Genomic DNA, 44,014 nt, shown 5'->3' on the forward strand with positions numbered 1-44,014 from the left:
ACTAATCCCGATTTACGGACAATATCAGGATAGTAGAAGAATGAGTGTCCGTATGGGGGCGATCGAGTGCCGTTAGACAATTTAATCAGCAAAGAGCCTAAACAGTTTGAATATTTTCATCGTTTGATGGGATATATCATGCTGTCTTTGGTGATTGTTGTCTATCATTACACTCAGCCAGATACGCAATATCAAATCTATATTCCTGCATTTTTATTTTTTCTGATTTTAGTCGTTCCTAAGTTTTCTCATTGGTTAATTTATCGATATAGCAATCAAGTTAAGCGTAATGTGCTTTTTCTGATCGATATCATCGTTATTGCTGTACTGATGTCTGCAGTACATTTAAGCCTCGTTTTAACCTTTCTTGCGGTCTTTGCGCTGCTATATACAACCATTTATAACAAAATTAATTTCTTAATGATGTCCTTGGCTGGGATTGTTGGTGTCACTGTATTTTATTTATGTAATATTTATATCTTTGGTTTTCAAGAATATTTTGAGTCAACCAGCAGTGAGTTAACCGTTCTAGGTTTTTTGTGTCTTATTACATATTTCAGTGTGGGGACATTTTATCAACACACCCAAGTTCAGTCTTTGAGCAATAAAAAGAACCACTATTATGATCAGATGAATCGTTATATGGAATTCGCTAATCAATTGAGTCGTTATGCGCCAATGCAGCTTTGGCAATCGATTATGAAAGGTGAGTCTGAAGCTAAAATCGAATATAAACGGAAAAAACTCACGATTTTCTTTTCAGATATCCAAGGGTTCACAGAACTTTCTGAAACATTAATCCCAGACGATTTAGCATTTCTACTCAATGACTATTTGAGTCATATGACTGAGATTGCCAAACAGTATGAAGCGACTGTCGATAAATTTATGGGTGATGCAATTCTAATCTTCTTTGGTGATCCACATAGCCAAGGTGTAGAGCAAGATGCAAAAACTTGTTTAGAGATGGCAATGGTCATGCGTCAGCAAATGAAGTTGCTGCGTGAACGCTGGATTAAAATGGGTTATCCGCCGCTACACATTCGTATGGGTATTTCTACAGGGTATTGTCACGTTGGGAACTATGGTGCGGCTCACCGTATGGCTTATACCATCGTTGGACGTGATGCAAACTTGGCTGCAAGATTACAAAGTGCGGCCGAAGTCGATGAAATTTTGATTTCAGACGATACGCATCATTTAGTGAAAAATGACTATTTATGTGCACCTAAAGCACCGATCTTCTTAAAAGGCATCAAAGGCCCAGTACGTACTTGGCAAGTGATGGAAAAATACACCTCACAGAAAACAGATTATCAGCGTTGGTTCGATTACGAATATAAAGGCTTTAATCTATTGTTGAACTTAGATGAAGTACAAAACTTTGAATATCCTGAACTAATACATGTTTTAGAACGTATGATTCAACGCTTACAAACTCAGCAAAAAATGACCAACTCTGCTGGTATTGTTAAACTGAATTTAGAAGACGAAGTGATCGAAGAAGTCAAAAAAACTGAATCTCACTCTTAATTTCACATATACATTATAAAAATTAGATCTAATCGTATTGCCTTAAATTGTAAAAATAACTCAATTCATTCTTTTATCAAAACGTCTTCTTTTTTTTTGAATTGTTGAATAGTTTTATGCATAAAAAAGCCAGTGACGATGAACTGGCTTTTTGATTATAGAAAATTATCTATAAATTAATGATTTTCTGAAGCATGGTTGATGGTGTATTTAGGAATTTCGATTTCCAAATCTTCATCTTCAATTTTTACTTGGCATGATAGACGAGAGTCTGGTTCTAATCCCCAAGCACGATCGAGAAGATCTGCTTCGACATCATCCATTTCATCTAGACCATCAAAACCTTTACGTACAACCACATGGCAAGTGGTGCATGCTTTAGACATGTCGCATGCATGTTCAATTTTGATGCCGTTTTTTAACATGCTTTCGCAAAGGTTAGCATTTGCTTCGACTTCAAACTCAGCGCCGTTTGGGCAGATTGTTGCGTGAGGCAGTACTTTAATACGTGGCATAATCTTGACCTATAAATTAATTTGAGTTTGACCAGTCATCGAGTTTTGTGCCTTTCAGTGCGGCATCAATGTGCTGATTCATACGAGCTGCAGCAAATGCATCGCTATGTATTTTAAGCTGTTCTACAGCATGTTCAATAGCTTTGATATCTGTCGTTTCAAGTGCAGCATCTAAAACACTGCGTGCAGCAGTGAGGGAACTGTGTTGCTCTTGGCTGAGGAGTTGAGCATCCACTTTAAGTGCTTGATCAAGTGCTTCAAGTTCACGTTTTGCTTCAACCTTGGTTTCTTGAAGATGACGTAAGTTTTTGTCTTCTTCAGCAAACTTATAACCATCAATCAGTAAGCGTTCAGTGTCGGCATCAGATAAACCATAAGAAGGTTTGATGTCAATTTGGGCATGCACACCAGAAGTGGTTTCTTTGGCAGACACCGTGAGTAAACCATCTGCGTCAACTTGGAAAGTCACTTCAATGCGCGCTTGACCCGCAGTCATCGGTGGAATACCACGAAGCACGAAACGACCTAGACTACGGCAATGTTCAACTAGATCACGTTCACCTTGTACAACATGAATCAACATCGCTGTTTGACCATCTTGATAGGTTGTGAATTCTTGGCGACGAGCCACTGGAATAGCTGTATTACGCGAAATAAGGCGCTCAACCAAACCGCCCATGGTTTCCAAACCTAAAGAAAGCGGTGTGACGTCTAAAAGCAATGAACCATCTTTAGAGTTACCAATAAGCTGGTTCGCTGTAATCGACGCGCCAATGGCCACAACTTCATCAGGGTTAATAGTGCAGAGCGGTTCTTGATTGAAGACATCTTGAACAGCTTTTTGTACAGCATACGAGCGGGTAGAACCACCGACCAATACCACATTTTGAATATCGCTGAGTTCAAGCTTGGCATCACGCATGACACGTTTACAAACGCTGATGGTTTTATCCAAAGCAACTTTGATGATGGATTCAAAAGTAGGGCGGTCTAAAGTCAATGATTGATCAAGAACTTTAAGCTCTACAGATTCAGCCTCGGTTAGAGCTTCTTTTGCTTTACGAGCAGAAACGATGAAATGTGCATATTCAGCATCATCTAAAGTTTCAATATTCAGTTGTTTTTTTGCCCATTTTACAATCAGACGGTCTAAGTCATCACCACCAAGCGCCGTATGGCCACCCGTTGCTAGAACTTCAAAAACACCTTGAGAGAAACGTAAAATTGAAACGTCAAAAGTACCGCCACCTAAATCATAGATCACATAGTTCTGATCGTGTGCCAGATCGGTGTCTTGGTCTAAGCCATAAGCCACTGCAGCAGCAGTCGGTTCATTTAATAAACGCAGTACATTTAAGCCTGCAAGCTGAGCTGCATCACGCGTTGCTTGACGCTGTGCTTCATCAAAATAGGCAGGCACAGTAATGACAGCACCATTTACTGGATTATTTAAGCTGCTTTCTGCAAGGTCTTTAAGCTGTTTTAAAATTTCAGCAGAAATTTCAACGGGTGTTTTACGACCTTGTGCAGTTTCAAAAGCAGGCATTTCATTCGCTTCACCGACTAAGTTGTACGGGTGTTGGAATTTGATATCTGCTTTAGAGCGACCCATAAAGCGTTTTACAGAAACGATGGTGTTTTTAGGATCAGTCGTTAAGAATGCCTTTGCGTCGTCACCATATTGCGTAGTGGATTCGCCATAGTGTGCAATAGATGGGAGTAACACACGACCATGTTCATCGTTAAGCACTTTCGCTTTACCAGAAAGTACCGTGGCTACTAAAGAGTGTGTAGTCCCAAGATCGATACCAATTGCGATGCGGTGTTCATGCGGCGCACTTGATTGACCAGGTTCTGCAATTTGCAAGAGAGCCATGTGTGTTACATCCTTTGAACGTCAAATATAAAAAATAAATTAAAAATCATCGTCTAAATCAAAGCTATCGTCGTCTAAGAAGCGATCTTCAGCTTTATCGATATCAGCCATTACTTTTTGGAAGAAGCGTAATTTACGTACGGTATCACGTGCTTCAGCCCAGTCTTCGTCGTCATAATCAATTTTAAATTCACGAACCAAACCGTCAATCCATTGCTGAACTTCAGTTTTAAGTGAAGTGAGGTCATCAGCAGAGCCTGCCTCATCTAACTGTTCACGAATTTCTAAGGCATCTTGTAGGAACTCAAAATCACTAATCGATTGATCAAGGTGATAATCTTGTTTTTTGAGACTTAAAAGATATGCAGCGCGGCTATCAACATTGGATAAAGCTTTAAATGCTTGATTAATCTCACTAGATTTTATCAGGGCTAGATCTTTGTCTTCGGCTTTATCTGGATGATATTGTTGCTGCAACTTTAAAAATTCAGCTTTTAAAACTGCTAAATCAATATCGAGTGCTACAGGTAAGTTAAACAACTCAAAATGATTCATGGGAGATGGTGTCCGCAATAGAGGTGCAAAAAGTGTTGCTTTAAATGCAATTAAAACAGTGAATTTTACACTGTTTTAATGCGAAAAAGGAGCGTGGAAATGGCTTAAACCGTAAACGATTCGCCGCAGCCACATTCGCCTTTTTTATTTGGGTTATTAAATTCAAAGCCTTCGTTTAAACCATTTTTCACATAGTCCATCTCCATACCTTCAAGATAAACTAAGCTTTTTGGGTCAACGAATACTTTTACGCCAAACTGATCGAATACTTGGTCATGCGTGTCAATTTCATCGACAAACTCAAGTACATAAGCTAAACCAGAACAGCCAGAAGTTTTCACGCCAACGCGAATGCCTTCACCCTTACCGCGATTCTTGATGTAATTGCTGATATGAGTTGCAGCATTTTCAGTTAAATGAATCATGAAAACTCCGTTAATCTTTTTTAAAACACGTAAACAATTAAGCTTTTACTTTCTTGCTACGGTAGTCTTCTACAGCAGCTTTAATTGCATCTTCAGCAAGTACAGAGCAGTGTACTTTTACTGGTGGAAGTGCAAGTTCAGTTGCAATATCAATGTTCTTAATTGCTTGAGCTTCATCAAGAGTTTTGCCTTTTAGCCACTCTGTTACTAATGAGCTAGATGCAATTGCTGAACCACAACCGTAAGTTTTGAAGCGAGCTTCTTCAATTACGCCGTTGTCATCAACTTGGATCTGTAGACGCATAACATCGCCACAAGCTGGTGCACCGACCATACCTGTACCAACGTTTTCTGCATTTTTGTCTAAAACACCAACATTACGAGGGTTTTCGTAATGATCAATTACTTTTTCGCTATAAGCCATGATGCTTCTCCAAACCTCGGGGTCAGCCTTAAGATTAATATGGGGGTGAAATTACGTTAATCAATGAGATAGCCTTAAAATAAAAGCTATCTCACCGGGATGAATTAGTGTTCAGCCCATTCTACAGAATTAAGGTCGATACCTTCTTTGTACATGTCCCAAAGCGGTGAAAGATCACGTAGTTTTTCAACTGCTGCTTTGGTAATTTCAAGTACGTGGTCAATATCGGCTTCAGTGGTGTATTTACCAAAGCTGAAACGAATCGAGCTGTGAGCCAATTCGTCTGAAAGACCCAATGCACGAAGTACATAAGATGGTTCTAAAGTTGCTGATGTACATGCAGAACCAGAAGATACTGCGCAATCTTTAAGTGCCATCATTAACGATTCACCTTCAACAAAGTTAAAGCTGACGTTTAGATAGTTTGCAACGTTGTATTCTGGGTGACCGTTGAGGAAGACTTGTTCAAGATCTTGCAAGCCATTCCAAAGTTTGTCACGAAGTACACGAATACGAGTTTGTTCAGCATGCAGGTTTTTGCCGGCAAGTTCGAACGCTTCGCCCATACCCACGATTTGGTGAGTCGCTAACGTACCTGAACGCATGCCACGTTCATGACCGCCACCGTGCATTTGCGCTTTAATACGTACACGTGGTTGACGACGTACATAAAGAGCACCAATACCTTTAGGACCATAGATTTTGTGGCCAGAGAAACTCATCAAATCAACTTTCATTGTTGAAAGATCAATTTCTACTTTACCAGCAGCTTGCGCAGCATCTACATGGAAATAAGTTTTGTTTGCACGAGTCAATTCACCGATTGCAGCTACATCTGTAGTTGTACCGATTTCATTGTTCACCATCATCAAAGATACAAGAATTGTATCTGGACGAAGGGCTACTTGAACCATTTCAGGTGTGATTAAACCTGTTTTTGCTTCTGGCTCAAGATAAGTAATTTCGAAGCCTTCTTCTTCAAGCTCGCGGCAAGTATCAAGAATTGCTTTATGTTCAATTTTACTTGTAATAATGTGCTTGCCTTTAGATGCATAGAACTGAGCAATACCTTTAAGCGCAAGGTTGTCAGATTCAGTTGCACCAGAAGTCCAAACGATTTCGCGTGGATCAGCTTTTACTAGATTAGCAACTTGTTCACGTGCATATTCTACTTTTTCTTCTGCCTGCCAGCCGTAAGCATGAGAACGAGAAGCTGCATTACCAAAAGTACCGTCAAACGTTAGACATTCCATCATACGTTCTGCGACTTGAGGGTCTACAGGTGTAGTTGCTGCATAGTCAAGATAAATAGGACGCTTCATGTCAAATACCTGTAACCGATAAAAGGGCTGAATCAAAGTTTGCTGAATTTTGACGAATAGATACGGTTTGAACGTTATCGCGTGCTACAAGGTCAGCAAGGGTGATTTTTGCAAGATAATCGGCAATGTGGTGGGAGAGTTCCTGCCATAAATCGTGAGTCAAGCACATTGCACCATTTTGGCAGTTGCCTTTGTGGTCACAACGGGTTGCATCAACTGTTTCATTTACAGCTTCAATAATTTCCAAAACAGTGATGTCTTCAGCACTACGAGCTAGGTGGTAACCACCGTTTGCTCCACGGATGCTGGAAACTAAGCCGTGACGCTTTAATTTTGCAAATAACTGCTCAAGATAGGCCACTGAAATGGTTTGACGAGCTGCAATTTCTGCAAGAGTGATCGTTTGTTCAGTTGGCTGCAAAGCTAGATCAAGTAGAGCAGTCACTGCGTAGCGACCGCGAGTTGTTAAGCGCATGATTCGATACACATGTTAAGTCTAGATGTGCAGATTTTATGAATCCTGACTAAAATAGTCAAGTTTTTTTGAGATTGTTTATTTGTTTTATTTTGTCTGAAAAATTATGTATTTATTTGAAACACACATTATACACTAATAACGTTATTAAAAGAACAGATATTAGACTAAAAGCGATATTAATCCGCTTTTGACGACGTTCGATACGCTTAATACGGTTTTTGTATTGTTTAACTTCAACTTGTAGCGTGTTTATTTTAGAGCGTTGCTGTTCAATTTTTTCTAAAAGTGGGGCAATACGTTTTTTAGATGCAACGATATCGTTTTCTTCGACAGGTTCAGACAGCCAGTGTTTCCAGTCAGATAAAATTTTCGGCACACTAAATAAAGAAACCAAATCACGAAATTCATCTTTTAAAACCACATCGCCATCGATACGCATGGTTTTGATGCTTTTACGATTACCAAATACAAAAATTTTCACCAAATCCATTAATGTCGTACGGACATCAAGGTCGATCGGTTTATCTGGAGATTTCGTGTCGAAAAGGATACCGTGCTCAGTAAACTGAACATAAAAGTCAAAATAAGGGATGTAGCTATTTATTTTTAGTGCGACTTTTTGATCAACAAATTTTTTAGCTTGTAATGCTACAACACGGTCATGTTTTAAAATGAAGGTAAAAATCGTTTCTAAAACAATCAGGGTCATAGTAAGCAACAAATGTGGTTGAGCTTGTGTTTGTTGCGTATCGCTCATAAAAAAATGTCCTTGTTAAAATCTGAAAGCACTGGAAACTGAGCGTCCTGCTCTAGAGGAACTTAGAATATACCAAAAATTTGGTAATTCACTAGCTTTGTAGAACAGTTTAATCAATCTATCAAGTTATATGTTTGCTATTATGTTGTTAAAATGAAGAATCACATGTTGATGTGCACATAAAATAATCAGGAGAAGTGCGGATTATGGAAAATACAGAAAGCATAATTGATGATGCACAGGAAACATCAGAAAAGCTGGCTAAACCTCGGGTACGTAGTCATTCTGATCGTCGCTCTAAAATGGATTTTCGTAAATATACCAAACAGATTTGGTTGGCTGGATTAGGTGCTTTTTCACGTGCTGAGGGAGAGGGAAATAAGCTTTTTGACTCTTTAGTCAAAGTTGGAGAGGAGCTTGAGTCCAAAACGATTGATATTGCAGATCAAACTGTCGAAAAAGTTTCAGAAAAAGCCAAGGAATCTGTAACCGATACGAAAGATAAGGTAGAAAAAATTTTAGATAATGGTGTTAATCATTCTTTAAACCGTTTAGGATTGGTGACTGTAAAGGATTTACAGCACTTAGAAAGGCTTATACTTCAATTACATACTAAAGTTGACCAATTGGCCGAAGAAAATGCCCAACTGAGGGCCGAAATATTAAAAAAACACTAACTTTTTTAATATTATCGAATTTTCAAGGTTTTTTTCGTCAAAAAATTCTATAAAAAGAGGTTGAGGAGTATTGCGTTTAACCCTAAAGCATTGCTATAAAGGCGTTATGGCGTTTTATACAAATTCTTGAACCTTAAATAAACGATATTAAGAGGACGTAATTTTCATGAATAAATCAGAATTAATTGATGCAATTGCCGAAAATGGGGGATTATCTAAGGCCGATGCCGGTAAAGCTTTAGATGCTACAATTGCTGCAGTTACCAATGCATTAAAAGCTGGTGATACAGTTACTTTAGTTGGTTTCGGTACTTTCAGCGTAAAAGAACGCGCTGCACGTACTGGTCGTAACCCACAAACTGGTGCGACTTTAGAAATCAAAGCAAGCAAAGTTCCTAGCTTCAAAGCGGGTAAAGGCTTGAAAGATTCTGTAGCTTAATCTTATTAAGCACATGAGACGCGCCATAAATTGGCGCGTTTTTTATTGGTAAATGTGATTAATTGATATATCGCATTCATTCATCTCGGGTTTTCGGTTAAAATTCACCGCAAATAAAATATTGGAATACTTATGGAATCGTTTCGTAAAGTCATTAAGGGTTGGCTGGGCAAGGTCTTGCTCGTTTTGTTTTTGACCCCTTTAGCACTTGTAGGTATTGAAGGATATTTTAGTGGTGGATCTAAAGATGCAGCAAAGACTGTAAACGGTACTGAAATTTCTCAAAAAGAACTCGAGGCACTGACGAACTCATTAAAAGAACAATATCTGGCATATGCTCAGGGTGATGAAACATTATTGAATCAAAATTTCATTAGCAATAAAGCGATGGATACTTTGGTTTCACGCCAATTGCTATTGCAACAAGCTGATAAATTAGGCATTAGCTTGAGTGATGCACAAATTGTGCAAATGATTCATCAGCAGCCAAGCTTTCAAGTCAATGGTCAATTTTCTGATGAAGCGTTTGCGCGATACCTCGAATCGATTGGTATGACGAATCGCACATTCATTGATAATTTACGTAAAGACCATGCTTTAAAAATGTTGTCTACAACATTTCTGGAATATGCATTGGTGAGTAAGCTTGATATCTTGCAAATTGCGAACTTACAAACGGAACAACGTAGTATTCAGTTGGCAAGCATTAATCTTGAAAATTACAAGAAAAATGTAAAAGTATCTGATGCAGAAATTGCCGCTTACTATGAGCAGCATAAAAACAAATTTAAGCAAGCAACTAGTGTTGATGCAGATTTTGTCGTATTAACACCTGCCAATATTACTGCACCTGTAGAAGCTGCAACTGATGCTGAACTGAAAGAAGCGTATAACAGCTTTGTTGAGAATGCACAGAAGTCAGTTAAACCTATCGTTAAGCACATTATGATCACTGCGGACAATCGTTCAGATGCCGAAGCTAAAAAACTGGCTGAAAGTGTTCAAGCTAAAATTAAAGCGGGTTTAAGCTTTAACCAAGCTGCTGCGCAATTCTCTGAAGATCCTGAATCTAAAGCGAAAGGTGGTGAACTTGTTGCTTATGAAAAAGGTGTATTTGGTGATGCATTTGATGCAGCAGTTGAAGGTGCTCAAGCTGGTCAAGTGACTGCTCCAGTGAAAACAGACAGTGGTTATCACTTGATCGAAAAAGTGGCGCCAGCTGTAAAAGTGGCTTCATTTGAACAAGAAAAAGCACGTCTGCAAGCAGAAGTCGCTGCTTCGAAAAAAGCCAATGTTTTTTCTGACACTGTAAACAGCCTTAATGATATGGTTGTGAGCAGTGATGCCCTTGATGTCGTGGGTCAAGAAGTGAAAGGTGTAAAAGTTCAATCATTGAATGGCTTAACATTAGCATCGCAACATCCTGTTCTAAGTGATGCAAACGTCAAAGTTAAATTGTTTAACGATGATGTTAAAAATGGTGAACGTAATGTTTCATCTAGCATTCAGTTGAAAAACGGTGATGTAGTTTGGGTAAAAGTGCGTAACTATCATGCTGCAGGTGTTCAAACCTTAGCTGAAGCGAAAGCGCATGTGAAAACTCAGCTGATTGAAAAGAAAGCGTTTGATGCTGCAAAAGCCCAGATTCAAGCGACATTGAAAGAGTTTGCTGCAAAACCTGCTGCTTCAGTCGCGAAAGGCAATTTAAACTTTGAAAATGCGGGTACCTTCACTCGTGCTGATGGTTTGTTGAAACGTGAAATTCAACGTGCTGCATTTAGTGTAAAAGCGCCGAAAGCAGGTCATTGGTCTGTTACGACCACAAATCTACCAAATGAGTTGGTTGTGGTTGCTGTGACTGCAGTGAACAAACAATCTGATGCGGCATTAACGGGTGAGCAGTTAGATGAGTTAAAAAAACTTTATCAACAGCTTCGTGGTCAGCAAGAATTTGATGACTACACACGTTATCTAAAAGATCATGCCAAAATTAAATAATTAAGGCAGCTTTAAAAAAACCAGCTTTCGAGCTGGTTTTTTTTTTGACTTAAATTGACAGATATAATTTTTATTTAAAAGATTTGGCAAATGAAATATCGGCTCTAGCATCGTAGATTGGTGTTCTCAAAAAAATAATATGAAGAAGAAATAACTCATCACGACAAGGATTAAGCGGATGATATCTATGTATATGCCTCAATTTAAACGTTTAAAGAACCCGTTATTGCGATGGATGGATCATTATTTTAAGCACATGATATTAATGCTATTAACGATTTGCGTTGCAAGTAGTATTCAAGCTGCAGAACGAAACTTTCAAAATGTTCTAGAGCAGGAAAGAGCTTGGGCGGGCTTGACCAGTAAAAAAGTCAAAAATAATGAAATCGAATGGACATACAGTGAAGGAGGAGATCCACGAAAACCGACGCTGTTGTTGCTGCATGGTTTGTCAGGCACGCGTGATAATTGGAACCGCGTTGCCCGTTATTTAACGCCAAATTATCATGTCATTATTCCTGATCTGCCAGCACATGGAGAAACTATTGTCGCAGATCAATTTGATCTATCGATTCCAAATTTAACTGAAAAATTACGACGATTTATTGATGCTACAAAGTTAGATCCAAATTTACATATCGCAGGGCATTCGATGGGTGGTGCAATTGCCATGCTCTATAGCGCTCAGTATCCCTTAGAAGTGAAATCTTTATTGTTGGTGGATTCGGCAGGTGTCTTTAATTCGAGTAATACAGTGTATTTAAAAGATACGGCAAAGCTTGTAGAGCTAGTGGTCAGAAAAACTGGTGATTTTGATCGCGTGATGAAGATCGTGATGCAATCCCCGCCTTTTATTCCACAAGAATTAAAAATTGGGCAAGAAAAGTTGATGATAGTTCAGTCTAAACAAACCAATAAAATGGTGGAGCAATTGCAAAAAATGGCGACCTTGTATACGCCAGAGTCCTTTGCTTTGGCTGCACGAGGCATTGATGCACCTGTGTTTATTATCTGGGGGAAGCAAGATCAGATTATCAATGTTGAAGTGGCAGAAGAACTGAGAAGCTTATTTAAAAAAGCCGAAAAGCCTCTGATTTTAGACCATGTTGGTCATATGCCTATCTTAGAAGCGGAGCAGTTAATGGCGTTGCCATATTTAAAGTTTCTTTCAACTGTTCAATGAATCAAATCGGTAAAGTGTGTGAAAAAAAAGCGAGAAATATCTCGCTTTTTTAAACTTAATTAGACACGTTAAGTCGATTTAAGTACGTACTTTAATTTCATAGCCCGTGTATTTTCGAATATTAATCACACCGGTATCCAAAATCAGATACTGACCTTTAATCCCTTGTAATTTTCCTCGAATAATTGGTGTTTTGTCCAAATTATGTGATTTGATTTTTTCAGGATATTCATCTACCGGGTAGATAAATTGGCGTGGCAACTCATCTTCTAACAGTTCAACAGTTTCATTAAACTCTAAATTTTGGCTAAATTCTTCACGAATGGTCTGAATTTTAGGTGCAAATTCTTCCACCAATTGGTCGCGAATTTCGATCAGGTTGATGGGTTCTGCTTCACCTTTGAGCAATTTACGCCAATCAGTTTTATCGGCCACTTGCGTTCCAAACATGACTTCAAGCTGACCAGATAGACGACGTGAACCAACTTTCATAATAGGCAAAGCTTGCGTCGCACCTTGGTCCAGCCAACGTGTAGGCATTTGACCCAATCGGGTAATCCCAACTTTTAAGGCACTTGAATTGGCTAAATAGACAATATGCGGTTGAAAGCAAACTTCATGGGCAAAATCATCTTCACGGCAAGTCCCGAGATGATAATGACAGGTTTCAGGCTTCATAATGCACATATCACAAGAAGCCTTAGTCTTCATGCATTTGAAGCAATGACCTTGTGAATACGATTTAGGCGTTTTTGCGCCGCAAGAAATGCAGTAGATATTTCCAGTGGCTTCAATTTCAATTTCTTGGCCAAGGCTAAACGGTAGATCAACTTCTGAGCGATCTAGAATAAATTTATACTCAACATTTGCCTTGTGTGTATGTTGATCAGTTACACTAAGGTCTTTAAGACCTGCATGCATTTTATGGCAAATGCCTTGTAGTTCCATACGAATACTCACTTCATTATTAAGGATGCGGTCAATGGCTGAACAAAATGTCATCACTTCTATGCTAGACGATTTGTCAAAAGAGCAGTCCATTTCAACCGCAATCTGTATTGGTCAGGATCTTGAGCAATACAATCAATTTCATCCAATTCAATGGCAACATTTTAACGTAACTGAGTTTTTAAATCTGCCTTTTACCCAGCGTTTTGACCTTGGATTTGTGATTCTTGATACTGAAACGATGTTGAGTTTGGATCAGCAGCATAAAACTCAGATGTTGGTAAAATTGCGTGACCTATTTGCCAAACGCATCGTGGTGGTGAGTAAATTACACGATGAACAATTATTACGTGCTTTAGGCTTTACTCAGCTCATTGATAAAACCACGCATGAAAGTGATTTTGCTTTATGGCAGTTTAATATTTTGACTTATAAACATATTCCAGATTGGTTTAACTCTAAATTTTGGGCGAATCCTGAAAACTGGGATAAATTCCGTTGGTAACAAATACTTAGCCTGCGAGAAATTGCAAAAATTAACAAACAATTATGATAAATCTGTGTTTTCCCACGTATGCTGTAATTAAGTTTATCTAGGTTTCACTGGGAAAAATAAAATGACAAATTTAAATAATATTGTTGAGATTTTAGCAAAGCAGGCCCTTGGTGGTGCAAACAATCAAAATCAACAAGGTGGTTTGGGTGGTATTTTAGGTTCGGTGCTGGGTCAATTGGGCGCAAATGCAGGCACTCAAAATACCCAAACCAATGCTCAAAACCAAGCGGGTGGTTTGGGTGGAATTCTAGGCTCTGTGTTGGGCCAACTGGGTGGTGCAGCGCAGCCGCAGCAACGTAGTAGCGGTGGTAATGCATCAACCATTTTAGTAGCAGTGTTACCTCTGGTGCTGGCTTGGATTCAAAAACAAGGTGGCCTACAAGGTGCTTTGGATAAATTACGTGGACAAGGCTTGAGCAGTCAGGTTGATGATTGGGTATCTACAGGCCCTGGTGATAATGCTGCTGTGACTAATCAACAAGTACAAAATTTATTTGATGATGCCGAAGTGGAGCAAGTTGCACAAGAAACACAAACTCAGAAACAAGATGTATATAGCGCAATTTCAACGGTATTGCCGCAAATTATTGACTCATTGACGCCACAAGCTGGACAAACCAATCAGCAAGAAGCGAATGCTGATATTCAACAAGTGATGAATTTGGTCTCAGGTTTCCTGAAGCGTTAATCAAAATATCGATTTAGGTATTTGATTGAATACAAGCCAGTGAACACTGGCTTTTTTATGATTTGAAAAATGATAACAATGTGACGCTTAGATTGTCACTAGGATGGATTAAATAGACGGTTCGACACACTGATTTTTTTGCCAATATAGTGTGATTTTTTTTGACGAATCAAAATGATTTTCGACTGAAACTCTAACTCACCAAATTCTGGCTCAACTTGCACATAATGTAGTTGACCAAACTCATCACGCACCCGCGCTTGAGCTGAAAAGCCGGGACGGGCATTTCCACTTGAAATGGTGGCTAGACGACCCAGTAGGTTAACGGTTTGTTTTTTATATTTGGGTGGGATAACCTGATCCAAACAATGAATCATAAATACCGTAAAGAATATGGCAATAATCAACGCAGGTAAAATCAGATAATAAGCGGGAACGAATTGACCTTCTTTGGCATGGATGCAAAACTGAAGTACATAGCCTGCAAAGCTAAAATTCATCAGTAAAAAGAACAAAATCAGAGACTTGGAAAATTTGACATTCAATAATGCCAACTCTTGTATGCGCTGAGGGGCAATTCTTTTTAAAACTTGGCTAGGACTAATATTGATATAGTAGCCAATGGTTTCAACCATGCCCAATAACAGTACGGCCAATAAACTTAAATGAAAGGGTATTAAGTTATAGTCTGTTAAAAATGCGGACATGGTTGTATTCCAGTGTTTATTCTTCTGTGAGGTAGATTCCACCATCAGAATGCACGTTAATGTTCACTTTTTCAAGGGCTTGACCTTGGCATGGACCAGAAATACATTCCCCAGATTCGACCATAAACAGTGCGCCATGTGTTGAGCACTCAATAAATTCTTGGTCACGATCTAGAAATTGATTTTCTAGAAACTCAAGTTCTACGTGCAAGTGTGGGCAGTTATTTTGATAAGCGTAAAACATGCCATCACGTTGGGTGATAAAAATCGTTTCACCTTCAGGCGTTTCGAATGATCGTGCTTCACGTTCAGGCACATCATCAGTCATGCAAATTTTAAACATTAAGCACATTCCTTTTGAAATGATTGTAAAAGCTGAGCATAGTCTTCAACTGCTAGGCGTGGACCAAACTGAGCCACAACTTCACTTGAAATCAAGATGGCCAGTTCAGCAGCCGTTTGATAGTCATGACCTGCATTCAGTGCATATAGGAAAGCACCAGCAAATGCATCACCTGCACCATTGGTATCTACTGCGGTAACTTTACGACCTGGCACGGTAAATGTTGCTGCTTCATTATGGATTAAGGCTCCTTTGGCACTTAATGTAATGACAATGTGTTTGCTTAGTGATTGCAATTTAGCAAGTGCAGCATCTAAATGATCTGTTTCTGTGTACATCAGTGCTTCTTGTTCATTACAGAACAATAAGTCCACGCCATCATCGAGTAACTCATCTAGACCTTGACGTGCATATTGCACCATTGCTGGATCAGATAAGGTCAATGCAATTTGTACACCATTGGCTTTGGCGATTTGACGTGCTTGTTTTACCGCAAGACGCGCGCTATCTGATGTAGAAAGATAACCTTCGATATATAACCATTTGGCAGTATTTAAGCTGCCAAAATCAATTTGGCTATCAGTTAATTCAGCAGTAATACCGAGGTAAGTATGCATCGTACGTTCAGAATCAGGGCTGACCAATACCATACATGTGCCAGTTACACCTTCACTGATTGATTGAGTTGCAGTTTGGATGCCAGCGTCGTTTAAACCATTTAGGTAAATTTGACCTAAGTCATCATTGCCGACACGACAACCATAAAATGCAGTTCCGCCTAAAGCACTAAAAGCAACCGTAGTATTTGCTGCAGAACCACCAGAAGCTTGACCTTTATATTCTTGAGTCGCTTTTAGATTGTTATAAAGGGCTGCTTGAGTATCACCATCAGTCAGTTGCATCGTACCTTTTTGCAGATTGTGTTGAATTAGGAATTCGTCAGAGACTTTAAATTCTTGGTCAATAAGTGCATTACCAATTGCAAAAAGGTCAACAGTTGCCATGTTGTATGTTCACATCAAAAAAATGAAAGTGCTAAGTTTACACGAATGCTCAGGATTGCTGTAGTTTGTTGAAGAAAATTCAATTAAAGGACAAGTGTGTATAAAAATCGGGCAAATCCATTATATTTTTACATTTTTTTTGAATTAGTTGCCGTTTTAATCAGCTTTGCTATTGTGTAAATCGAAAAATTTTACTTTTATAGAGCTATAGGGTGTTCAGACTGAATCAAGATGATTTGGTCATCATAAAATAGATAACAGATTAAAAGTGTGAATATATGGAAATTACGATTCGTCCAGCAGAGCAACTTCCTGCTCAAATCGAAAATATTGCTGCTTTGGCGCAGCATGAAGGCTATACATTTATACACCGTTTAATTGAAGAATATCAAAGTGGTAAAAATCGTTTTGACCAAACGGGTGAGCAATTATTGCTTGCTTATGATGGCGATAAATTGATTGCTTGTGGCGGTTTAAATCAGCAATGGGGTGATACTGGTGTAGAAGAACGGATTGGACGAGTTCGCCGTTTCTATGTGCATCCGCAGTACCGTCAGCATGGCGTGGGTAAGCAGCTATTGGTGGAATTGGAAAAGGGTGCAAAAAAACACTTTTCTGCACTGTGCTTAAATACAGAACTTAAAAATGCTGCAAAATTCTATCAAAAACAGAATTATGTCTATGTTGAAAGCCATCCAAATTATAATTATTTCAAATATCTGGTTTAGTTTTCAATCCAAAAATAGACAGTAAACACTTTAAATGAAGCATCCGATATCGGGTGCTTTTTTCTTGTGATAATTCTAAAAAAGAGCGCCTTATTTTAAGCAAATTTTTAAGCAAAAATTCATTTTAGTTATCGAAGATATAAGCATCAAAATAACTGCATAGAGTGATGCATATGCAAGTGTCTGAGCTACAAGACTACGTTAAAAAAGTTCCTGAGATTACCGCACTGTTTTGGTTGACCAAAATTTTTGCGACCACCTTTGGGGAAACCAGTGGTGATGCATTGTCCATGTCCTTAAATTTGGGCTATCTACTCAGTACATTTATTTTCGCAGGCATATTTATCAGTTTGCTGTATTTTCAAATACAGTCCAAAGCCTATAAACCTTATTTATATTGGGCCACGATTATTGCCAGTACCACGGTCGGTACGACCTTAGCGGATTTTGTAGATCGTTCTTTAGGTATTGGCTACTTGGGTGGTAGTTTGCTGTTACTGAGTTTGGTGCTCATATCGCTTTTTAGTTGGTATCGAGTCGAAGGATCGATCAATCCAAGTGTAGTGAATTTGCCGCGAACACAGATCTTTTATTGGTTGACGATTACATTTTCTCAAACGCTAGGTACAGCTTTGGGGGACTGGACTTCCGATAGTGCAGGATTAGGCTATAGCGGTGGCATTTGGCTATTTGGTGGTCTAATTATCTTGATGGCATTGTTGTACTTTTTTAGTCAGGTCTCAACGACGATTTTATTTTGGGCTACTTTTGTTTTGACACGTCCATTGGGCGCAGTTGTCGGCGATTTTCTAGATAAGCCAATCAGTTCAGGTGGATTGGATTTAAGTTGCTTTATGGCTTCCTTTGTATTGTTATTGGCGATTGTGATTTGTGTCTATTGGTCAACACGAAATGATAGGCAATCCATAAAACCAGTCTAAATGTTTTAGTGCGAAAACAAGTGATTTTTAAAATTAAAGTTCAAGTTGATTAAAACAGTCGGAAATGTTGTTTCGGTGAATCTAGTTGTGATTTTTTAAGGTATACTTTGCCTAATTTAAATGAATAGATTAGGAGCACACATGACTGTAGATGTCACTGAAACCATTTCTCAAACTGTACATCCCGCGTTTCAGTTGATTCGTCAACATCATGTTGAAGCTTTAGACATTTTAGTGTCTGAATATAAACACAAAGTGACTGGCGCAGTGCATTATCACTTAGCCACAAACCATGACGAAAACGTATTTTTAGTTGCCTTCCGTACGCAGCCGATGGATTCAAAAGGTGAGGCGCATATTCTTGAGCATACGGCACTTTGTGGCTCAGAAAAGTTCCCTGTACGTGACCCATTCTTTTTAATGATTCGTCGTTCACTCAATACGTTTATGAATGCGTTTACCGCAGCGGATTGGACGGCTTATCCATTTGCAACGCAAAACAAAAAAGATTTCCAAAACTTGTTAGAAGTTTATATGGATGCTGCTTTTGCTGCGAATTTGAACCCGCTTGATTTTGCGCAAGAAGGGATTCGTATTGAGCTAGAAAATGGCGAAGCTGTATATAAAGGCGTGGTATTTAATGAAATGAAAGGTGCAATGAGTTCACCTTCAGATCAGTTGTATCACCAACTTGCCCATCATTTATTCCCAGAAACAACTTATCATTACAACTCAGGCGGTGATCCGAAAGACATTCCTGACTTAAGCTATGAAGAGTTGGTAAGTTTCTACAAATCACATTATCACCCAAGTAATGCGGTGTTCATGACCTTTGGTAATGAGCTTGCATATAATTTACAAGAACAGTTTGAAACGCTTGCCTTGTCAAAATTTGAAAAAGGTCAAACGCTATATTCAAAACCTGAGCGCCGCTTAACTGCGCCTGTAACTGTAACTGAAACGTATGCAGTTGATGCTGAAGACCTCAAAGACAAAACATATCATGTGCTTTCTTGGTTATTGCCTGAAGCAAGTAATATTAAATTACGTTTAGGTATGCGTTTGGTTGAAGGTGTATTGCTTGAAGATTCTGCTTCGCCATTACGTCATTACTTAGAAACCTGTGGTTATGCACAGTCTACTGGTCCATTCATGGGCGTAGATGACTCAAACTATGAAATGACGTTCTACTGTGCAATTCAAGGTTCAAACCCTGAGCATGCAGAACAATTTAAAAATGGCGTGTTTAAAGTATTAGAAGACGTTGCGGCTAAGCCTGTTGACCCGGCTTTAGTTGAGGCGATTTTGCATCAGATTGAATTGCATCAGCGTGAAATCAATGGTGATGGTACACCATATGGCCTAAGCTTAATTCTGAATGGTTTAAGCAGTGCGATTCACCATTCAGACCCTGTGGATGTCTGGGATGTGGATACGGCCATTGAACAAGTGAAGGAAGAGTTGAAAGACCCAATGTGGTTATCTAACTTAATCAAAACTTACTTGCTTGATAATCAACATCGTGTGCAATTAACTTTGGTTCCAGATGCTGAAAAAAATGCGTTGGAAGCGGCAGCAGAAAAAGCACGTTTAAAAGAAATTGATGCGAACTTAACTGAAGCGCAAAAAGCAGAGATTATTGCGCAGACTGAAGCACTGAACATTCGTCAAGATACCCCAGATGATTTGAACCTATTGCCTAAAGTAGGTTTAGAAGACGTTCCTGCACAATTACAGATTGTACAAGGTCAATTACGCGAAATTATCAGTAATGGCTTGGATACGCCGTTAAATCTTTACCACGCAGGCACCAATGGTCTTTATTACCAACAAGTTTTGATTCAGATTCCTGATGAAGTGGTGCAATCGCCGTATTTCAACCTCTTGTCGATTTTGATGGGTGAAGTTGGTGCAGGTGAATACGACTACTTAGAGCTACAACAGTTGCAAACAGCTGTGAGTGGCGGTTTAGGTATGGGTGCATCGCTGCGTTCAAAAGTGGACGATAAAGGTCAAATTAGTGCTTGGCTGACTCTAACCACCAAATCATTGGTGAATAATCTTGAAGCTATTCGCTTATTGAAATTGGCTTTTGAACAGCTACGTTTTGATGAGAAAAACCGTATCGTAGAGTTATTGCAACAACGTAAAGCACGTTGGCAGTCACGTGTATCTGGTTCTGGTCATAGTTATGCAATGCAAATTGCAGGTCGTCAACATAGTGCATTGGCGCTACGTGATTATCATAATACAGGCCTAGGCGCGCTGAACTGGCTGTCAGAACTTGTCAGCAAAATTGAGCAAGACGACACGGCTTATAATGCCTTGATTGATGAGCTTAAGTTAATTCACAACCGTTTGCTTAAAGCACCAAAACAATTCTTGGTGGTGTGTGAGGAGCATCATTCAGACCGATTGGTTGAAGAAGTTCAAACCATTTGGGATAAAGTGGCGATTGATGATAACCCACATGCTTTAACTCAAGTGAATTTTGCAGATAGCAACAATGACGAAGCTTGGCTCATTCAAGCCAATGTTCAGTTCTGCGCTTCAGCATATCCTGCGGTGGAAGTGTCACATCCAGATGCAGCACCTTTAATGATTTTGGCGGCTTATTTGCGTAATGGCTTCTTGCATAGCGCGATTCGTGAAAAAGGTGGTGCTTATGGTGGTGGTGCAAGCTATGACGGTAATGCATGTTCATTCCGTTTCTATAGCTACCGTGACCCACGTTTAGCTGAAACGTTTAAAGATTTTGACGCAAGTGTGCAGTGGCTACTGAATGCTGAACAACAACCGCATCAGCTTGAAGAAGCGATTTTGGGTCTAATTGCCAGCATGGATAAACCCGGGTCACCAGCGGGTGAAGCCATTACAGCTTGTTATGCTTTATTGCATAAACGCACGCCAGCTTTCCGTCAAATGTTACGTGAACGTCTGTTGAATGTGACTTTGGAAGATCTTAAACGTGTTGCTGTGGCGTATTTGGTTGAACAACAACCGACAAAAGCTGTGGTTGCACCGGTGGCTAAGCGAGATGCTTTGGTTGAGCTTGGTTTCGAAATAAAACAAGTGAATTAAAACAAAAAAGGGGTTTTTATGGCGTTCAAATCTCTTGAGCGTACGACATTGCAACTGAGCCTCATTGCGCTCAGTTCAATGTATGTCAGTACTGTAAATGCACAAAATGCGGATGTGGCTGCTAAGCCTGCAACCGCAGAAGCATGTGTGGCACTTGAGTCAAATGCAGAGCGATTATCGTGTTATGACGCTTTGTTTAAAGTGCAACCTGCTGAAAAAGAAATGTTGGTCTCTGAGCGTCAAGCCGCACAAGAAATTAAGCCTGAACCGACAGAGAAGCTGACTTTGAAAGAAAAAGTCAGTCATGCGTTTACGGACCGTTTATTTGCTGTAGAAGCACCGAACCTCAATCCAAATCTTTCATTATTGGATAGTCGTTGGGAACTGTCTCCAGAAAGTAAATTGGGAACATGGAATATTCGCGGCTATCAACCTGTGTATTTAATGCCGGGATACTGGACTTCAGATAAAAATGAACGTCCATCAAGCCCGAATGAAAACAACACGGTACAAGCCGATCAGGAACAAAACCTGAAATCGATGGAAGCCAAGTTCCAATTGTCATTAAAAACCAAAGCTGTTGAAAACTTATTTGGTGATAATGGCGATATCTGGTTGGGCTATACCCAGTCTTCTCGTTGGCAAGTCTACAACGAAGACGAATCACGACCATTCCGTGAAACCAACTATGAACCTGAAGCTAGTCTGGTTTTTCGTACCAACTATGAACTCTTAGGTTTGAATTGGCGTATGTTGGGTCTAACCTTTAACCATCAGTCTAATGGACGTTCTGATCCCTTATCGCGGAGTTGGAACCGTGTCATGTTAAATCTAGGATTTGAACGTGACAATTTTGCACTGATGTTACGTCCTTGGTATCGTTTCGAAGAAGATACCAAAGATGATAACAACCCTGACATTACCGATTATGTGGGACGTGGGGATTTAACAGCATTTTATCGTCATAAAGATCATGATTTTAGTTTGATGTTACGTCATTCACTGAAAGGTGGTGATGACTCACATGGTGCTGTGCAGTTTGATTGGACTTTCCCAATCAATGGTAAATTGCGCGGCACAGTTCAATTGTTTGATGGCTATGGTGAAAGCCTGATTGACTATAACCATCGGGCAACCTATGTCGGTGTCGGTGTGTCATTAATGAATTGGTTCTAAAGATGCGAATTTAAAAAAACCACGCTAAGGCGTGGTTTTTTATAACTGTGAGAAAATGTACAAATCAACCGATTTGGATCTCAGAAGGCGGGTGTTTTAAACGACTCTTCTTTGGTGTAGCAATCAGATAAGCGAGTGTCAAGGGTCCAAGACGGCCTGCGAACATCAATAACATTAGGGCGACTAAACTGGCAGGTTGTAAGTCGTTGGTGATGCCACGAGATAGACCAACGGTGCAAGCAGCGGATACCGCTTCAAAGAGTAAGTCTAAAAAGCGTTTGTCAGGCTCTAGTAGCAATAGACTGAAAAAACCAATGAATATCAACGTCACTGTAATGAAAATCACAGCTAATGCTTTAAAGGTGGTTTTTTTAGAAACAGAATGGTTAAACACACGCAGTTCGTCTTCACGTCTTAAAAAACTGACAACACTGAGCACAACAATAATAAACGTTCCAACTTTAATGCCACCGGCCGTACTGAGCGAGCCACCACCAATAAACATTAGTAACATCGTGACGAGTGATGATGCATCGCTCATGCTTTCCATGGGCAAGCTGTTAAAACCCGAAGAGCGCGGAACAGTTGCATGGAACCACGCGTTGAGGGCTTGGTCACCAAGTGGCATCGTGGCTAAGGTCGCAGCATTATTGGCTTCTAATAACCATATGGTGATGAAGGCGAAGACATTTAGTCCTGCAATGGTAGATAAAATCAACTTGCTATTGGTACTGAGTTTTTTCCAACTTTTATTGCGCTTAATGTCCATTAGTACCAAAAAGCCGATACCCCCAATAATGTAAAGCATACTGATGGTAAACGTAATAAAATAACGGTCAGCAAAGCTCATTAAACTATTGGGAAATAATGAAAATCCACCATTATTAAATGCAGAAACACTATAAAAGGCAGCATAAAACAGGGCCTGGTTAAAATTGTATTCTTGCATCCAAGCGATGGTCAAAATAACCGTTCCCACCATTTCAAAAAATAGCGAATACAGCAGTACGCCTTTGATGGTCATGGTCACTTTGGCAAGGCTGGTTTGTCCAATGGTTTCTTGAGCCATAATTTGTTGTTTTAGCCCAATTTTAGGGGACAAACTCATAGCGGCCAATATCGCAAAGGTCATAAAACCGAGACCACCGCATTGTAGTAACCCCATAATCACGACTTTACCAAACACCGTATAGGCTTCGCCGACATTCACAACCGAAAGCCCTGTAATGGTCACGGCAGAGGTCGCTGTAAAGAGGGCATTGATCCAACTTAAATCCCCATGATGTGAATAAGGGAGTTTTAACAGCAAGGTGCCAATGATAATGAGCCCAAGAAAACCCAATGCCAAAATACTGGGTGGGCTGAGATTAATGGTATTACGCTGTTTATTGTGCAGTTTCATGTTTTTCTACTGTCATCTTGCGCGCTTGTGTGCAAATAGAGCACGACGCTGATTACAAAGTTGCTTTAAAGTGTTTAGCCAGTCGACGTAAATGTTCGAGTAAACCTTCAACCACTAAAATATCGCCTGTTTGTAAAATCAGGTTCGGATCTAAACTATATTGAAGCTCGGTGCCACGTTTATGCAGAATCGTCTTCACTTCAGGGACATGATCCATTATTTGATTTAAACGCGTGCCTTGTTGTGACTCTTTAATTTCAACTTTCACCAAATAATGGTCATCTTCGAGCACCATGTAGCGGCTTACCATTGGATAACTTAGTGACTGAGCAACACGGACACCCATATCTTCTTCAGGATGGATGATTTTGCTGATGCCTAAATGGGTTAAAATCATGTGATGCGCTTTGGACTTGGCTTTGGCCCAAATTTTGTTGATCCCCATGTTTTTAAGATGGAGCACACATAAGATGCTGGCTTCAATATCTTCACCAATTGCGACTACGACTGCTTCACAATTTTGAATATTGAGTTCTTGTAAAACGTGCTCATCTGTTGCATCAGCAATCACTGCATGGGTCAGCTGGTCCGAAATACTTTCAACAAACTTTTTGTTGCTATCGATTCCAATGACATCGTGTTTTAAACCCATGAGTTCAGTGGCAACAGTTGCGCCAAAACTTCCTAAGCCAATCACAGCGAATTGAGCCATGCCGTATTCCTAAATTATTCTAAAGTTATTGAATATGTTGATGTTAGCTTGTTCAGCCTAGAGCGGCTATGAAAATTTACATAATCCATCTAAACCGAAAAGCTCTAATTTTTAATTTCTTCAGTGTTTTGATAGGCATAAAGTTCAGCAATATTGGGACAATTATCCATAACTTGTTGGTATTTAAAAATTTCATAGCCTAGTTTATTTTTTAGAATATATTGAAATTGATGTTGATCTTCTTTAATGACATTTAGAGTGGCTTTACGAACAAGCTCGGAATTATTCTTTAAACGGTTTAAGCCATCGCATGAAAATTCACGGATGATGGCTTGAACAGGTTCTGGAGCGGTTTGATCATTTAGCTCATCAAAGCGAATATATACAATATAATTTGGATATTGATTCAGCATTTCAGCCTGCGCAGTATATCCGTAAATATTTTCTAGATTTTGCGTACGGGACTGATTTTGAATTTGTTTCATACTTTGACGAATCTTATCTTCCTCTTGCTTAAGTTGATAAGCCGGATATGCATAAAAATATCCACCTAAACCCACAATAGCGATTATAAATAAGGCATAAAAATTCAATTTTAAATATCCATTTTGTTTTATTTTCAATGGATTATAGTGTGTGATGAATTTAACAACAATGACAGCGTTGATGAATTAAATTGATGAATATATTTATTTTGATGTAGAAAAGAATTGATGCAAATAAAAAAGCTGGAATCTAGATTCCAGCTCTTTTATAGGAGTCTCATTTATTTCAAGAAACGTTGATAACCGAGGTTATTTGTAATCTCAACATATGGATAGGTAATATTTTCCAATGTTTCAATCAAGCCATCTGGGTTTTGTTTCGCATCCGTTGCTTCCATACCCACCAATACACGACCTTCAGCAGCACCGTGGTTACGGTAGTGGAATAGGGTGATGTTATGTGTAGGTCCAAGACGTTCTAAGAAAGTCAGCAATGCGCCTGGACGTTCTGGGAATTCCACGCGGAATAGGCGTTCATTTTCAATGTCTGCATGTCCGCCAATTAAATAACGGATATGAAGCTTAGCGACTTCATCATCAGAAAGATCATCTACATCGTATTGGAATTTTAAAGTTTCAAAAATTTCCTGACGTTCTTTTTCGCCATTTTTGAGACTGATTCCCACAAAGACTTGAGCAGCAGAAGAATTACTAGCACGGTAGTTAAATTCAGTGATGTTACGGCCTTGTAGTGCGCGGCAGAATTGGAGGAATGAACCTTTTTCTTCTGGAATGGTCACAGCAAAGATCGCTTCTTTGCGTTCACCCAGTTCAGTACGTTCCGCAATGTAGCGCAGACGGTCAAAGTTCATATTAGCACCGCATACAATCGACACCATATTTTTATTTTCTAGACCATGCTTAGCTACATACTTCTTAATACCTGCAAGCGCCATTGCACCTGACGGTTCTACAATGCTGCGGCATTCATCAAAGGTATCTTTAATCGCTGCACAGATTTCATCTGTATTTACCAGTACAACTTCACGCTCAACAATTGGGCCTGAGTTATCTGATTTTTGTAGCTGAATCACTTCAAATGGTTTTTCACCAATTTGTGCAACTGCTGTACCGTCGGCAAATAAACCTACAGATGGCAGAATGACACGTTCATTGGCTTCAAAGGCTGCTTTTAAACATGCTGATTCGTCATATTCAACAGGAATGACTTTAACATGCGGTGCCACATCACCAAGATAAGCAGCTACACCGGCAATGAGACCGCCACCGCCCACAGCAACAAATACATAGTCTACATCACGCCATTGACGCAAAATTTCGTTGGCAATGGTTCCTTGACCGGCCATAACGAGTTCGTCGTCATAAGGGGGAATAAAGGTCATACCTTCATCTTTTGCACATTGGATTGCGTATTTATTGGCTACGTCAAAAGAATCGCCATGCAGAACCACTTCACCGCCTAAGCGTTTAACCGCTTGTACTTTAATGTCTGGTGTGGTTTTAGGCATAACGATAATGGCGCGAATACCCAACTTTTTACCAGATAACGCCACGCCTTGAGCATGGTTACCTGCAGAAGCAGTAATAACGCCACGTTCCAACTGAGATTTCGGTAATTGACTAATACGGTTGTAGGCACCGCGTAGCTTGAAAGAAAAGACAGGTTGTAAATCTTCGCGCTTAAAGCGAATGTTATTGTTTAGTTTTTCACTAATTCGTGGCGCTGCTTCGAGTGGGGTTTCGATTGCAACGTCATAGACCGTTGCCTGTAATATTTGTCGAACCAAACGAGACAGCATGTTAATTTTCCATCTAACAGTTTAAAATAGGCGTTCATTGTAACAAACACCCGTACATTTGGGCTGTAAAATCAGCAACAAATGTCAAAAAATAGTTGAGCCAAGTTATGAGTCTGTATGCAACCCAAGATGAAAAGAAACAAGCTGCCGCAAAAGCTGCGTTAAAGCATTTGCCAAAGGGCGGTATTTTGGGTGTTGGTACAGGAAGTACTGTGAACTTCCTCATTGAATTATTGCCAGAACTTCAATTGGAAGCGGCTGTTGCGAGTTCTGAAGCAACTGCACAACGTTTGAAAAAATTAGGCATTGAAGTGGTTGATATGAACCATGTTGGTGGTTTAGATGCCTATGTGGATGGCGCGGATGAAATTGACCGTCATATGCACATGATTAAAGGCGGCGGTGCTGCGTTGACTCGTGAAAAAATCGTTGCTTCAATTGCAAAAAAATTCGTTTGTATTGTTGATGATTCTAAATGGGTTGATCAGTTGGCACGTGAATTTCCGCTTCCTGTAGAAGTGATTCCAATGGCACGTTCTGCTGTGGCACGTAAAATCGTTTCTTTGGGCGGTGACCCTGTATACCGTGAAGGCGTAGTAACAGATAACGGTAATGTAATTTTAGACGTACACAACTTAAATATCCTAAATGCATTGGAACTTGAAAAGACTTTGAATGACATACCAGGTGTAGTGTGTAACGGTATCTTTGCATTAAACAAAGCGGATATTGCTGTTGTTGCGACCGATAACGGTATTGAAGAGCGTACTGCGGTTTAATCTGTTCTATTAGAATCCCCCCTAAAGTTCCCCTTTGATTAAAGGGGGACTTTTCACCTGAATTTATTTAGGTGATTTTCCCTCCTTTGTAAAAGGAGGGTTAGGGAGGATTTAAAATTAATAAAAAATATGATCCCAAACCTTCCTGAAATTCAAATCACCCGAAAATTACGTGCCACACGCTTAAGGCTGCGTGTAGAACCAACTCAAATTAAATTAACGGTTCCCCAGTTTTGTACACAGCGCCAAGTTCAAGATTTTCTTAAACAATCGGAACAATGGATGATTGAGACATGGCAGAAGCAGCAGGAAAAAACAGGGCAGATTGATAAAACGCTACCAGTAGAATTAAAACTATTCAATTTAGAGCAGCCTCTAAGCATTGTTTATAAAGTACAAAAAAACTCATTCATCTTAGATGAAGAAAAGCATCAGCTTTTCATCAGTGTTCGGCAGCCTGAGCAATATTTAAAAAGCTTTGTGATTGCTTATGCCAAAGAGTATTTACCAATTTATTTAAAGCAAGTGAGCAGTGAAACAGGCTTGAAATATGGTGATTGCTCAATTCGTCAGCCCAAAACTCGCTGGGGCAGCTGTTCTGCAAAGCATGACATTATGTTGAATAGTGGGCTGGTACTTTTTCCGTTGGAAATCACGCGTTATGTGGCTGTACATGAGTTAGCGCATACTAAGCACTTTGATCATAGTCTAAATTTTTGGGCTGAAGTGCAAAAGCATGATATAAATTTTCAGCAGCATCGAAAAATACTAAAAATGACGGCAATGCCTTGGTGGTGGGTGCTCTGAATTAAAGGCTCTAAGTTGTAAACACTAAAGCATTTCTTAATATATTATTTCAATTAAATCAAATCCTTCTTGGTATTTAGGTGGTTCTAATGCGTAATAAACATTGGTTAATGCCGTCAGATCGACTATTTCATCTGAAGGTCGTTGAGCGTTTCTTTTTATGCATACTTCGAGCGGGATTTGAAACCATACAGCAACGCATTTTTTACCCAATTGTTTAGCTTGCTCAATAATCGGCAGACGTTCAGATTGCTTTACTAAAATAGCATCAAAAATAATATTTTCAGGTTCGCAGGATATTTGGTTTTTGGCCCAAGTTGATTTCCCAGCCCCTTGGCATCCGATCAATATATAAATGACTTTAACCTTTGGGTTAGTTTTTAATTCATGCTTAAAATCGTCAAAACAGCATTGCCATGCTTGAATATTTCTTTCTTTAGTGAAGACACGACCTTGAGCTGTGGATAGGTAATGATCAGGATTTATATGCATGATCTGACTTAATAGGATTCAGAAGATAAGCTAACATTATAAAGTGAAGCTTTATATGTCAAAACAGTTCAGAAAACCGTAACTTCCTGTCATACTACGCAGTCATCAAATGGATACTTTGAATAGAGGTAAAGAGCGTGATTTCAGTAGGTATTGTCGGCGGTACAGGTTACACAGGTGTTGAATTACTGCGTATTTTACTGCGACACCCAAATGCAGAAGTGAAAGTTTTAACTTCGCGTACTGAAAATGGCCGCCGTGTGGATGATATGTTCCCAAGCTTGCGTGGACATACAGACCTTTGCTATTCAGATCTAAATATTGAAGAACTAAAACAATGTGACGTTGTATTCTTTGCGACGCCGCACGGTGTTGCAATGAAACACGCAGAAGAGTTAGTTGCTGCAAATACTAAAGTGATTGACCTTGCTGCTGACTTCCGCTTGCAAGACTTAGCTCAATTTGAGAAATGGTATGGTTTAGACCATGCCTGTCCAGAGCTATTAAAAGATTCAGTTTATGGTTTGTCTGAATTAAACCGTGAAAAAATTCAAAAGGCTTCAGTGATTGGTAACCCAGGTTGTTACCCAACAACTGTTCAGCTCGGTTTAGCGCCAGTATTAAAAGCCGAAGGATTAGTGAAACCAGAAAGCATTATTATTGATGCAAAATCAGGTGTGTCTGGTGCAGGTCGTAAAGCCAGCCTAGGTATGATCTATTCTGAAAATGCAGATAACTTTAAAGCATATGGTGTAGCGGGTCACCGTCATCATCCCGAAATAGTAGAAGCCTTAGAAAATATTTCAGGTCAAAAAGGTGTGTTTAACGAAATTTTATTCGTACCGCATTTAGTACCGATGATTCGTGGCATGCTCAGCACTATCTATATTGATTTGACAGACGCAGGTGCTTCTGCGGATTTACAAAGCATATATGAACAGTTCTATGCCAATGAGCAGTTTGTAGATGTTATGCCTGCAGGAAGCTCACCTGAAACACGTACTGTGCGTGGTGCGAACCAATTACGTATTGCGATTTGTAAACCTCAGCCGAAAAAATTAGTGATTTTGGTGGCTCAAGACAACTTGGTGAAAGGTGCAGCAGGTCAAGCCGTACAAAATATGAACTTGATGTTTAGTTTTGCTGAAAATGCAGGACTTCAAGGCATTGGTTTATTACCATAAGAAACGATTTAAAACTTCACACACATTTAAAACTGGATTTAAATGTGTGCCTTGAGTGAACTAAAAATAAGAGATGACGATGTCGAATACAGAATCTAATTTCAAGTCAGAACCTGAAAACAGTGAAAAAACGCCTTTTATGAAGACGAATATGCCACTGGCGATTGGTGCAGTTGTACTTGCATTGAGCAGCGGTTTGCTCGGATATAGTATTGGTCATCGTCAGGGCTTAACTGTGGTCGGTTATGATGCAGATGCAGAGCAACTTGTTGATGTGGTGCAAAAGCAAAAAACTGAATTAGCAGGCCTGAATAAAAGTTTGAATGCGGCAATTCAAGAGCGTGATGTTGCTGTAAGTAATTCAAATGATTTATATTTGGCTGTTAAAAAAGCACGTGATGATCAAGAGTTAACCGGTAATTTGGGTGTTTTGTATCGTGAAGTATTGCGCCAACGTGGTGGTATGCCGCTTGCAGTACAACATTTAGCGATTAAACCGTTACCTGAAAATGCGTATGAATACCAACTTGATCTCGTTCAAGTAAGTCCGTCAAAAAGTAATGTATCTGGAAGTGTTGAGCTGCGTCTAATTAAGGGTACAGAAGTACTTGCAGTGCCTTTAGAAGACAAAAACTTTAACTTTAGTGAAAGTGAGCGACTCACTGGACGTTGGACCATGCCAAAAGGCTTTAGTCCAGACTTTATTGAAGTGCGTTTAACCGGTTCTAAACCCGTTATTCGCCGTTTTAGCTGGTCGAAAGGTCAGCCTGTTGAAAATCAATCTGCCTTCCTTTCAGAAATTCCTCAAACTGAAGCAAGTGCAAACTAAGTGTGAAACCTAAATCCTATGCGAACCAATAAGCGTCAAACGTGTTTATCTGACATTAAAAATTCATTTTACCAATCTGGTTTAGTGGACTGGCATCTAAACCCGACTCTCAGCCAAGGTACGCAGGATGATGGTGATTCAGACATTCAAGTATTGACTGCGCCACCTGAGTTAAAGCGTCCTCCTATGTATGCTGTCGTTTTAATGAACGATGATTACACCCCAATGGACTTTGTAATTGAAATTTTACAACAATACTTTGCTTTGAATCTTGACCAAGCCACTCAAGTAATGCTAACTGTACATTATGAAGGAAAGGGTGTTGCAGGGGTTTATCCGCGAGACATCGCAGAGACTAAAGCAAATCAGGTCAATAATTACGCTCGGTCGCAAAGTCATCCATTACTTTGTCAGATTGAGCCAAAAGATTAATAAGGGGATTACATGCTCAGTCGTCAATTAGAAGTATCACTACGTTTGGCTGTCAGCATGGCTCGTCAAAAGAGACATGAATTTTTGACGGTAGAACATTTATTATTGGCTTTACTGGATAATGATTCCGCTGTTAATGCATTGAAAGCATGTGGCGCAGACATTATTGTGCTTCGCAAAGAACTTGAAGAATACGTAGAACAACATACCCCTAAGCTTGGCGAAAATAGCGATCAAGCACCACATCCTACAGAAAGTTTTGATCGCATTTTGCAACGTGCAATTTTCCATGTGCAATCGAGTGGTAATGACCGCACTGTAGAAGGTGCAGACATTTTAGTTGCGATGTATTCAGAGCGTGATTCATTTGCGGTGTATTTACTTAAACGCCATCAAATCAACCGTTTGACATTAACGCAGTATTTGTCACACGGCACACGTAAAGATGAAGTCCAAGCTGAAGAGGAAATTGAAGAGCTCGATGGTGAAAGCACCACGTCTTCAAATTCTGGCCCATTGGAGCTATATACCACCAATCTCAATGTTGAAGCTCAAAAAGGCAAAACAGATCCACTAATTGGTCGTGAAAAAGAGATTGAACGTACAGCCCAAATTCTATGCCGCCGTCGTAAAAACAACCCACTTTTGGTGGGTGATCCGGGTGTAGGTAAAACTTCGATTGCTGAAGGTTTGGCTTGGCTCATTGTAAATGGTAAAGCACCTAAACCGCTTGAAAATGCAGAAGTATTTAGTTTAGACATTGGTGCTTTAGTTGCTGGAACTAAATACCGTGGTGATTTTGAAAAGCGTTTAAAACAACTGCTAAATGCCTTGAAGAAAAAGCCCGAAGCTATTTTATTTATTGATGAAATTCATATGATCATCGGTGCAGGCTCAAGTATGGGCAGCACGATGGATGCATCAAACCTCATCAAACCAGCTTTGGCGAATGGTACTTTACGTTGTATCGGTTCAACGACTTTCCAAGAATACCGTCAAGTCTTTGAAAAAGATCATGCATTATCTCGTCGTTTCCAAAAAATTGATGTCAATGAACCATCTATTTCAGAAACGATTGATATTCTGCGTGGCTTAAAAGGTAAATTTGAAGAATTCCATCATGTGAAATACGAAGATCAAGCGTTGGTTTCTGCGGTTGAACTGTCAGCGAAATTTATCAATGATCGTTTCTTACCTGATAAAGCCATTGATGTGATTGATGAAGCTGGTGCGCAGCGTCGTTTAAAAGCTGAGCAAGATGATACGGTCATTTCAGTTGAAAACATTGAAGATATCGTTTCGAAAATTGCCCGTATTCCACCGAAAACTGTGTCTAAAGATGACAAGAGCGTCCTTGAAAATCTTGAGCGTGATCTGAAACGTGTGGTGTTCGGTCAGGATGAAGCGATTGAAGCGCTTGCATCTGCGATTAAATTATCTCGTGCAGGTCTAAAAGCACCAGATAAGCCAGTGGGTAATTTTGTCTTTGCGGGTCCTACAGGTGTGGGTAAAACTGAAGTCACTAAGCAATTGGCGAAATTGTTAGGCGTTGAACTTGTACGTTTCGATATGTCGGAATACATGGAACGTCATGCCGTATCTCGTTTAATTGGTGCGCCTCCGGGTTATGTAGGTTTTGATCAAGGTGGTTTGTTGACCGACGCGATTCATAAAAATCCGCATTGCGTACTTTTACTAGACGAAATTGAGAAAGCACATCCAGATGTCTTTAATTTGTTACTTCAAATTATGGATCATGGTTCATTAACGGACAACAATGGTCGTAAGTCTGACTTCCGTAACGTCGTGTTAGTGCTGACTACCAATATTGGTGCAGAATCAATTTCACGTGTGAGCATTGGTTTCATGGATCAAGATAACAGTAATGATAACCAAGACGCGATGAAAAAAGCCTTCTCTCCGGAGTTCCGTAACCGCTTAGATGGTGTTATTCAATTTAAAGCATTGCCAACAACTGTCATTGAAAGTGTGGTTGATAAGTTTTTAACAGAGCTTCAGGCACAGTTAGATGACAAAAAAGTGGTTCTTGAGGTTGACCAAGATGCACGCGAATGGATGGCAGAGCAAGGATACGATCGCTTGATGGGCGCTCGTCCAATGCAGCGTTTAATTCAAGAGCATTTGAAGAAACCGCTTGCTGAAATGATTTTGTTTGGCGAGCTTGCGGAACATGGCGGTAATGTTGGTGTTTCAGTGAAGAAAGAAAATGGCAAAGCTGTGGGCTTAAAACTCGAAGTGTTTGAAGACCAAACCGCTGAACCTGCTTAAGTAATTTAATTAACGAAAAACCCGTGCTTGCACGGGTTTTTTATATTTATTCGACGCTAGATTTGGGTTTCTCAATGATGGACATACCATTAACAAAAGTGCTGACCACATTTGGTTTATTTGCACTGACAGCACTGATGGAAATTTTAGGCTGTTACTTCCCATATTTGATTTTAAATCAGCAAAAATCGCAGTGGTTATGGATTCCAACAGCGCTTGCATTGGCTGCATTTGTTTGGTTATTGACGTTGCATCCAGCAGCTTCGGGTCGTATCTATGCAGCCTATGGCGGAATCTACATTTTCTCTGCATTGCTGTGGTTGCGTTTTGTCGATCACGTAGTTCTAACACGTTGGGATATGCTAGGTGGCGTCATTGTGTTGGTGGGCGCAGCTGTGATTGTATTACAGCCTCAAGGTTTAATTCGTTAAGTTAAACAATGCAAAAGTTAAACCAAGAGCTGTAAGAAATTAGATATTTATTTAAATTTGCACTCTGTATTTTTAATGATAATTTCGTATTGATTGCTACTCGAGCTTAGATCCATTTCAATTTTATATGGATTAACACGTTGAAATTGATGCTCGAATAGTAATTCACAGTTTTGGAGTGAATTATGCTTGATGAGTTGCTTCACCTTATGTTCACCGACTGATTGTTCAAATTGCGCAAAATCAGGGGTGGTGATAATACCATCAATTTCAATCTTATCCGCTTCAATTTCCATTTTTTCCATCAACATATTCTGATCAACTTGATAGGGAAGAGTGCGTGAATCTTCATCACTAATGGCAGCCAGTATTTCGTTTAAACCTGTTTTATTTTTAATTTTAAAATTGCTATCTAAAATCTGATTTTTCACCAAGTATTGATCTAATTCACTTGGTTCACTAGCAAAGCTAAAAGTAGATAAGCTCAATCCAAGAGCCAATAAGCAAATATTTCTTAAACGCATAATCTTAATCACTTATAAAAGTTATGGTTTTATTAAAGCATGCAAAAACAAAAAAAGCACCCGAAGGTGCTTCATTTATCTAAGTAAAACCTTAGTCTTTTTTAAGATTTTCGTTAATTAAGAATTCAACAAGTGCTTTTTGTGCATGTAAGCGATTTTCAGCTTCATCCCAAACCACAGCATTTTTGTGGTCAAGCATATTTTCAGAAATTTCTTCGCCACGATGCGCAGGTAAGCAGTGCATAAATAGGCAGTCAGCGTGAGCAAGATCCATCAGGCGTTCATTCACTTGATAATCAGCAAACGCTTTTTCACGAATTTTTTGCTCTTCTTCTTGGCCCATACTTGCCCAAACATCTGTAACGATTAAATCTGCATTAACTGCAGCATCTTCGGCAGAATCAACAAGTTCCACACAGTGTGCAAATTCAGATAGAAATTCTGCTTTAGGTTCATAGCCCTTAGGTGCAGCGATTTTTAATTTAAAGCCCCACATATGAGCAGCTTCAATATATGAGTTACACATATTGTTGCCATCACCAATCCAAGCAACCGTTTTACCTTCAATAGAACCACGGTGTTCAACAAATGTTTGAACATCGGCAAGTAATTGGCAAGGGTGGTGATCATCTGTTAATGCATTGATGACAGGAACTTTTGAATAAGAAGCAAAGCGTTCAACAATGTCATGACCAAAAGTACGAATCATCACAATATCAAGCATGCTTGAAATCACACGTGCAGAATCTTCCACTGGCTCACCACGACCTAATTGAGAGTCGCGAGATGAAAGGAAAATTGCACTACCACCAAATTGGCTCATTCCTGCTTCAAACGATACACGTGTACGGGTGCTCGATTTCTCAAAAATCATGCCCATGACTTTACCAACGAAAGGTTGGAAAACTTCATTGTTATGCTGTTTGCGCTTGAGTTCGATACCGCGCTGTACAATTTGGTTAAGTTCTAAAGTCGATAAATCGCGTAAAGTTAGAAAGTGACGTAGAGCCATTGTTACTCCACAATAATTGCTGAATCAAAAAACAAAACAACAATTAGTTGTTGGTTGGTTAGAGAAAAAGGAATCGATTAATATACTATAAGAGAGGTAAATTGCAAAAAATCTAGCGCTTTTGGTGACCGTCTAGGAAACGATCGACGCAATAACTGATGTAATTGATGGTTTCTTGATCATTTTCATCAATGGTGATGCCCATGAGAACGCGCCATTCTAAATTTCGCAAAATTCCAAAATAAAATTGAGCCGAAAACAGCGGGTTTTCACAATACAGCAAACCGTGTTGATGTGCTTGATATAAAATTTCCGCAACGGTGTTCTGAATTTGTTTCGGACCTTGCTCATGAATATAACGTGCTATTTCAGGATTACGTCCAGTTTGTTCTAAGACTAGACGCATGAATGCCGCATTTTCAGGCATCACAATATGCTGATGAAAGTCACTTAAAGTATTGATGAGATAAGCGCGAATATCGGTGTCAGGGCTGACTGTAAATGGTAGGCAAATATCTTTGAAAAATAAGCAGCGACGATAGTCACAAATAGCCTTAAATAACCCGTCTTTATTACCAAAATATTTATAGATTGACGCTTTTGAACCACCCGCATGATTCACGATGTCATCTAATGAAACTGCATCAAACCCACGTTTTAAAAAAAGCTCCGTAGCACTTTCTAAAAGCGCAACACATCGTTCATGTCCGCGCCGCGTTTGTGGCTGGTCATGCGTTAAAGGTTCAATGTGTATTAAATCTTGCATAAAGTGATAATATTTAACAAAAAAAGGGCTGATTTGACGATAATTATAGCAAACAATTCAGTACTTTTCTGCTTTGCTCATAAATAAGAGATCTTTGACTAAAGAATAACAACAGATAGGTGACAAGTGAAATATTTGACTAAAGTTTTAGAGTTAATATTCTACAAAGCCATAGAGTTGGAAAAAAATATGGATATACTCAAACTTCGAAAATTAAAGTAAATGCCGTGGAAAGGAATATGACACAACAAACGTCTGCAGGCTTAAGATTTAGACAAGCATTGGAAATCGAAAAACCATTACAAATCATTGGCACAGTAAATGCCTATGCAGCAATGATGGCAAAAGAAGTTGGCTATAAAGCCATATATTTATCTGGTGCAGGTGTTGCGAACTATTCATATGGTTTACCTGACTTAGGCATGACCAGTTTAGACAATGTTTTGGAAGATGTTCGTCGTATTACTGAACGTGTAGATACGCCATTACTTGTCGATATCGATACAGGTTGGGGCGGTGCATTTAATATTGCCCGCAGTGTGAAGCAAATGATTGCAGCAGGTGCAGCAGCGGTTCATATCGAAGACCAAGTCGCACAAAAGCGTTGTGGTCACCGTCCGAACAAAGAAATCGTGTCACAACAAGAAATGGTTGACCGTATTAAAGCGGCTGTTGATGCAAAAACCGATTCAAACTTTGTGGTGATGGCGCGTACAGATGCATTACAAAAAGAAGGTTTGCAAGCAGTGATCGACCGTGCATGTGCCTGTGTAGAAGCAGGTGCAGATGCGATCTTTGCTGAAGCAATGACTGATATTACCATGTACAAAACTGTCTGCGATGCTGTTGGTGTCCCTGTACTGGCAAACATTACAGAGTTTGGTGATACCCCTTACTACACCAAAGAAGAACTAGGCGAGCAGGGTATTGCAATGGTGCTTTACCCATTATCACCAACACGTGCAATGCAAAAAGCGGCACTAGAAGTAATGCATGCGATCCGCAATGAAGGTACACAAGTCAATGTACTGGATAAAATGCAACAACGAAAAGAACTCTATCAATTCCTCGATTATCACACTTTTGAAAACACCTTAGATAAATTGTTCACTGAAGGAAAATAAAAATGGCTGAAGGAAAAGTACTCACGGGCGCAGGACTGCGCGGACAAGTAGCTGGTAAAACTGCATTGTCAACTGTAGGCAAAAGTGGTGCGGGCTTAACCTATCGTGGTTATGACGTTCAAGACTTGGCAGAAAACTGTCAGTTTGAAGAAGTCGCGTACCTGATTTTCTTTGGTGAATTACCAACAACAGAACAGCTTGCAGCATACAAAGCCAAACTCAAATCATTGCGTCAATTACCGCAGGCGTTGAAAGAGGTGTTAGAACGCATTCCTGCTGACTCGCACCCAATGGATGTGATGCGTACAGGCGTTTCAATGCTTGGAAATTTAGAAACTGAAAAATCGTTTGAAGAGCAACAAGATGTTGCAGACCGTATTTTGGCAACACTACCGGCAATCATCTGCTATTGGTACCGTTTCAGCCATGATGGCGTACGTGTAGAAGAAAACACTGATGATGATTCAATCGGCGCACAATTCCTACATTTACTGCGTGGTGAAAAACCAAATGAATTGCATGAGCAAGTGATGAACGTGTCACTGATTCTATATGCAGAGCATGAATTTAATGCCTCTACATTCACAGCGCGTGTATGTGCATCAACATTGTCTGATATGCATTCTTGTATTACAGGTGCAATTGGTTCACTTCGTGGTCCATTACATGGCGGTGCAAACGAAGCTGCAATGGAAATGATTGAAAACTGGACGTCTCCAGAAGAAGCTGAGCGTGAAATGTTGGGTAAACTTGAGCGTAAAGAAAAGATCATGGGCTTTGGTCATGCGATTTACAAAGATAACGATCCACGTAATGGCATTATTAAGAAATGGTCTGAACGCCTAGCAAAAGACGTCGGTGATACTGTACTTTATCCTGTATCAGTGCGCTGTGAAGAAGTGATGTGGCGTGAGAAGAAATTATTCTGTAATGCTGATTTCTTCCATGCATCTGCATATCATTTCATGGATATTGCAACTAAACTGTTTACGCCAATTTTCGTGATGTCGCGTGTAACAGGTTGGGCAGCACACGTGATGGAACAACGTGCGGACAATCGTATTATTCGCCCAAGTGCGGACTATACAGGTCCGGAATTACGTAAAGTTGTGCCGATTGCAGAGCGTTCTGCAGCATAATTTTAAAGTGGAATAAAAAAGCCTCTAAAGAGGCTTTTTTATTATTTGTTATTTAAGTTAATAATCTATTTGGTTAGTAAAACTGGATCTTCAACCCTATATCCTGTTTCAAATGGAATCCCTAGATATTTAACAGTCACTAAATAAAAGGGCTTTTGCATTACACGATAAGTTTTAGAGATTTTTAAACCTTCTTTATACGTCTCAGCCTTTTGTACAGCGCTTTTATACTGCGAATTTTTAACACGATATTGATAAGTCCATTTATCAATGGTTTCATTCGGGTCATACCATGATTTTGCAGTGCCATTCATGGTTGTTAATAACTGTATTCGAGCATTATTGTTATTTACTGGTGTTAATTTGACTAAACGTTTTTTTATTTTCGCGATTTCTTTATTAAACTGGGTGCTGTCTTGATCGTAATCAATCCGTTTTGTCTTTGGATTAATATACAAAGACTTCACTGTAATTAATTGCGTCGGCTTTTGGCTATTTAATTGATAATAATATAATTGTGGTAAACGACCACGACCATCTTCAAAATGACGCATTAAATAGATTTTTTGGTCTTTTTTATCAAAACCCAAAACCTCAATGTTTTGAGGGCCGCCTACCGTCGCGAAAGCAGAGCAGGACAGTAGGGTGCTAATTGCGAATGCATTGAAATGACGTAGCTGCATTTTCTTGTCCTGATAAGTAAATTCCTCAATACAGTATGCGATGCAAAATGATATTTAAATATGAAGTTTATGTATGTTTTATTCTGCATTTAAGATGTCTAATACACTGTGAGCAACATTTTCAGTTAACTGATCTAAGCGTTCTAAAGCCGTACCCAAAATAAAATAATGATAATTATAAATACGACCATCATGTAAAATTGAAATATAAAATGTTCCTTCGGGTTTTTCTACGGTTGCACTGCCACCGGGTTTGAGTAATCCAGTGCAGGCCACCACGAAGTCCGCATGTAAAAATAGTTGTTGTCCTTGCTCAGCCATCGCTTGAGTCACTTCTGCGGATTCGGCCGTAAATTTTTCTATTAGTAAAGGATCTACTTTTAAAATTTCACGTTTGATCGATGGATCATAGCTCACTAGTCCACCTAATAAGATATCTGCACCACTATTCTTATAAATTGAAAATTGACTACATAAATAACCAGAGCTTGCACTCTCGATAAACGCGATGGTCATGGATTTTTGTTCTAAAGCATCGCAACACAGTTTAAGCATGTGCTTACCCCAAAGTAGAATGGTGAATGATCATTAGTATTCTTAAAATTTTAGCATTGATTTCGCTCGCCTGTAATTTCACTAAAAGTCTAAGTTGGTACTGTGTGTTGTGGAATTCACGAAAATAGCGTGATTGTTTAGAAGCTGTACGAAAATATGAAATAAAGGTTTCTTCGGAAGGAAAACGATGTTAAAACTTAAAATAAAGAGCGTAACAAAAGTAGGTTTATTTCAATGAAAACGACTGTTAAATATGTAGTATTAAAAAGCCTAGACTATCAATTGGGCACGCCACTTTTTCAAGAAGAATTAGACGCAGATAGCCTGTATTTTGATCAAATTCCGGCTGTAATTCAGTATCAAAATCATCAATTCAAAGTGAAAAGCAAAGAGTTAAAGCGTGTTTATTTAGCGGAAGAAAATGAAGACATGCAAACCATTATTGTGAAAGTACTTGCCGTTTAATTTCGATCAATTTTTAGTATTAAAAATACAGTTTTCATTGAGTTGGGAGCTGTATTTTTGTATTTGACAGACTCAAATTTATAGATAAATCTAGATTTAAAGGAGATATGTATTTTTAATGGAGCATGTAAATAATTTTGTGTAATTGCTTTTCATCAATTTAAAGGTGATTGCTTAAGCGGTCACCGAATTCAATAATAAAGCGGCTCATGGCTAAACGCCAGTCGCGAATCGGCATATTCCACTTTTTAGATGCTGCATCAATGGCCAGGTAAATCACTTTACGTACAGAATCATCCGTTGGAAAGACTTTACGTTTTTTGATCGCTTGGCGTATTACGCTGTTTAATGACTCGATTGCGTTGGTAGTGTAGATGGCTTTGCGTATCTCGGCTGGATAAGCAAAGAAGGTATTCAGATTCTCCCAATGCGTACGCCAGCTTTTGCTGATCTGTGGGTACTTGTCATCCCATGTTTGGGCAAATTGATCTAGGGCCATCAAGGCTGCCTCTTCAGTGGGTGATTGATAAACGGCTTTTAAATCCTGAGTGACCACCTTGTAATCTTTCCATGACACGTATTTCAAGCTGTTGCGTAGCATGTGGATAATGCACAGCTGGATGTGGGTTTGCGGGTATACGCTGTTAATGGCATCAGGAAAGCCTTTTAGTCCTGAGAAGCGCTGCTTCGCAAGGCAGGCGATCAGAATATCCTGCAACCCTCGGTTTTTCAGCTCAGTCAGAACATTTAGTCAGAACTTGGCAACTTCATTCTCAGCCATCCACATGCTGAGCAGTTCTTTGTGTCCATCAAGATTAATGCCTAAGGCAAGGAATACAGCCTTGTTGATGACACTGCCATTATGACGGACTTTAACCACAATACAGTCCATATAAACGATGGGGTAGATTGCATCCAGCGGACGGTTTTGCCATTCAGCAACCTGCTCATTGACGGCATCAGTCACCTTGGAAATGAGCGTTGGAGATACATCGGCATCGTACATTTCCTTGAAGGTAGCAACGATTTCACGGGTGGTCATACCTTTGGCATAAAGGGATAGAATCTGGTTATCCATTTGAGTGATACGGGTCTGATTTTCTTAATCAACTGAGGTTCGAAAGTACCATAACGATCACCTGGTGTGGTGATCTCAATCTCCCCATCATCGCTAAGTACAGTCTTACTAGAATAACCATTGCGTGAATTTGAGCCAGATTTACGGGCATTTTTTTCATGTCCGAGATGTTCGGTAAGTCCGGCATTGAGAGCCGTTTCAACAGTGAGTTTAGTCAACAATCGGGTGGATTGGTTTAGATCGTCTTCTGTTTTGATTCCTTTAGCAAATTCTGCTGCAAGGTCTTTTAGTTTTTGTTCGTTCATCATATTGCCTGACTCCGTTGTGAATATGAAGGTAGCAAATTCAGGCAATTACACAATATAAATTACAGTCTCTTTTAGACCACTTGATCGTGTCGTCTTCGCTATTCGACTAACAGCTATTTAATCCCCCAGATATTATTTAACCCGAATCGCGGATAAGAAATAAACTTGAAAATAAGAAGACTAGAGCCATCAGTTGAGTTACCACACAAAACTCACAACTCTAGTCCTAATGTTCAATAGTACCGAATTATTCTGCGTAATTGATGATTTCTTTCTTAAATTTGAAGCAACTTATTGGAACTTTCTCAAACAAAATAGCCATTCTTTAAGAATCAGACGTGCTCATTTGACGATCTCAGAAATCTGCTTTATTGCCATTTGGTATAAATGTTCTTATTTCAGCAATTTCAAAGCCTTTTTCACATGGTTAAAAGAAGATAAAAGACATTTGTTTAAAAGCTTACCATGTTACCATATGACAGACAAAGCACAGGCGAAACTAGACTTAGAAATTTGTATGAAGTGTTGTAATCCTAATGCCCCGAATATGCCTAGCTAACAAAAAGTTAATTTATAAGTTATGAAATATAAATAAAATTGAAATAACATTAGGTTTATATTAAAATATTTGATATAGTGTGTTTGATCGAATCCGTAAGCGGAACGGTAGTGTTTGAGTTGTTAACGGAATTGCGTATTCCCTCCATCCTGATGTTCAAGCATCAAATTCAAACAGTTAACGCATAGCATGAATTCGCATCATGCCGATCAAGGGAAGCCTGCAGCTATCCGTGGGTTTTCCTTAAATTCTATTTTTAAGATATTAATTTAATTTTTTTTATCTTTCTTAAATTTCATAGCTACTGTAAATATCATAAGTTTAAATTTTTCTTAAGTGAACAATCTCCAAAATTAAAGTTGGTTTTATTTTTAATACTATTCTGTTTACAAAAGCTCATTATATGAGTCAATAAATGAACATATCTAACGGCTGGACTACTGCTTCAGCAACTAACGGCGATGAAATTCGTGTGAATATTATTCCGTTAAAAAAAATTCAAAGCAATTTGAATGGTAAAACTTTAGTTGAAGTTGCTAAACAAGTTGTCCTAGAGTCAGGACAAAAGCTAACTTTAAATATTGATGGTAAATCTTTTTATACTGAACTAAATAAACGATATAAATTGTATTTTTAAACTCTCACTCTTAAACCTGAACAACTTAGAGCTAAAATTTTTTAATTAAATTATTTATAAATTAATTATTTATTTTCTTAATTTTTTCAAGAACTCTATATTAAATATTATTAAAGGAAATTATTATGTCAAATTTAACTACAGGCACTGTTAAGTGGTTTAACGATACTAAAGGCTTCGGTTTCATTGCAGCTGATAATGGCGAAGAGGTCTTTGCTCATTTTTCTCAAATTATGTCAAATGGGTTTAAAAGCCTAGCTGAAGGTCAACGTGTACAATTTAGCGTATCAAAAGGTCAACGTGGTTTCCAAGCGAGTGAAATCGTTGGGATTGATGGCTAATACATGGAAACTTTATTAAACAAAGTAATGTTAGATGTGGTTGATCAACATGGCGCTGTCTATACACTAGAAGCTATGTGCGAAAAGTCATGTGATGAGCCAAATAGTTTTGGGGATTGCGTCCGTTATCTAAATATAGATGATGAAATAATTAAGCCTAGCTTTGATATGCATTTCTACAGTGATAAAACTGGAAAAATATTTAAGCTATTTTAATTTTTACATGCAATTAAATTAACCTCCTCCGGGAGGTTTTTTATTGGGTGAAATATGGAGCCTAATGTATATGAAGCGCTAACCAAAAAGATACGTCCCAAAAAGAAACCACGCACCAGGCCTTTACCTAAAGCCAGTGAAAAATACTTAGAAGCATACGAGCGACTAAAAGAAATATTAGACCAAATGGAAATGAAATTTGAGGAATACTTTCATTTCAAAAGTACCAAACATTGGCTTTTTGATCTTCACCTTATTGAATACCGAGTGTTTATTGAAATTGCTGGTGGTCCGTGGTCGGGTGGTCGCAAGGGTAAACTAGCAACAAAGGCTTGGAGTATGGATCGTTACGATCATGCTGAAGAATTGGGGTATCGATTTCACAGATTTGAACTTGCAGATATCAATATGGGGCGGGCAAAGGCCTGGCTAAAAGCTTAAAAAAAAACATGAGTTATCTTAAATTAGAGACCTTTGCACAAACCAGCGACCTACTCTCGACACCAATCTCAAACTCAACTAAAAACTGGAATTGGTGTTAAAAGATAGAAAAAGTCACCGAATTGGCATAACACTCTCCTAAATTGCAGT

48 protein-coding genes and 2 pseudogenes (1 of these 50 only partly in view) are annotated in these 44,014 nt (G+C 39.2%); 27 read left to right on the forward strand and 23 right to left on the reverse strand.

What is annotated here, in order from left to right; genetic code table 11:
- Window positions 1-5, forward strand: the end of a protein-coding gene (locus tag FTU34_RS04310; RefSeq protein ID WP_067762788.1) for an HIT domain-containing protein. It extends 430 nt beyond the left edge of the window; 5 of the gene's 435 nt are visible here — the last part of the coding sequence; its start codon lies off the left edge, out of view; its stop codon occupies window positions 3-5.
- Window positions 6-66: 61 nt separating this feature from the next.
- Window positions 67-1,533 (forward strand): adenylate/guanylate cyclase domain-containing protein, encoded by a 1,467-nt coding sequence (locus tag FTU34_RS04315; protein ID WP_180034814.1) that lies wholly within the window; start codon window positions 67-69, stop codon window positions 1,531-1,533.
- A 176-nt stretch (window positions 1,534-1,709) separates the two neighbouring features.
- Here FTU34_RS04315 and fdx read toward each other — a convergent pair whose 3' ends face one another.
- The 8 genes from fdx to FTU34_RS04355 form a co-directional block, all read right to left on the reverse strand.
- Window positions 1,710-2,048: an ISC system 2Fe-2S type ferredoxin gene (gene fdx / locus FTU34_RS04320; RefSeq protein ID WP_078188671.1), complete on the reverse strand. Its 339-nt coding sequence runs from the start codon at window positions 2,046-2,048 to the stop codon at window positions 1,710-1,712.
- 16 nt (window positions 2,049-2,064) lie between these two features.
- Window positions 2,065-3,924 carry a Fe-S protein assembly chaperone HscA gene (gene hscA, locus FTU34_RS04325; RefSeq protein WP_180034815.1) on the reverse strand — a complete coding sequence of 620 codons (1,860 nt, stop codon included), beginning with the start codon at window positions 3,922-3,924 and terminating at the stop codon, window positions 2,065-2,067.
- Between the two features lie 39 nt (window positions 3,925-3,963).
- Window positions 3,964-4,479, reverse strand: coding sequence for a Fe-S protein assembly co-chaperone HscB (gene hscB / locus FTU34_RS04330; protein ID WP_180034816.1), 516 nt, complete (start codon window positions 4,477-4,479; stop codon window positions 3,964-3,966).
- 104 nt (window positions 4,480-4,583) lie between these two features.
- Entirely contained in the window at window positions 4,584-4,904 is a 321-nt protein-coding gene (iscA, locus tag FTU34_RS04335; RefSeq protein WP_180023773.1) for an iron-sulfur cluster assembly protein IscA, read from the reverse strand.
- 37 nt (window positions 4,905-4,941) lie between these two features.
- Window positions 4,942-5,328: a Fe-S cluster assembly scaffold IscU gene (gene iscU / locus FTU34_RS04340; RefSeq protein ID WP_078188667.1), complete on the reverse strand. Its 387-nt coding sequence runs from the start codon at window positions 5,326-5,328 to the stop codon at window positions 4,942-4,944.
- A gap of 104 nt (window positions 5,329-5,432) precedes the next feature.
- Window positions 5,433-6,650, reverse strand: a complete 1,218-nt coding sequence (locus FTU34_RS04345) for an IscS subfamily cysteine desulfurase (protein WP_180034817.1) — start codon at window positions 6,648-6,650, stop codon at window positions 5,433-5,435.
- 1 nt (window position 6,651) lies between these two features.
- Complete coding sequence (locus tag FTU34_RS04350) at window positions 6,652-7,125, reverse strand: Rrf2 family transcriptional regulator (protein WP_078188665.1); 474 nt, start codon at window positions 7,123-7,125, stop codon at window positions 6,652-6,654.
- Window positions 7,126-7,237: 112 nt separating this feature from the next.
- Window positions 7,238-7,885: a hypothetical protein gene (locus FTU34_RS04355; protein ID WP_180034818.1), complete on the reverse strand. Its 648-nt coding sequence runs from the start codon at window positions 7,883-7,885 to the stop codon at window positions 7,238-7,240.
- Window positions 7,886-8,091: 206 nt separating this feature from the next.
- Here FTU34_RS04355 and FTU34_RS04360 point away from each other — a divergent pair, with 206 nt between their 5' ends.
- From FTU34_RS04360 to FTU34_RS04375, 4 genes are all read left to right on the forward strand, one after another.
- A complete protein-coding gene (locus FTU34_RS04360) occupies window positions 8,092-8,562 on the forward strand; it encodes a phasin family protein (protein WP_111883718.1) in 471 nt (156 codons plus the stop codon).
- Window positions 8,563-8,728: 166 nt separating this feature from the next.
- The gene (locus FTU34_RS04365; protein WP_078188662.1) at window positions 8,729-9,001 is read left to right on the forward strand and encodes an HU family DNA-binding protein; all 273 of its coding nucleotides are present in this window, start codon (window positions 8,729-8,731) and stop codon (window positions 8,999-9,001) included.
- Window positions 9,002-9,133: 132 nt separating this feature from the next.
- The gene (locus FTU34_RS04370; protein WP_180034819.1) at window positions 9,134-10,999 is read left to right on the forward strand and encodes a SurA N-terminal domain-containing protein; all 1,866 of its coding nucleotides are present in this window, start codon (window positions 9,134-9,136) and stop codon (window positions 10,997-10,999) included.
- A gap of 265 nt (window positions 11,000-11,264) precedes the next feature.
- Complete coding sequence (locus FTU34_RS04375; RefSeq protein WP_373686474.1) at window positions 11,265-12,182, forward strand: alpha/beta fold hydrolase; 918 nt, start codon at window positions 11,265-11,267, stop codon at window positions 12,180-12,182.
- 78 nt (window positions 12,183-12,260) lie between these two features.
- Here the strand turns inward: FTU34_RS04375 and FTU34_RS04380 are convergent, their stop codons facing one another.
- Window positions 12,261-13,130: a DUF2797 domain-containing protein gene (locus tag FTU34_RS04380; RefSeq protein ID WP_078189198.1), complete on the reverse strand. Its 870-nt coding sequence runs from the start codon at window positions 13,128-13,130 to the stop codon at window positions 12,261-12,263.
- A gap of 34 nt (window positions 13,131-13,164) precedes the next feature.
- On the opposite strand from FTU34_RS04380, the gene FTU34_RS04385 reads away from it, so the two are divergent.
- On the forward strand, window positions 13,165-13,635 hold the full coding sequence (locus FTU34_RS04385; protein ID WP_180034820.1) for a DUF6231 family protein: 471 nt from the start codon (window positions 13,165-13,167) through the stop codon (window positions 13,633-13,635).
- Between the two features lie 112 nt (window positions 13,636-13,747).
- The gene (locus tag FTU34_RS04390) at window positions 13,748-14,374 is read left to right on the forward strand and encodes a YidB family protein (RefSeq protein ID WP_180034821.1); all 627 of its coding nucleotides are present in this window, start codon (window positions 13,748-13,750) and stop codon (window positions 14,372-14,374) included.
- A gap of 98 nt (window positions 14,375-14,472) precedes the next feature.
- Here the strand turns inward: FTU34_RS04390 and FTU34_RS04395 are convergent, their stop codons facing one another.
- The 3 genes from FTU34_RS04395 to FTU34_RS04405 are packed head-to-tail and all read right to left on the reverse strand — an operon-like array spanning window position 14,473 to window position 16,428.
- Window positions 14,473-15,081 carry an OB-fold-containig protein gene (locus FTU34_RS04395; RefSeq protein WP_180034822.1) on the reverse strand — a complete coding sequence of 203 codons (609 nt, stop codon included), beginning with the start codon at window positions 15,079-15,081 and terminating at the stop codon, window positions 14,473-14,475.
- A 16-nt stretch (window positions 15,082-15,097) separates the two neighbouring features.
- A complete protein-coding gene (locus FTU34_RS04400) occupies window positions 15,098-15,424 on the reverse strand; it encodes a Rieske (2Fe-2S) protein (RefSeq protein ID WP_078188656.1) in 327 nt (108 codons plus the stop codon).
- Complete coding sequence (locus FTU34_RS04405) at window positions 15,424-16,428, reverse strand: adenosine kinase (protein WP_078188655.1); 1,005 nt, start codon at window positions 16,426-16,428, stop codon at window positions 15,424-15,426. The genes FTU34_RS04400 and FTU34_RS04405 overlap by 1 nt, the downstream gene beginning before the upstream one ends.
- A 278-nt stretch (window positions 16,429-16,706) precedes the next feature.
- Here FTU34_RS04405 and FTU34_RS04410 point away from each other — a divergent pair, with 278 nt between their 5' ends.
- The 4 genes from FTU34_RS04410 (at window position 16,707) to FTU34_RS04425 (ending at window position 22,354) form a co-directional block, all read left to right on the forward strand.
- On the forward strand, window positions 16,707-17,156 hold the full coding sequence (locus FTU34_RS04410; protein ID WP_078188654.1) for a GNAT family N-acetyltransferase: 450 nt from the start codon (window positions 16,707-16,709) through the stop codon (window positions 17,154-17,156).
- 167 nt (window positions 17,157-17,323) lie between these two features.
- Complete coding sequence (locus tag FTU34_RS04415; RefSeq protein WP_373686469.1) at window positions 17,324-18,097, forward strand: hypothetical protein; 774 nt, start codon at window positions 17,324-17,326, stop codon at window positions 18,095-18,097.
- Window positions 18,098-18,238: 141 nt separating this feature from the next.
- Entirely contained in the window at window positions 18,239-21,178 is a 2,940-nt protein-coding gene (locus tag FTU34_RS04420) for an insulinase family protein (protein WP_180034823.1), read from the forward strand.
- Window positions 21,179-21,196: 18 nt separating this feature from the next.
- Complete coding sequence (locus tag FTU34_RS04425; protein WP_180034824.1) at window positions 21,197-22,354, forward strand: phospholipase A; 1,158 nt, start codon at window positions 21,197-21,199, stop codon at window positions 22,352-22,354.
- A gap of 64 nt (window positions 22,355-22,418) precedes the next feature.
- Here FTU34_RS04425 and FTU34_RS04430 read toward each other — a convergent pair whose 3' ends face one another.
- The 4 genes from FTU34_RS04430 to ilvA form a co-directional block, all read right to left on the reverse strand.
- Window positions 22,419-23,756, reverse strand: coding sequence for a TrkH family potassium uptake protein (locus tag FTU34_RS04430; RefSeq protein ID WP_180034825.1), 1,338 nt, complete (start codon window positions 23,754-23,756; stop codon window positions 22,419-22,421).
- Between the two features lie 52 nt (window positions 23,757-23,808).
- Entirely contained in the window at window positions 23,809-24,468 is a 660-nt protein-coding gene (locus FTU34_RS04435; RefSeq protein ID WP_078188649.1) for a TrkA family potassium uptake protein, read from the reverse strand.
- A gap of 104 nt (window positions 24,469-24,572) precedes the next feature.
- On the reverse strand, window positions 24,573-25,091 hold the full coding sequence (locus FTU34_RS04440; RefSeq protein ID WP_180034826.1) for a hypothetical protein: 519 nt from the start codon (window positions 25,089-25,091) through the stop codon (window positions 24,573-24,575).
- 143 nt (window positions 25,092-25,234) lie between these two features.
- Complete coding sequence (ilvA, locus tag FTU34_RS04445) at window positions 25,235-26,773, reverse strand: threonine ammonia-lyase, biosynthetic (protein ID WP_180034827.1); 1,539 nt, start codon at window positions 26,771-26,773, stop codon at window positions 25,235-25,237.
- A 107-nt stretch (window positions 26,774-26,880) separates the two neighbouring features.
- On the opposite strand from ilvA, the gene rpiA reads away from it, so the two are divergent.
- Together rpiA and FTU34_RS04455 are read left to right on the forward strand one after the other, a co-directional pair.
- Entirely contained in the window at window positions 26,881-27,552 is a 672-nt protein-coding gene (gene rpiA / locus FTU34_RS04450) for a ribose-5-phosphate isomerase RpiA (RefSeq protein WP_078188646.1), read from the forward strand.
- A gap of 129 nt (window positions 27,553-27,681) precedes the next feature.
- Window positions 27,682-28,359 carry a SprT family zinc-dependent metalloprotease gene (locus FTU34_RS04455; protein ID WP_180034828.1) on the forward strand — a complete coding sequence of 226 codons (678 nt, stop codon included), beginning with the start codon at window positions 27,682-27,684 and terminating at the stop codon, window positions 28,357-28,359.
- 36 nt (window positions 28,360-28,395) lie between these two features.
- Here FTU34_RS04455 and FTU34_RS04460 read toward each other — a convergent pair whose 3' ends face one another.
- Window positions 28,396-28,851, reverse strand: coding sequence for an AAA family ATPase (locus FTU34_RS04460; RefSeq protein WP_180034829.1), 456 nt, complete (start codon window positions 28,849-28,851; stop codon window positions 28,396-28,398).
- A 137-nt stretch (window positions 28,852-28,988) separates the two neighbouring features.
- Between FTU34_RS04460 and argC the strand changes: the two genes are divergently transcribed.
- The 5 genes from argC to FTU34_RS04485 all read left to right on the forward strand — a co-directional run bounded on the left by argC (window position 28,989) and on the right by FTU34_RS04485 (window position 34,016).
- Window positions 28,989-30,035, forward strand: coding sequence for an N-acetyl-gamma-glutamyl-phosphate reductase (gene argC / locus FTU34_RS04465; protein ID WP_180034830.1), 1,047 nt, complete (start codon window positions 28,989-28,991; stop codon window positions 30,033-30,035).
- A gap of 79 nt (window positions 30,036-30,114) precedes the next feature.
- The gene (locus FTU34_RS04470) at window positions 30,115-30,864 is read left to right on the forward strand and encodes a hypothetical protein (protein WP_078188642.1); all 750 of its coding nucleotides are present in this window, start codon (window positions 30,115-30,117) and stop codon (window positions 30,862-30,864) included.
- A gap of 18 nt (window positions 30,865-30,882) precedes the next feature.
- Window positions 30,883-31,296, forward strand: coding sequence for an ATP-dependent Clp protease adapter ClpS (gene clpS, locus FTU34_RS04475; protein WP_078188641.1), 414 nt, complete (start codon window positions 30,883-30,885; stop codon window positions 31,294-31,296).
- A gap of 12 nt (window positions 31,297-31,308) precedes the next feature.
- The gene (clpA, locus tag FTU34_RS04480) at window positions 31,309-33,585 is read left to right on the forward strand and encodes an ATP-dependent Clp protease ATP-binding subunit ClpA (protein WP_078193466.1); all 2,277 of its coding nucleotides are present in this window, start codon (window positions 31,309-31,311) and stop codon (window positions 33,583-33,585) included.
- A gap of 77 nt (window positions 33,586-33,662) precedes the next feature.
- A complete protein-coding gene (locus tag FTU34_RS04485) occupies window positions 33,663-34,016 on the forward strand; it encodes a YnfA family protein (protein WP_111883867.1) in 354 nt (117 codons plus the stop codon).
- 47 nt (window positions 34,017-34,063) lie between these two features.
- Here FTU34_RS04485 and FTU34_RS04490 read toward each other — a convergent pair whose 3' ends face one another.
- The 3 genes from FTU34_RS04490 to FTU34_RS04500 all read right to left on the reverse strand — a co-directional run bounded on the left by FTU34_RS04490 (window position 34,064) and on the right by FTU34_RS04500 (window position 36,318).
- Window positions 34,064-34,540, reverse strand: a complete 477-nt coding sequence (locus FTU34_RS04490; RefSeq protein WP_180034831.1) for a hypothetical protein — start codon at window positions 34,538-34,540, stop codon at window positions 34,064-34,066.
- Window positions 34,541-34,631: 91 nt separating this feature from the next.
- On the reverse strand, window positions 34,632-35,552 hold the full coding sequence (gene argF / locus FTU34_RS04495) for an ornithine carbamoyltransferase (RefSeq protein WP_078193464.1): 921 nt from the start codon (window positions 35,550-35,552) through the stop codon (window positions 34,632-34,634).
- Window positions 35,553-35,664: 112 nt separating this feature from the next.
- Entirely contained in the window at window positions 35,665-36,318 is a 654-nt protein-coding gene (locus FTU34_RS04500; protein ID WP_111883702.1) for a TetR/AcrR family transcriptional regulator, read from the reverse strand.
- Window positions 36,319-36,557: 239 nt separating this feature from the next.
- Here FTU34_RS04500 and prpB point away from each other — a divergent pair, with 239 nt between their 5' ends.
- Together prpB and prpC are read left to right on the forward strand one after the other, a co-directional pair.
- Window positions 36,558-37,442, forward strand: a complete 885-nt coding sequence (gene prpB / locus FTU34_RS04505) for a methylisocitrate lyase (RefSeq protein WP_180034832.1) — start codon at window positions 36,558-36,560, stop codon at window positions 37,440-37,442.
- Window positions 37,443-37,444: 2 nt separating this feature from the next.
- On the forward strand, window positions 37,445-38,581 hold the full coding sequence (gene prpC, locus FTU34_RS04510; RefSeq protein ID WP_111883699.1) for a 2-methylcitrate synthase: 1,137 nt from the start codon (window positions 37,445-37,447) through the stop codon (window positions 38,579-38,581).
- 65 nt (window positions 38,582-38,646) lie between these two features.
- Here the strand turns inward: prpC and FTU34_RS04515 are convergent, their stop codons facing one another.
- Both FTU34_RS04515 and FTU34_RS04520 read right to left on the reverse strand, forming a co-directional pair.
- On the reverse strand, window positions 38,647-39,264 hold the full coding sequence (locus FTU34_RS04515; RefSeq protein ID WP_180034833.1) for an aminotransferase: 618 nt from the start codon (window positions 39,262-39,264) through the stop codon (window positions 38,647-38,649).
- 78 nt (window positions 39,265-39,342) lie between these two features.
- Window positions 39,343-39,819, reverse strand: a complete 477-nt coding sequence (locus tag FTU34_RS04520; RefSeq protein WP_180034834.1) for a CinA family protein — start codon at window positions 39,817-39,819, stop codon at window positions 39,343-39,345.
- Between the two features lie 234 nt (window positions 39,820-40,053).
- Between FTU34_RS04520 and FTU34_RS04525 the strand changes: the two genes are divergently transcribed.
- Window positions 40,054-40,284 carry a hypothetical protein gene (locus tag FTU34_RS04525; protein WP_078190858.1) on the forward strand — a complete coding sequence of 77 codons (231 nt, stop codon included), beginning with the start codon at window positions 40,054-40,056 and terminating at the stop codon, window positions 40,282-40,284.
- A gap of 160 nt (window positions 40,285-40,444) precedes the next feature.
- Here the strand turns inward: FTU34_RS04525 and FTU34_RS04530 are convergent.
- Window positions 40,445-41,667: pseudogene (locus tag FTU34_RS04530) on the reverse strand (IS256 family transposase).
- 232 nt (window positions 41,668-41,899) lie between these two features.
- On the opposite strand from FTU34_RS04530, the pseudogene FTU34_RS04535 reads away from it, so the two are divergent.
- The 5 genes and pseudogenes from FTU34_RS04535 to FTU34_RS04555 form a co-directional block, all read left to right on the forward strand.
- Window positions 41,900-42,142: pseudogene (locus FTU34_RS04535) on the forward strand (IS982 family transposase); the annotation flags it as partial.
- A gap of 502 nt (window positions 42,143-42,644) precedes the next feature.
- On the forward strand, window positions 42,645-42,866 hold the full coding sequence (locus FTU34_RS04540; RefSeq protein WP_180034835.1) for a transposase: 222 nt from the start codon (window positions 42,645-42,647) through the stop codon (window positions 42,864-42,866).
- Between the two features lie 125 nt (window positions 42,867-42,991).
- A complete protein-coding gene (locus FTU34_RS04545) occupies window positions 42,992-43,207 on the forward strand; it encodes a cold-shock protein (RefSeq protein WP_180034836.1) in 216 nt (71 codons plus the stop codon).
- A 3-nt stretch (window positions 43,208-43,210) separates the two neighbouring features.
- Window positions 43,211-43,423 carry a hypothetical protein gene (locus tag FTU34_RS04550; RefSeq protein ID WP_180034837.1) on the forward strand — a complete coding sequence of 71 codons (213 nt, stop codon included), beginning with the start codon at window positions 43,211-43,213 and terminating at the stop codon, window positions 43,421-43,423.
- Between the two features lie 54 nt (window positions 43,424-43,477).
- The gene (locus FTU34_RS04555) at window positions 43,478-43,864 is read left to right on the forward strand and encodes a hypothetical protein (RefSeq protein ID WP_180034838.1); all 387 of its coding nucleotides are present in this window, start codon (window positions 43,478-43,480) and stop codon (window positions 43,862-43,864) included.
- Window positions 43,865-44,014: the final 150 nt, after the last annotated feature.

Origin of the sequence: Acinetobacter sp. YH12094, from assembly GCF_013419295.1 — a bacterium.
GTDB classification, from domain to species: domain Bacteria; phylum Pseudomonadota; class Gammaproteobacteria; order Pseudomonadales; family Moraxellaceae; genus Acinetobacter; species Acinetobacter amyesii.

What these genes read in the sequence shown, in the direction of transcription:
- fdx (WP_078188671.1), bottom strand. Translation starts at nt 2,048, where the DNA reads ATGCCACGTATTAAAGTACTGCCTCACGCAACAATCTGCCCAAACGGC.
- hscA (WP_180034815.1), bottom strand. Translation starts at nt 3,924, where the DNA reads ATGGCTCTCTTGCAAATTGCAGAACCTGGTCAATCAAGTGCGCCGCAT.
- hscB (WP_180034816.1), bottom strand. Translation starts at nt 4,479, where the DNA reads ATGAATCATTTTGAGTTGTTTAACTTACCTGTAGCACTCGATATTGAT.
- iscA (WP_180023773.1), bottom strand. Translation starts at nt 4,904, where the DNA reads ATGATTCATTTAACTGAAAATGCTGCAACTCATATCAGCAATTACATC.
- iscU (WP_078188667.1), bottom strand. Translation starts at nt 5,328, where the DNA reads ATGGCTTATAGCGAAAAAGTAATTGATCATTACGAAAACCCTCGTAAT.
- FTU34_RS04345 (WP_180034817.1), bottom strand. Translation starts at nt 6,650, where the DNA reads ATGAAGCGTCCTATTTATCTTGACTATGCAGCAACTACACCTGTAGAC.
- FTU34_RS04350 (WP_078188665.1), bottom strand. Translation starts at nt 7,125, where the DNA reads ATGCGCTTAACAACTCGCGGTCGCTACGCAGTGACTGCTCTACTTGAT.
- FTU34_RS04355 (WP_180034818.1), bottom strand. Translation starts at nt 7,885, where the DNA reads ATGAGCGATACGCAACAAACACAAGCTCAACCACATTTGTTGCTTACT.
- FTU34_RS04360 (WP_111883718.1), top strand. Translation starts at nt 8,092, where the DNA reads ATGGAAAATACAGAAAGCATAATTGATGATGCACAGGAAACATCAGAA.
- FTU34_RS04365 (WP_078188662.1), top strand. Translation starts at nt 8,729, where the DNA reads ATGAATAAATCAGAATTAATTGATGCAATTGCCGAAAATGGGGGATTA.
- FTU34_RS04370 (WP_180034819.1), top strand. Translation starts at nt 9,134, where the DNA reads ATGGAATCGTTTCGTAAAGTCATTAAGGGTTGGCTGGGCAAGGTCTTG.
- FTU34_RS04375 (WP_373686474.1), top strand. Translation starts at nt 11,265, where the DNA reads ATGCTATTAACGATTTGCGTTGCAAGTAGTATTCAAGCTGCAGAACGA.
- FTU34_RS04380 (WP_078189198.1), bottom strand. Translation starts at nt 13,130, where the DNA reads ATGGAACTACAAGGCATTTGCCATAAAATGCATGCAGGTCTTAAAGAC.
- FTU34_RS04385 (WP_180034820.1), top strand. Translation starts at nt 13,165, where the DNA reads ATGGCTGAACAAAATGTCATCACTTCTATGCTAGACGATTTGTCAAAA.
- FTU34_RS04390 (WP_180034821.1), top strand. Translation starts at nt 13,748, where the DNA reads ATGACAAATTTAAATAATATTGTTGAGATTTTAGCAAAGCAGGCCCTT.
- FTU34_RS04395 (WP_180034822.1), bottom strand. Translation starts at nt 15,081, where the DNA reads ATGTCCGCATTTTTAACAGACTATAACTTAATACCCTTTCATTTAAGT.
- FTU34_RS04400 (WP_078188656.1), bottom strand. Translation starts at nt 15,424, where the DNA reads ATGTTTAAAATTTGCATGACTGATGATGTGCCTGAACGTGAAGCACGA.
- FTU34_RS04405 (WP_078188655.1), bottom strand. Translation starts at nt 16,428, where the DNA reads ATGGCAACTGTTGACCTTTTTGCAATTGGTAATGCACTTATTGACCAA.
- FTU34_RS04410 (WP_078188654.1), top strand. Translation starts at nt 16,707, where the DNA reads ATGGAAATTACGATTCGTCCAGCAGAGCAACTTCCTGCTCAAATCGAA.
- FTU34_RS04415 (WP_373686469.1), top strand. Translation starts at nt 17,324, where the DNA reads ATGCATATGCAAGTGTCTGAGCTACAAGACTACGTTAAAAAAGTTCCT.
- FTU34_RS04420 (WP_180034823.1), top strand. Translation starts at nt 18,239, where the DNA reads ATGACTGTAGATGTCACTGAAACCATTTCTCAAACTGTACATCCCGCG.
- FTU34_RS04425 (WP_180034824.1), top strand. Translation starts at nt 21,197, where the DNA reads ATGGCGTTCAAATCTCTTGAGCGTACGACATTGCAACTGAGCCTCATT.
- FTU34_RS04430 (WP_180034825.1), bottom strand. Translation starts at nt 23,756, where the DNA reads ATGAAACTGCACAATAAACAGCGTAATACCATTAATCTCAGCCCACCC.
- FTU34_RS04435 (WP_078188649.1), bottom strand. Translation starts at nt 24,468, where the DNA reads ATGGCTCAATTCGCTGTGATTGGCTTAGGAAGTTTTGGCGCAACTGTT.
- ilvA (WP_180034827.1), bottom strand. Translation starts at nt 26,773, where the DNA reads ATGCTGTCTCGTTTGGTTCGACAAATATTACAGGCAACGGTCTATGAC.
- rpiA (WP_078188646.1), top strand. Translation starts at nt 26,881, where the DNA reads ATGAGTCTGTATGCAACCCAAGATGAAAAGAAACAAGCTGCCGCAAAA.
- FTU34_RS04455 (WP_180034828.1), top strand. Translation starts at nt 27,682, where the DNA reads ATGATCCCAAACCTTCCTGAAATTCAAATCACCCGAAAATTACGTGCC.
- FTU34_RS04460 (WP_180034829.1), bottom strand. Translation starts at nt 28,851, where the DNA reads ATGCATATAAATCCTGATCATTACCTATCCACAGCTCAAGGTCGTGTC.
- FTU34_RS04470 (WP_078188642.1), top strand. Translation starts at nt 30,115, where the DNA reads ATGTCGAATACAGAATCTAATTTCAAGTCAGAACCTGAAAACAGTGAA.
- clpS (WP_078188641.1), top strand. Translation starts at nt 30,883, where the DNA reads ATGCGAACCAATAAGCGTCAAACGTGTTTATCTGACATTAAAAATTCA.
- clpA (WP_078193466.1), top strand. Translation starts at nt 31,309, where the DNA reads ATGCTCAGTCGTCAATTAGAAGTATCACTACGTTTGGCTGTCAGCATG.
- FTU34_RS04485 (WP_111883867.1), top strand. Translation starts at nt 33,663, where the DNA reads ATGGACATACCATTAACAAAAGTGCTGACCACATTTGGTTTATTTGCA.
- FTU34_RS04490 (WP_180034831.1), bottom strand. Translation starts at nt 34,540, where the DNA reads ATGCGTTTAAGAAATATTTGCTTATTGGCTCTTGGATTGAGCTTATCT.
- argF (WP_078193464.1), bottom strand. Translation starts at nt 35,552, where the DNA reads ATGGCTCTACGTCACTTTCTAACTTTACGCGATTTATCGACTTTAGAA.
- FTU34_RS04500 (WP_111883702.1), bottom strand. Translation starts at nt 36,318, where the DNA reads ATGCAAGATTTAATACACATTGAACCTTTAACGCATGACCAGCCACAA.
- prpB (WP_180034832.1), top strand. Translation starts at nt 36,558, where the DNA reads ATGACACAACAAACGTCTGCAGGCTTAAGATTTAGACAAGCATTGGAA.
- prpC (WP_111883699.1), top strand. Translation starts at nt 37,445, where the DNA reads ATGGCTGAAGGAAAAGTACTCACGGGCGCAGGACTGCGCGGACAAGTA.
- FTU34_RS04515 (WP_180034833.1), bottom strand. Translation starts at nt 39,264, where the DNA reads ATGCAGCTACGTCATTTCAATGCATTCGCAATTAGCACCCTACTGTCC.
- FTU34_RS04520 (WP_180034834.1), bottom strand. Translation starts at nt 39,819, where the DNA reads ATGCTTAAACTGTGTTGCGATGCTTTAGAACAAAAATCCATGACCATC.
- FTU34_RS04525 (WP_078190858.1), top strand. Translation starts at nt 40,054, where the DNA reads ATGAAAACGACTGTTAAATATGTAGTATTAAAAAGCCTAGACTATCAA.
- FTU34_RS04540 (WP_180034835.1), top strand. Translation starts at nt 42,645, where the DNA reads ATGAACATATCTAACGGCTGGACTACTGCTTCAGCAACTAACGGCGAT.
- FTU34_RS04545 (WP_180034836.1), top strand. Translation starts at nt 42,992, where the DNA reads ATGTCAAATTTAACTACAGGCACTGTTAAGTGGTTTAACGATACTAAA.
- FTU34_RS04550 (WP_180034837.1), top strand. Translation starts at nt 43,211, where the DNA reads ATGGAAACTTTATTAAACAAAGTAATGTTAGATGTGGTTGATCAACAT.
- FTU34_RS04555 (WP_180034838.1), top strand. Translation starts at nt 43,478, where the DNA reads ATGGAGCCTAATGTATATGAAGCGCTAACCAAAAAGATACGTCCCAAA.